General features: G+C 39.0%; 75 protein-coding genes and 1 other annotated feature (2 of these 76 cut by a window edge). Of the genes, 69 read left to right on the forward strand and 6 right to left on the reverse strand.

Annotated features, from left to right (window positions below):
- Positions 1 to 209, forward strand: partial view of a M20 family metallopeptidase gene (locus AC6R0T_RS05265; RefSeq protein ID WP_303753523.1) — the 3' end only. It extends 1132 nt beyond the left edge of the window; the window shows 209 of its 1341 coding nt (coding positions 1133-1341); its start codon lies off the left edge, out of view; it ends in the stop codon at positions 207 to 209.
- Positions 210 to 402: 193 nt separating this feature from the next.
- Here AC6R0T_RS05265 and AC6R0T_RS05270 read toward each other — a convergent pair whose 3' ends face one another.
- Complete coding sequence (locus tag AC6R0T_RS05270) at positions 403 to 630, reverse strand: ferredoxin (RefSeq protein WP_206905609.1); 228 nt, start codon at positions 628 to 630, stop codon at positions 403 to 405.
- Positions 631 to 660: 30 nt separating this feature from the next.
- Between AC6R0T_RS05270 and AC6R0T_RS05275 the strand changes: the two genes are divergently transcribed.
- From AC6R0T_RS05275 to hbs, 7 genes are all read left to right on the forward strand, one after another.
- The gene (locus AC6R0T_RS05275) at positions 661 to 1689 is read left to right on the forward strand and encodes a helix-turn-helix domain-containing protein (RefSeq protein ID WP_303753525.1); all 1029 of its coding nucleotides are present in this window, start codon (positions 661 to 663) and stop codon (positions 1687 to 1689) included.
- Positions 1673 to 3058, forward strand: a complete 1386-nt coding sequence (locus AC6R0T_RS05280) for a RecQ family ATP-dependent DNA helicase (protein WP_303753527.1) — start codon at positions 1673 to 1675, stop codon at positions 3056 to 3058. The genes AC6R0T_RS05275 and AC6R0T_RS05280 overlap by 17 nt, the downstream gene beginning before the upstream one ends.
- Before the next feature lie 74 nt (positions 3059 to 3132).
- Positions 3133 to 3750: an SAG1386/EF1546 family surface-associated protein gene (locus tag AC6R0T_RS05285; protein ID WP_206905612.1), complete on the forward strand. Its 618-nt coding sequence runs from the start codon at positions 3133 to 3135 to the stop codon at positions 3748 to 3750.
- Positions 3751 to 3923: 173 nt separating this feature from the next.
- A complete protein-coding gene (gene cmk / locus AC6R0T_RS05290; protein WP_230708707.1) occupies positions 3924 to 4598 on the forward strand; it encodes a (d)CMP kinase in 675 nt (224 codons plus the stop codon).
- Positions 4599 to 4878: 280 nt separating this feature from the next.
- Positions 4879 to 6141, forward strand: coding sequence for a 30S ribosomal protein S1 (gene rpsA, locus AC6R0T_RS05295; RefSeq protein ID WP_303753528.1), 1263 nt, complete (start codon positions 4879 to 4881; stop codon positions 6139 to 6141).
- Between the two features lie 213 nt (positions 6142 to 6354).
- A complete protein-coding gene (gene der, locus AC6R0T_RS05300) occupies positions 6355 to 7665 on the forward strand; it encodes a ribosome biogenesis GTPase Der (RefSeq protein ID WP_206905617.1) in 1311 nt (436 codons plus the stop codon).
- A gap of 238 nt (positions 7666 to 7903) precedes the next feature.
- Positions 7904 to 8179 (forward strand): non-specific DNA-binding protein Hbs, encoded by a 276-nt coding sequence (hbs, locus tag AC6R0T_RS05305; RefSeq protein WP_016172327.1) that lies wholly within the window; start codon positions 7904 to 7906, stop codon positions 8177 to 8179.
- 88 nt (positions 8180 to 8267) lie between these two features.
- On the opposite strand, the gene AC6R0T_RS05310 is transcribed toward hbs, so the two are convergent.
- The 3 genes from AC6R0T_RS05310 to AC6R0T_RS05320 form a co-directional block, all read right to left on the reverse strand.
- The gene (locus AC6R0T_RS05310; protein WP_303753297.1) at positions 8268 to 9419 is read right to left on the reverse strand and encodes a tyrosine-type recombinase/integrase; all 1152 of its coding nucleotides are present in this window, start codon (positions 9417 to 9419) and stop codon (positions 8268 to 8270) included.
- Between the two features lie 107 nt (positions 9420 to 9526).
- Positions 9527 to 10105 (reverse strand): DUF4352 domain-containing protein, encoded by a 579-nt coding sequence (locus tag AC6R0T_RS05315; RefSeq protein WP_303753298.1) that lies wholly within the window; start codon positions 10103 to 10105, stop codon positions 9527 to 9529.
- A gap of 83 nt (positions 10106 to 10188) precedes the next feature.
- Positions 10189 to 10848, reverse strand: coding sequence for a LexA family transcriptional regulator (locus tag AC6R0T_RS05320; RefSeq protein ID WP_303753299.1), 660 nt, complete (start codon positions 10846 to 10848; stop codon positions 10189 to 10191).
- 115 nt (positions 10849 to 10963) lie between these two features.
- On the opposite strand from AC6R0T_RS05320, the gene AC6R0T_RS05325 reads away from it, so the two are divergent.
- The 6 genes from AC6R0T_RS05325 (at position 10964) to AC6R0T_RS05350 (ending at position 13556) form a co-directional block, all read left to right on the forward strand.
- Complete coding sequence (locus AC6R0T_RS05325) at positions 10964 to 11266, forward strand: helix-turn-helix transcriptional regulator (RefSeq protein ID WP_526159797.1); 303 nt, start codon at positions 10964 to 10966, stop codon at positions 11264 to 11266.
- Complete coding sequence (locus AC6R0T_RS05330) at positions 11263 to 12159, forward strand: DUF3102 domain-containing protein (protein ID WP_303753301.1); 897 nt, start codon at positions 11263 to 11265, stop codon at positions 12157 to 12159. Before AC6R0T_RS05325 ends, AC6R0T_RS05330 begins: the two co-directional genes overlap by 4 nt.
- Positions 12152 to 12679 (forward strand): ORF6C domain-containing protein, encoded by a 528-nt coding sequence (locus AC6R0T_RS05335; protein WP_303753302.1) that lies wholly within the window; start codon positions 12152 to 12154, stop codon positions 12677 to 12679. Before AC6R0T_RS05330 ends, AC6R0T_RS05335 begins: the two co-directional genes overlap by 8 nt.
- Complete coding sequence (locus tag AC6R0T_RS05340; protein ID WP_303753355.1) at positions 12676 to 12852, forward strand: hypothetical protein; 177 nt, start codon at positions 12676 to 12678, stop codon at positions 12850 to 12852. The genes AC6R0T_RS05335 and AC6R0T_RS05340 overlap by 4 nt, the downstream gene beginning before the upstream one ends.
- Positions 12853 to 12988: 136 nt before the next feature.
- Positions 12989 to 13279, forward strand: coding sequence for a hypothetical protein (locus tag AC6R0T_RS05345; protein WP_303753303.1), 291 nt, complete (start codon positions 12989 to 12991; stop codon positions 13277 to 13279).
- 64 nt (positions 13280 to 13343) lie between these two features.
- Positions 13344 to 13556, forward strand: a complete 213-nt coding sequence (locus AC6R0T_RS05350) for a hypothetical protein (RefSeq protein WP_016172320.1) — start codon at positions 13344 to 13346, stop codon at positions 13554 to 13556.
- Positions 13557 to 13577: 21 nt separating this feature from the next.
- On the opposite strand, the gene AC6R0T_RS05355 is transcribed toward AC6R0T_RS05350, so the two are convergent.
- Positions 13578 to 13760 (reverse strand): acylaminoacyl-peptidase, encoded by a 183-nt coding sequence (locus tag AC6R0T_RS05355; protein ID WP_206903451.1) that lies wholly within the window; start codon positions 13758 to 13760, stop codon positions 13578 to 13580.
- Between the two features lie 94 nt (positions 13761 to 13854).
- On the opposite strand from AC6R0T_RS05355, the gene AC6R0T_RS05360 reads away from it, so the two are divergent.
- The 31 genes from AC6R0T_RS05360 (at position 13855) to AC6R0T_RS05510 (ending at position 29861) form a co-directional block, all read left to right on the forward strand.
- Positions 13855 to 14028 (forward strand): hypothetical protein, encoded by a 174-nt coding sequence (locus AC6R0T_RS05360; protein WP_242595811.1) that lies wholly within the window; start codon positions 13855 to 13857, stop codon positions 14026 to 14028.
- 40 nt (positions 14029 to 14068) lie between these two features.
- Positions 14069 to 14209, forward strand: coding sequence for a hypothetical protein (locus AC6R0T_RS05365; RefSeq protein ID WP_303753305.1), 141 nt, complete (start codon positions 14069 to 14071; stop codon positions 14207 to 14209).
- A gap of 16 nt (positions 14210 to 14225) precedes the next feature.
- Complete coding sequence (locus AC6R0T_RS05370) at positions 14226 to 14432, forward strand: helix-turn-helix domain-containing protein (protein ID WP_303753306.1); 207 nt, start codon at positions 14226 to 14228, stop codon at positions 14430 to 14432.
- Positions 14433 to 14490: 58 nt separating this feature from the next.
- Positions 14491 to 14784, forward strand: coding sequence for a hypothetical protein (locus AC6R0T_RS05375; protein ID WP_303753307.1), 294 nt, complete (start codon positions 14491 to 14493; stop codon positions 14782 to 14784).
- Complete coding sequence (locus AC6R0T_RS05380; RefSeq protein ID WP_303753308.1) at positions 14781 to 15278, forward strand: hypothetical protein; 498 nt, start codon at positions 14781 to 14783, stop codon at positions 15276 to 15278. The genes AC6R0T_RS05375 and AC6R0T_RS05380 overlap by 4 nt, the downstream gene beginning before the upstream one ends.
- Positions 15279 to 16022, forward strand: a complete 744-nt coding sequence (locus tag AC6R0T_RS05385; protein ID WP_303753309.1) for an AAA family ATPase — start codon at positions 15279 to 15281, stop codon at positions 16020 to 16022.
- On the forward strand, positions 15997 to 17481 hold the full coding sequence (locus AC6R0T_RS05390) for a DEAD/DEAH box helicase (RefSeq protein WP_526159876.1): 1485 nt from the start codon (positions 15997 to 15999) through the stop codon (positions 17479 to 17481). Before AC6R0T_RS05385 ends, AC6R0T_RS05390 begins: the two co-directional genes overlap by 26 nt.
- A 20-nt stretch (positions 17482 to 17501) precedes the next feature.
- Positions 17502 to 17993 (forward strand): DUF669 domain-containing protein, encoded by a 492-nt coding sequence (locus AC6R0T_RS05395; RefSeq protein WP_303753310.1) that lies wholly within the window; start codon positions 17502 to 17504, stop codon positions 17991 to 17993.
- A complete protein-coding gene (locus AC6R0T_RS05400; protein ID WP_303753311.1) occupies positions 17993 to 20320 on the forward strand; it encodes a phage/plasmid primase, P4 family in 2328 nt (775 codons plus the stop codon). Before AC6R0T_RS05395 ends, AC6R0T_RS05400 begins: the two co-directional genes overlap by 1 nt.
- A 339-nt stretch (positions 20321 to 20659) precedes the next feature.
- Positions 20660 to 20983, forward strand: a complete 324-nt coding sequence (locus AC6R0T_RS05405) for a VRR-NUC domain-containing protein (protein WP_303753312.1) — start codon at positions 20660 to 20662, stop codon at positions 20981 to 20983.
- Entirely contained in the window at positions 20976 to 21356 is a 381-nt protein-coding gene (locus AC6R0T_RS05410; protein ID WP_303753313.1) for a hypothetical protein, read from the forward strand. Before AC6R0T_RS05405 ends, AC6R0T_RS05410 begins: the two co-directional genes overlap by 8 nt.
- Entirely contained in the window at positions 21346 to 21834 is a 489-nt protein-coding gene (locus AC6R0T_RS05415) for a hypothetical protein (RefSeq protein ID WP_303753314.1), read from the forward strand. Before AC6R0T_RS05410 ends, AC6R0T_RS05415 begins: the two co-directional genes overlap by 11 nt.
- Positions 21835 to 21845: 11 nt before the next feature.
- Positions 21846 to 22052: a hypothetical protein gene (locus AC6R0T_RS05420; protein WP_303753315.1), complete on the forward strand. Its 207-nt coding sequence runs from the start codon at positions 21846 to 21848 to the stop codon at positions 22050 to 22052.
- A gap of 19 nt (positions 22053 to 22071) precedes the next feature.
- Positions 22072 to 22938, forward strand: a complete 867-nt coding sequence (locus AC6R0T_RS05425) for a DNA cytosine methyltransferase (RefSeq protein ID WP_303753316.1) — start codon at positions 22072 to 22074, stop codon at positions 22936 to 22938.
- A 311-nt stretch (positions 22939 to 23249) separates the two neighbouring features.
- The gene (locus AC6R0T_RS05430; RefSeq protein WP_303753317.1) at positions 23250 to 23420 is read left to right on the forward strand and encodes a DUF7167 family protein; all 171 of its coding nucleotides are present in this window, start codon (positions 23250 to 23252) and stop codon (positions 23418 to 23420) included.
- Positions 23417 to 23773 carry a hypothetical protein gene (locus tag AC6R0T_RS05435; protein ID WP_303753318.1) on the forward strand — a complete coding sequence of 119 codons (357 nt, stop codon included), beginning with the start codon at positions 23417 to 23419 and terminating at the stop codon, positions 23771 to 23773. The genes AC6R0T_RS05430 and AC6R0T_RS05435 overlap by 4 nt, the downstream gene beginning before the upstream one ends.
- Positions 23766 to 23978 carry a hypothetical protein gene (locus AC6R0T_RS05440; RefSeq protein WP_303753319.1) on the forward strand — a complete coding sequence of 71 codons (213 nt, stop codon included), beginning with the start codon at positions 23766 to 23768 and terminating at the stop codon, positions 23976 to 23978. The genes AC6R0T_RS05435 and AC6R0T_RS05440 overlap by 8 nt, the downstream gene beginning before the upstream one ends.
- A gap of 10 nt (positions 23979 to 23988) precedes the next feature.
- Positions 23989 to 24555 (forward strand): DUF1642 domain-containing protein, encoded by a 567-nt coding sequence (locus tag AC6R0T_RS05445; protein WP_303753320.1) that lies wholly within the window; start codon positions 23989 to 23991, stop codon positions 24553 to 24555.
- Positions 24552 to 24767 (forward strand): hypothetical protein, encoded by a 216-nt coding sequence (locus AC6R0T_RS05450; RefSeq protein WP_303753321.1) that lies wholly within the window; start codon positions 24552 to 24554, stop codon positions 24765 to 24767. The genes AC6R0T_RS05445 and AC6R0T_RS05450 overlap by 4 nt, the downstream gene beginning before the upstream one ends.
- The gene (locus AC6R0T_RS05455) at positions 24764 to 24991 is read left to right on the forward strand and encodes a hypothetical protein (protein ID WP_303753322.1); all 228 of its coding nucleotides are present in this window, start codon (positions 24764 to 24766) and stop codon (positions 24989 to 24991) included. The genes AC6R0T_RS05450 and AC6R0T_RS05455 overlap by 4 nt, the downstream gene beginning before the upstream one ends.
- Before the next feature lie 288 nt (positions 24992 to 25279).
- Positions 25280 to 25480, forward strand: coding sequence for a hypothetical protein (locus tag AC6R0T_RS05460; RefSeq protein ID WP_195515860.1), 201 nt, complete (start codon positions 25280 to 25282; stop codon positions 25478 to 25480).
- The gene (locus AC6R0T_RS05465; protein ID WP_303753324.1) at positions 25477 to 25842 is read left to right on the forward strand and encodes a hypothetical protein; all 366 of its coding nucleotides are present in this window, start codon (positions 25477 to 25479) and stop codon (positions 25840 to 25842) included. The genes AC6R0T_RS05460 and AC6R0T_RS05465 overlap by 4 nt, the downstream gene beginning before the upstream one ends.
- Positions 25839 to 26246 (forward strand): hypothetical protein, encoded by a 408-nt coding sequence (locus tag AC6R0T_RS05470; RefSeq protein WP_303753325.1) that lies wholly within the window; start codon positions 25839 to 25841, stop codon positions 26244 to 26246. The genes AC6R0T_RS05465 and AC6R0T_RS05470 overlap by 4 nt, the downstream gene beginning before the upstream one ends.
- Complete coding sequence (locus AC6R0T_RS05475) at positions 26243 to 26629, forward strand: YopX family phage-derived protein (RefSeq protein WP_303753326.1); 387 nt, start codon at positions 26243 to 26245, stop codon at positions 26627 to 26629. Before AC6R0T_RS05470 ends, AC6R0T_RS05475 begins: the two co-directional genes overlap by 4 nt.
- On the forward strand, positions 26622 to 26837 hold the full coding sequence (locus AC6R0T_RS05480) for a hypothetical protein (protein WP_303753327.1): 216 nt from the start codon (positions 26622 to 26624) through the stop codon (positions 26835 to 26837). Before AC6R0T_RS05475 ends, AC6R0T_RS05480 begins: the two co-directional genes overlap by 8 nt.
- Before the next feature lie 30 nt (positions 26838 to 26867).
- On the forward strand, positions 26868 to 27251 hold the full coding sequence (locus AC6R0T_RS05485; protein WP_303753328.1) for a beta-sandwich lipoprotein: 384 nt from the start codon (positions 26868 to 26870) through the stop codon (positions 27249 to 27251).
- A gap of 27 nt (positions 27252 to 27278) precedes the next feature.
- The gene (locus AC6R0T_RS05490) at positions 27279 to 27599 is read left to right on the forward strand and encodes a hypothetical protein (RefSeq protein ID WP_303753329.1); all 321 of its coding nucleotides are present in this window, start codon (positions 27279 to 27281) and stop codon (positions 27597 to 27599) included.
- The gene (locus AC6R0T_RS05495) at positions 27600 to 28019 is read left to right on the forward strand and encodes a transcriptional regulator (protein ID WP_303753330.1); all 420 of its coding nucleotides are present in this window, start codon (positions 27600 to 27602) and stop codon (positions 28017 to 28019) included.
- Between the two features lie 419 nt (positions 28020 to 28438).
- The gene (locus AC6R0T_RS05500) at positions 28439 to 29074 is read left to right on the forward strand and encodes a DNA-methyltransferase (protein WP_303753353.1); all 636 of its coding nucleotides are present in this window, start codon (positions 28439 to 28441) and stop codon (positions 29072 to 29074) included.
- Between the two features lie 281 nt (positions 29075 to 29355).
- Positions 29356 to 29550 carry a hypothetical protein gene (locus AC6R0T_RS05505; RefSeq protein WP_303753331.1) on the forward strand — a complete coding sequence of 65 codons (195 nt, stop codon included), beginning with the start codon at positions 29356 to 29358 and terminating at the stop codon, positions 29548 to 29550.
- An 89-nt stretch (positions 29551 to 29639) separates the two neighbouring features.
- Positions 29640 to 29861 carry an HNH endonuclease gene (locus AC6R0T_RS05510; protein WP_303753354.1) on the forward strand — a complete coding sequence of 74 codons (222 nt, stop codon included), beginning with the start codon at positions 29640 to 29642 and terminating at the stop codon, positions 29859 to 29861.
- 139 nt (positions 29862 to 30000) lie between these two features.
- On the opposite strand, the gene AC6R0T_RS05515 is transcribed toward AC6R0T_RS05510, so the two are convergent.
- On the reverse strand, positions 30001 to 30165 hold the full coding sequence (locus tag AC6R0T_RS05515) for a YjzC family protein (RefSeq protein WP_161999992.1): 165 nt from the start codon (positions 30163 to 30165) through the stop codon (positions 30001 to 30003).
- Between the two features lie 102 nt (positions 30166 to 30267).
- On the opposite strand from AC6R0T_RS05515, the gene AC6R0T_RS05520 reads away from it, so the two are divergent.
- From AC6R0T_RS05520 to AC6R0T_RS05635, 24 genes are all read left to right on the forward strand, one after another.
- Entirely contained in the window at positions 30268 to 30786 is a 519-nt protein-coding gene (locus AC6R0T_RS05520) for a phage terminase small subunit P27 family (protein ID WP_303753332.1), read from the forward strand.
- On the forward strand, positions 30777 to 32555 hold the full coding sequence (locus tag AC6R0T_RS05525) for a terminase large subunit (RefSeq protein ID WP_303753333.1): 1779 nt from the start codon (positions 30777 to 30779) through the stop codon (positions 32553 to 32555). The genes AC6R0T_RS05520 and AC6R0T_RS05525 overlap by 10 nt, the downstream gene beginning before the upstream one ends.
- Before the next feature lie 15 nt (positions 32556 to 32570).
- The gene (locus AC6R0T_RS05530; RefSeq protein ID WP_303753334.1) at positions 32571 to 33791 is read left to right on the forward strand and encodes a phage portal protein; all 1221 of its coding nucleotides are present in this window, start codon (positions 32571 to 32573) and stop codon (positions 33789 to 33791) included.
- A gap of 34 nt (positions 33792 to 33825) precedes the next feature.
- Entirely contained in the window at positions 33826 to 34503 is a 678-nt protein-coding gene (locus tag AC6R0T_RS05535) for a head maturation protease, ClpP-related (protein WP_303753335.1), read from the forward strand.
- Positions 34500 to 35705: a phage major capsid protein gene (locus tag AC6R0T_RS05540; protein WP_303753336.1), complete on the forward strand. Its 1206-nt coding sequence runs from the start codon at positions 34500 to 34502 to the stop codon at positions 35703 to 35705. The genes AC6R0T_RS05535 and AC6R0T_RS05540 overlap by 4 nt, the downstream gene beginning before the upstream one ends.
- 13 nt (positions 35706 to 35718) lie before the next feature.
- Complete coding sequence (locus AC6R0T_RS05545; protein WP_303753337.1) at positions 35719 to 36072, forward strand: head-tail connector protein; 354 nt, start codon at positions 35719 to 35721, stop codon at positions 36070 to 36072.
- Positions 36062 to 36397, forward strand: coding sequence for a phage head completion protein (locus AC6R0T_RS05550; protein WP_303753338.1), 336 nt, complete (start codon positions 36062 to 36064; stop codon positions 36395 to 36397). Before AC6R0T_RS05545 ends, AC6R0T_RS05550 begins: the two co-directional genes overlap by 11 nt.
- Positions 36397 to 36759, forward strand: coding sequence for an HK97-gp10 family putative phage morphogenesis protein (locus AC6R0T_RS05555; protein ID WP_303753339.1), 363 nt, complete (start codon positions 36397 to 36399; stop codon positions 36757 to 36759). Before AC6R0T_RS05550 ends, AC6R0T_RS05555 begins: the two co-directional genes overlap by 1 nt.
- Entirely contained in the window at positions 36756 to 37130 is a 375-nt protein-coding gene (locus tag AC6R0T_RS05560) for a hypothetical protein (RefSeq protein WP_303753340.1), read from the forward strand. The genes AC6R0T_RS05555 and AC6R0T_RS05560 overlap by 4 nt, the downstream gene beginning before the upstream one ends.
- 4 nt (positions 37131 to 37134) lie before the next feature.
- Positions 37135 to 37719 (forward strand): major tail protein, encoded by a 585-nt coding sequence (locus AC6R0T_RS05565; RefSeq protein ID WP_303753341.1) that lies wholly within the window; start codon positions 37135 to 37137, stop codon positions 37717 to 37719.
- A 74-nt stretch (positions 37720 to 37793) separates the two neighbouring features.
- Entirely contained in the window at positions 37794 to 38009 is a 216-nt protein-coding gene (locus tag AC6R0T_RS05570; RefSeq protein WP_303753342.1) for a hypothetical protein, read from the forward strand.
- 47 nt (positions 38010 to 38056) lie between these two features.
- Positions 38057 to 38401: a phage tail assembly chaperone G gene (gpG, locus tag AC6R0T_RS05575; RefSeq protein WP_303753343.1), complete on the forward strand. Its 345-nt coding sequence runs from the start codon at positions 38057 to 38059 to the stop codon at positions 38399 to 38401.
- Between the two features lie 32 nt (positions 38402 to 38433).
- Positions 38434 to 38592 (forward strand): hypothetical protein, encoded by a 159-nt coding sequence (locus tag AC6R0T_RS05580; protein ID WP_526159810.1) that lies wholly within the window; start codon positions 38434 to 38436, stop codon positions 38590 to 38592.
- Between the two features lie 16 nt (positions 38593 to 38608).
- Entirely contained in the window at positions 38609 to 42736 is a 4128-nt protein-coding gene (locus AC6R0T_RS05585) for a phage tail tape measure protein (RefSeq protein WP_303753344.1), read from the forward strand.
- Positions 42733 to 44223, forward strand: a complete 1491-nt coding sequence (locus AC6R0T_RS05590; RefSeq protein WP_303753345.1) for a distal tail protein Dit — start codon at positions 42733 to 42735, stop codon at positions 44221 to 44223. The genes AC6R0T_RS05585 and AC6R0T_RS05590 overlap by 4 nt, the downstream gene beginning before the upstream one ends.
- Positions 44224 to 44226: 3 nt before the next feature.
- Complete coding sequence (locus AC6R0T_RS05595; protein WP_303753346.1) at positions 44227 to 48033, forward strand: phage tail spike protein; 3807 nt, start codon at positions 44227 to 44229, stop codon at positions 48031 to 48033.
- A 10-nt stretch (positions 48034 to 48043) separates the two neighbouring features.
- Positions 48044 to 48313, forward strand: coding sequence for a hypothetical protein (locus tag AC6R0T_RS05600; RefSeq protein WP_303753347.1), 270 nt, complete (start codon positions 48044 to 48046; stop codon positions 48311 to 48313).
- Between the two features lie 15 nt (positions 48314 to 48328).
- Positions 48329 to 48490, forward strand: a complete 162-nt coding sequence (locus tag AC6R0T_RS05605) for a hypothetical protein (protein WP_303753348.1) — start codon at positions 48329 to 48331, stop codon at positions 48488 to 48490.
- 65 nt (positions 48491 to 48555) lie between these two features.
- Positions 48556 to 48963, forward strand: a complete 408-nt coding sequence (locus AC6R0T_RS05610) for a hypothetical protein (RefSeq protein WP_303753349.1) — start codon at positions 48556 to 48558, stop codon at positions 48961 to 48963.
- 3 nt (positions 48964 to 48966) lie between these two features.
- Complete coding sequence (locus AC6R0T_RS05615) at positions 48967 to 49182, forward strand: phage holin (RefSeq protein ID WP_303753350.1); 216 nt, start codon at positions 48967 to 48969, stop codon at positions 49180 to 49182.
- 1 nt (position 49183) lies between these two features.
- Complete coding sequence (locus tag AC6R0T_RS05620; RefSeq protein WP_303753351.1) at positions 49184 to 50212, forward strand: N-acetylmuramoyl-L-alanine amidase; 1029 nt, start codon at positions 49184 to 49186, stop codon at positions 50210 to 50212.
- 511 nt (positions 50213 to 50723) lie between these two features.
- Positions 50724 to 51473, forward strand: coding sequence for a C39 family peptidase (locus AC6R0T_RS05625; protein ID WP_500559737.1), 750 nt, complete (start codon positions 50724 to 50726; stop codon positions 51471 to 51473).
- A gap of 87 nt (positions 51474 to 51560) precedes the next feature.
- Positions 51561 to 51813: a binding site (T-box leader), on the forward strand.
- Between the two features lie 51 nt (positions 51814 to 51864).
- Entirely contained in the window at positions 51865 to 53229 is a 1365-nt protein-coding gene (trpE, locus tag AC6R0T_RS05630; protein WP_303753463.1) for an anthranilate synthase component I, read from the forward strand.
- A protein-coding gene (locus tag AC6R0T_RS05635; protein ID WP_303753462.1) for an anthranilate synthase component II crosses the window boundary here: on the forward strand, positions 53226 to 53556 show its 5' portion. 230 nt of this gene lie beyond the right edge of the window; the window shows 331 of its 561 coding nt (coding positions 1-331); its start codon is at positions 53226 to 53228; its stop codon lies off the right edge, out of view. The genes trpE and AC6R0T_RS05635 overlap by 4 nt, the downstream gene beginning before the upstream one ends.

A 53556-nucleotide genomic window follows, 5' to 3' on the forward strand; every position in this document is an offset into this window, starting at 1 on the left:
ACCGGGAAATGACAGGGGATATGACAGAACCTGAAATTTCTGGTGGTGCAACTTTTGCCCGCACAATGAAAAATTGTGTAGCTTATGGTGCAATGTTTGAAGACACACCAGACTTTATGCACCAAGCCAATGAACAATGGGAATTAGACCAAATGTACAAAGCAATGGACATTTACGCTGAATCTATTTATCGTTTATGTGCAAAATAGTTTCACACAGCTCTAAACGAAAAAATTAACACAAATACCCAAACGCAATGATCTTCTTACTGACAGTTTTATAACTGTGAGATAAGGACAATCTTGAGCGTTTGGGTATTTTATTTCGTTTTTTCTATTATTTTGTTTTTTTTTCTGTTATTTCGTATGCTATTTAAAAGTAGTATTTTTAAAGTAATTTCAACTAGCGCGCTTTTTCTTTTTCAAGTAAAATTGCTCTGACAGGACATTTAGCAGCGGCTTTTTTTACTGCAGTGAGTTCTTTGGTACGTACAAACTGTTGGCTAGCTTCTGGTTCTTCTTTAAACAAAACGATACCTTCTTCATCGTAATCAAAAATATCGGGTGCATAAATTGCACAAAGACCACAGGCGATACAGCGTTCTGGGACAAGACGGCAAGTCGTCGTCATTTTTTCCACCAACTTTCAGGAGGATTTTTTATGAATCAATTTATTTTAGCCTTATTTTCAATGACTGACAAGTTAAAGACCAGTACGCTTTTTCATTTGCTAAAAGGCAAGCGAACATCAGCAATTATGAGTTATGCTTTTTTTACGAATTTATTACCTTTTTTAGGTTGCCAAGTAGATCTTTCTTTAAAAGTATTTGAAAATGCTATTGCCACGTTAGAAAATGAAGGATTGTTGGTTAAAAGTGAGGCTGCAACTTTTCGGATTACAGCCAAAGGACAAAGCCAATTGAACCTTCAGTTAAGAGAAAGTTTACTTGAAGTGGATTATTTTAATTTTGGTCGCAGTGATGAAAATTGTTTTCGACTACTGGCTTACTTTATTCAACAGGTTTCAAAAGGGCAAGAAAATTTGCGCCCTTTAGAGACAAGTCCGTTATTTACACGTCCAGTTGCCCAACTCATCACACAGCAAAAAGCAAGTCCGGATATTTTATATGAAGAATTAGCGCAACTTTTTAATAAACTAACACAAGTTGCAGGCGATTTTTTAGCGCAACAATTTAGCGGGGCTACTGTTTTGGCTAAAACTGCTTATCAAATACTGCCAGACGAATATCAAAAGGAGCCTTGGAGTCAACTTTATCAGGCTAGTTGTCTGCACCCGTTATTAAAGGAAATAAAAAAAGCTCAGAAAAAGACGTTGTGTTATCAACTTTTAAAAGGTCTTTTACAACAGAATTATAACAAGAGTATGCTTTATACAAGACAACTCTTATTAGAAGAAAAATCAATTGGTGAAGTTGCACAGATTCGTGATTTAAAAGTCGGGACAATTTCTGACCATATTGTTGAATGGTCATTATACGAAGAAAGTTTTCCCTTTGAGCGCTTTATTTCAAAAGCCAGCCGGGAAAACTTAGATTTACTCGCTGCAAAAGAAGATGTATATGCCATGCGCTATAGTGCTGTAAATGAAAAATTTCCGTTGGATTTTATCGAGTTTCGCTTGTATCAAATTAAACAAAAGAGGGACGAAAATTATGATATTAGAGGATAGTCTAAAATACTATTTTGGCTTTACAACTTTTCGGCCTGGTCAAAAAGAAGTAATTACAGCACTATTAGCAAAAAAAGATGTTCTTGGCATTTTACCAACAGCAACTGGTAAAAGTTTGTGTTATCAATTAGCCAGTTATTTAATCTCAGGGATGACAATTGTCGTGTCGCCGCTAATTGCACTAATGGAAGATCAAGTAAATCAAATACAGCCTAAATTAGGACCAGCGGTGGCTTTAAATAGTCAGTTGACAGCCGCAGAAAAAGAATTTGTCTTGCTTCATATAGCAGATTACAAGTTTTTATTTATTAGCCCTGAAATGCTATGGCAAAAAAAGGTTTTACAAGTATTAAAACGTCAAAAAATTGGCTTGTTTGTCATAGATGAGGCTCATTGTGTATCGCAATGGGGCATTGATTTTAGACCGGAGTATCGGCAATTAAATAAGGTCAAAGAATTTTTAGATAATCCCGTTACACTAGCGTTAACGGCAACGGCGACACCTTTTGTTCAAACCGATATTGCCCAACTTTTACTGGATAACGATTATCAGTTGGTAAAAAAATCAGTAGATCGAAAAAACATTCGTCTTTTTGTACAGCACACGCAAGAAAAATTGTACGACTTAGAAAACTTATTAGAAAATATGCTCGGTCCGGGAATTATTTATTGCGCTACCAAAAAAACAGTAGAATTTCTTTATCAAAACTTAAAAGACAAATTTAATGTCGGCTTTTACCACGGTGGTTTAAATGGGAGTGAAAGAAGTCGCTTACAGTTGCAATTTCAAAGTAACCAACTTGATATCTTAATTGCGACTAATGCATTTGGAATGGGGATTGACAAAGGGGATATTCGTTTTGTTATCCATTTTGATCTACCTGACAGTATTGAAAACTATGTACAAGAAATCGGCCGCGCAGGACGGGATGGCAAGATAAGCCAGGCAATATTACTTTATCAAAAAAATGATGAAAAAATTCATCATTACTTCAAACAAATGCGCCAAGATGAACGTAGTGGTTTCCAACAATTGTTAAATGAACGCTCGGAAATAAATAGCGAACTACAAAGAAAGTGGCTTGATTTGAGTCAGAGTATAGGTTCTAACGAAGTGTTACAAGCGCTAAAAGTAAATGAGCAGGTGAAAAGTGATAAATTAGCTCAAATGCTAGCTTATATTCAAACGACTACTTGTCGCCGCGCTTTTATCTTAGATAATTTTGCTGAAAGTTTGCAACAAAAGCCACCTGAGTGTTGTGATAATGACAATGCGGTCATAAAATATAGCCAAAGTGTACAAAAGAGAAGCACTGAAACAAAACATTGGCAGGAGATTTTCCTAAAATTATTTAAAGAAAACGATTGAAGTTATATTTTAGCGACAACAATAAAATGCCTATGGTATAATACACTGCGAAAGCTTTTCAGGAGGTAGGAACATTGAGTAAAAAGAAAAATGATTTTGACAACGAAACACAAGAACCATGGGAACAACCAATTTATGATACCGATGATGAAACTTCATCACGAGCACAACAGCGCCGTCAAAAGCGTGGAACATCAAAGTTCTTAGTTATTTTGGTTATCTTATTATCACTTTGTATCTTAGTACCAGCAGGCTTTGTTATGTGGTTAACACATGATAAGAAGAATGCCGATTCTACACCATCAACGGCTTCTTCGTCATTAGTTTCTTCAACCAAAGAATCATCGACTGAAGAATCTTCAACAGCCGAAAGTTCAACGACTGAATCTTCTGAAAGTGAATCAAGTTCAAGTTCAAGTGAAGAATCAGTACCAAGCTCAACGGAAAATAATCAACAAGAAAATCAAAACCAAGAGCAACAAAATCAAGCAAACCAAAATCAACAACAAAATCAAAATCAACAAGATCAAAATGCACAAGCTGGTGAACAATACATCACTGTTCAAAATGGTGAAGGTCCAAATCAAGTTGCAGCGCGAGCTGGGATTTCAGTTGATCAACTATATCAACTAAATGGCATTGATCCAAATAACTTCTTGTTATATCCAGGCCAACAATTACGAATTAAGTAAAAAATAGCCGCTCCAAAAATCACGGTATTTTTGGTTCGGCTTTCTTAATGTCTAGTTTTTTAATTTACTTTGTACATGCTAAGTTCTTACTTAGAAGCGAAGGTTACTTTAAGCGTTTGTTAAAAAAAGTATTTAAAAAACTTTTCTAATGTCTAAAGATAGGTGGCAAACAAATGGAAAAAATTAATATTGCAATTGATGGACCAGCTTCTTCTGGTAAAAGTACAGTAGCGAAAATTTTAGCAAAAGATTACGGCTTCATCTATACGGATACAGGCGCTATGTACCGTAGTGTGACTTTCATGGCGATTAAACATCACGTCTTATTTTCAGATGAAGCAGGGCTAGTTGCGCTAATCCATCGTTATCCGATTACGTTTAAGCAAAGTGAAGCTGGACAATTGGTTTTTATTAATGGTGAGGATGTCACCTTAGCTATCAGAAAATCAGATGTCACCAATAACGTCTCTGAAGTTTCTGCCCATGAGTTAGTTCGCAAAGAGCTCGTTAAGCAACAACAAATCATCGCAAAAGACGGTGGTGTGGTGATGGATGGACGGGATATTGGCACAGCTGTGTTACCAGCTGCTGAAGTGAAAATTTTTCTAGTTGCAAGTGTCAAAGAAAGAGCAGAACGCCGCTACAAAGAAAATCAGGCAAAAGGAATCCCAACAGATTTTGAAACGTTAAAAGCAGAAATTGAAAAACGGGATTACATTGACTCTCATCGTGAAGTCTCTCCTTTAAAACAAGCGCAAGATGCAATTTTAATTGATACGACCGGAAAAACAATCGTAGAAGTAGTGGCAATGATTAAAGCAGTTGTTAACGAAAAAGGTTATTTGTAATTTTTGAGACTTACACAGTTTAGGTGTAAGTCTTTTTGTTTGGTGAAATGTTTTTTGTGTCGTTATAATAGACTGAGAGGCTAAATTTTATCTAAAGTAACCCTATCTTCGGATGAAATTTACTGGTAACATCAATTTTAAAGGGAAAAAACGCTAAAATGGAGCAATTTTCAAGAAATAATGGAAATCGCTTTATTTTTGGGGTAGAATAATTTAAACTTAAAATTGTAGTGTGTAGTGCACAGCGATCGATTAATTGTTGGTTAGGAGGACATATGTCATGACAGAATTTGAAAACAATCAAGTAGAAAACGGCGAATCTATGGCGGATGCTTTGGAAAGCTTCCAAGAAGTCAAGGTGGGGGATATTGTCAAAGGCGAAGTTTTAGCCGTTGAAGACAAACAAGCCATCGTCGGTATTGAAGGCGCTGGTGTTGAAGGGGTAGTTCCAGTTAAAGAATTATCAACTCTTCCAGTTGAAGATATCAACGAAGCTGTAAAAGTAGGGGATGTCTTAGAGTTAGTTGTCATCTCTTCGATTGGTAAAGATAAAGAAAACGGTAGTTACTTATTATCAAAACGCCGTTTAGATGCAAAAAAAGTCTGGGAAGATATTGAACAAGACTTTAAAGATGGCAAAATTATCGAAGCTCCTGTTACCAATGTGGTTAAAGGTGGCTTAGTTGTTGATGTTGGCGTGCGCGGTTTTGTGCCAGCTTCAATGGTTGAAGATCATTTTGTAGCTGATTTTGAAGAATATAAAGGTCAAACTTTGACTTTCAAAATTATCGAAATTGAACCATCAGAAAATCGTTTGATTTTATCACATAAAGCAGTTGTGGAAGCACAAAAAGCTGTTCGTAAAGAAGAATTGTTAAGTTCTATTCACGATGGTGATGTGATTGAAGGGACAGTTGCACGTTTAACTGATTTTGGTGCCTTTGTTGACCTGGGGGGAATTGATGGTTTAGTTCACGTATCTGAAATTTCTCATAGTCATGTCGACAAACCAAGCGATGCTCTAAAAGTTGGCGATAAAGTACAAGTAAAAGTATTATCGATTGATCCTGAAAAAGAACGTATTTCATTATCTATTAAAGATACTTTGCCTGGACCTTGGTCTGACATTGAAGAAAAGGCAGCAGTGGGAACAGTTTTAGATGGTACTGTAAAACGTCTAACAAGTTTTGGTGCTTTTGTAGAAGTATTCCCAGGGGTAGAAGGATTGGTTCACATTTCCCAAATTTCTCACAAACACATTGCCACACCTCATGAAGTATTGCATGAAGGTGACGAAGTGAAAGTGAAAGTTTTGGAAGTAAATCCTGATGAACATCGCATTGCGCTTTCAATGAAAGCATTAGAAGAAAAACCAGCTGAAGAAAAAGTTGTGGAAGAAGACAGCTATGAATTACCAGAAGAAAGTACTGGTTTTACAATGGGTGATATTTTAGGTCAAGCTTTAGCTGATAATGATGATGCAAATGAAGAAGCAACTGTTTCTGAAGATGCAAATGACGTCGTTAAAGAAGACGAAGAATAATTTCTTATAAGTTGTAAAAAATGAAGAGATACTGCATAATTTCTCTATGAGATGCAGTGTCTCTTTTCTTTTTTTTACTTGCATGTTGTCTGTGCTTTAGGTAAACTAAGAAAGATTGTGCAAGTGGACTGTATTATCAGATAAATTTTGTTACGATAAAGATAAAATTTTTTATTAAAAGAAATTGTTGTGAAGAAACGAGGAGGTAGAGTTATGGCAAATCCAACTCTTGCGATTGTCGGCCGTCCCAATGTGGGAAAATCGACAATTTTTAACCGTATTGCCGGTGAGCGTATTTCAATTGTGGAAGACACTCCAGGTGTTACGCGAGACCGTATTTATGCAAGTGGTGAATGGCTAGGTCGCGATTTCAGTATTATTGATACTGGTGGGATTGACTTAGGTGATGAACCTTTTATGGAACAAATTAAACATCAAGCAGAAATTGCAATTGATGAAGCTGATGTGATTATTTTTGTCACGAGCGCTAAAGAAGGCGTGACTGATGCTGACGAAATGGTCGCACGGATTTTATATCGTAGTAATAAACCAGTAATTTTAGCTGTCAATAAAGTCGACAATCCCGAAATGCGTTCTGAAATTTATGAGTTTTATTCTTTAGGACTAGGGGATCCGTATCCAATTTCTGGTAGCCATGGTTTAGGTCTAGGGGATGTATTAGACGAAGCTGTTAAACATTTTAGTGATGAAATGGAAGAAGAAGACGAGGGTGTTATTAAATTTAGTTTGATCGGTCGTCCTAATGTTGGAAAATCTTCTTTAATCAATGCAATTTTAGGTGAAGATCGCGTAATCGTTTCAGATATTGAAGGAACAACTAGAGACGCAATTGATACGCATTTTACTTCTGAAAACGGGCAAGAATTTTTAATGATCGATACAGCTGGTATGCGTAAGCGTGGCAAAGTGTATGAAAGTACCGAAAAATATTCGGTCATGCGAGCAATGCGGGCAATTGAACGTTCCGACGTTGTTTTAATGGTCTTAAATGGTGAAGAAGGTATCCGGGAACAAGACAAACGGGTAGCAGGCTATGCTCATGAGGCCGGTAAAGGAATGATTATAGTTGTCAACAAGTGGGATTTAGTTGAAAAAGAAACCAATACCATGCGCGATTTTGAAGCTGAAATTAGAGATGAGTTTCAATATCTGGATTACGCACCGATTATTTTCGTTTCTGCTGTAACCAAACAACGCCTAGGAAAATTACCAGAATTAATTGAAGAAGTCAGCATGAATCAAAATCTTCGGGTTCCATCAGCAGTCTTAAATGATATTATAATGGATGCGGTGGCAATTAATCCAACACCTACAGATAAAGGCAAACGTTTGAAGATTTTTTACGCAACGCAAGTGGCAGTAAAACCACCAACCTTTATTATTTTTGTGAATGAAGAAGAATTGATGCACTTTTCATATGCACGCTTTTTAGAAAACCAAATTCGGAAAGCCTTCACCTTTGAAGGAACGCCAATTCGAGTTATTCCAAGACGGCGAAAATAGCGATTTTATCATATTTTTATCGCTTTATCAAAAGATAACGCTCCCTTTTGATAAAAAGAATCATGCAGGTGAAAAAAGCTGCTTAAAATGCCCAAAATCCTTGATATTACAAGGTTCTTATGATAACGTAGTATCAGAATATTGATACTGATCAATATTTTTCACAGAAAGTTGGACCACTCAAATTTTTGTGAATTGATGTTTACATCAAGACTCTTTTTAGGAGGTGAAATCATCCATGGCAAATAAAGCTGAATTGATCGAAAAAGTTGCACAAGCTACTGACTTAACTAAGAAAGATGCTACTGCAGCTGTAGATGCTGTTTTCTCAACAATCCAAGATGCTTTAGCTAAAGGTGAAAAAGTTCAATTAATCGGTTTTGGTAACTTTGAAGTTCGCTCTCGCGCGGCTCGTAAAGGACGTAACCCACAAACTGGTGATGAAATTGAAATCCCTGCAAGCAAAGTACCTGCTTTCAAACCAGGTAAAGCATTGAAAGATGCTGTGAAATAAAACAGCTTTAGGAAGCCTGTAATACCGGGCTTCCTTCTTTATTTATCATCAATACATAATTTAAAAGGGGCAATAAAGGGGCAATTTTTCAAAGACCTATCTCTGTCAGTTTGGATGTAATGTCTGCTTTCATCTTTTTAGTAACGTGGGTATATATTTTAGTTGTGATGTCAGAATCCTCATGACCAACTCGTTCCATGATAGCCGTCAGTTGTATGCCGTTTTCCGCTAGCAGCGAGACGTGCGTGTGGCGAAAAATATGTGACGTGAGTGTTTTATGTTCTAGACCAATACGCTTGCCAGCTCCACGTAAAGCCACGTTAAAGGAGTTGTACGGCATTGGTGTGCCGTTTTTAGACACAAAGAGATAACCACCCTCTAGATAGCCGCTGATTGTTAAAGCATCTAGCTTGGTCTCGTCAATTGTGTGCTCTATCAGCTTAGTACACCGCTCCGTTAAATCTATTGTCCGATTACTCGTTGGCGTCTTAGGAGGGCCTTTCTTAGCTGTCCGAAATCCGTTGCCATAATCGATTGTACCAGTGATTGCTACCGTGGTATAATCCTCATCAAAATCCTGTGGTTTCAATATGACCGCTTCGCCAATCCGACACCCAGTCAAATACATAAATTCGGCTAATCTGCCCACACGGTAAGTGGAGGGTCTACGGTAGAGTTCTTTTATTAGTTTCTCAGCTTCATCTTTTTCGAGATATTTATTTTCAATTTTTTCCCGAGCTGCATCATCTTTTTTTGAGTAGGAAATTTGTACTTTATCAAGAGGGTTTTCTTTGATATATCCCATGCGGTAAGCGTACTTAAAGATATTGTTTAGTTGAGATTTAATGCTTGCGGTATAGTCATTTGAGTAGTCTAAGCCATCAAAAAATGTTTGGAAGAGCTTCGTGTCTGCATTTTTAGCCAGTGTATTCTTATCGATTTTATCAAAGATAACCTTCTGCTGTGCCTTATACGCACGGATTGTGGAAGGCCGTATCCGATGCACTTTTTGATGGTGACTAAACCACTCTTCCACAAGATTGTGGAGGTTGATATCGGACAAGGTGGCCGTCATTTCCGCTTTGCCGATTTTATCATCAAGCAATTTCTGCGCTTTTTTCTGCGCTTGTTTACTGTCACTGGTCAATATCACTGACTTGCGTTTGTACTTTTCGGTGTACGGGTCTTTATAGCGCTCAATATATTTAAATCTGCCGTCTGGTAATGTTTCCATCCACATTGTAATCAACTCCTATCATTGATATAATAGGCATAGCAAATAGACCTATGCCAGGTTTATTTATGTTAGACACGCCTGTCTGTGGAGGAGGGGCGTGTTTTTTTTATTTAATTAGTGGACCAAGTAGCTTCTCCATAGCTTACAGAGTATGGCGCACCTTGTTTTGAGCCAAAGTGCATCACTACTGTAGCTTTTTTACCGCCAGCAATCTCGTGGGGGATGTTGTTCGAGTAAGTGCTGGAATCAAATCGAGCCAGTTCGTCATTTCCATCATATAAATCAAAGACTTGTGTATTGTAAGAAATAGGAGCGGACGTTGTATTTTCGACTGTAGCAGTGACTACAACTGGATGCTCGCCTTCTTCTTTATCTTGCAACTCTACCGCATCATCTGCTTTGATTTCTGTGACTGTAATTTTCTCCCCGCTGTTAAACTCGGCAGATTCACCAATTTTAAATACAGTAGGAGTAGCTGATTGTTCTTCTTCTGCTGATTCCGTAGTAAACCCTTCTACAAGTTGTTCAAATGCTGTTACTCGTTCTTGTAACTCTGTGTTTTGTTGTTCCAACTTAGAAACTTCCTTGCGCAAGCTTGATTCCGTAGTAGAGTCCGAAGCGTTTCCGGCTGTTCCACACCCCGAAATCATAAACGCTGCGACAAACAATCCTAAATACACTTTTTTCATTCTGTTTCCCTCTTTTCTGATATAATTATTTTGACATTAATTATTAACCCTAGCCGGAGCGCCAACTCCGACTGGGGTATTTTTTATTTAACTACTTTCCCAATGATGCGAACTTCGTCCGGATGGAGTACCCGGTCTTCATATTTATCATTTAGAGACCTCAATATCACAGTTTCGTCATCATAGTTAAAATAAACCTTTTTAAGCGTCACGCCATTGCCATCGATTTCTACCACAGCTATCTCACCGTTTTCAACGTCATCTTGTTGTTTATAAAACACTATTGAGCCATCCGCAAAGATTGGTTCCATTGAATCACCTTTTACAACAAGGGCGAAATCCGCTGACTTAGGCACGTTGGTTTCCACCGTTTCGTCGTAAGTTTCATCACCATAAGTTAATTCGGTTGGATTGGCGGCTGTTTGACCGACTAGCGGAACAACCTTTTTATTTTGCTCTCTTAGTTGACGGTCAGCAAAGTTGTAAACTTTCGCTTGGCGTTTTTGATCTAACTGATTATAGATGGTGGAGATGTCTGACACCGGCATCTCACCAACGAAAATACGTGCATCAACATTAAATACATCGGCAATTTCGGATAGCTTCGCCATTTTAGGGCTTCTTTCTCCGGAACGCCACCTAGAAACGGTTGTTCGATTGACGCCAACCAGTTCACCTAAAGCTTCGTTAGACATATCTGATTGCTTCATAAGTCTATCTAATTCTTTAGAAAAAATACTCATTTGACACACCTCCTTTTGTTTATGACTTAATTTTAAGGCTTCTGTTCCAAAAATGCAACAAAAACATCGTTTATATTGTAATAAACTTTTTTTAGTTATTTTGTAAAAAAAATAAGTGAAAACTATTGCGTTCCAAAAATGCACGTGGTATATTATTGGCAGAGGAGGTGTTCCAAAAATGCACATGAACCTATACAGCCTTAGAAAAAAGGCAAAACTAAACCAAAGCGAGATGGGCGAAGTTATCGGTGTTACTGCCCAGCAGTATGGCAAACGAGAACTTGGAAAAATTTCTATTACACTCGACGAGGCAAGTAAGTTGGCTGAAAAATTAGGAGTTCCAATTTCAGAGGTATTCCCCGAATATTTTTTTACTGTGGTTGTTCCAAAAATGCACAAAGAGGAGGTTAACCAATGAACGAACTATCGCTATCAAGCGATATCAACGTCATTACCGCTGAAATCAATTCCTACAAGCAGATTGCGGGTCAATCAATTTGGGAAATCGGTAGACGCTTGAATTATGTGAAAGAGAATGATTTGGCACATGGTGAGTTTGGAGAGTGGCTTGAAACAGTTGGGATAAATCATCCAGAAGCAAACAGAATGATGAAAGTAGCCAAAGAAATCCCATATTCTTCAACGTTGACGAATTTAGGAACAACTGCACTCTATCTTATCACCACACTGCCAGAAGAAGAACGGACAAAAGAACACGTTACAGAAAAGGGAGAAACTAAAACGCCTGATGAAATGACCGTCAGAGAATTACAGGAACTCAAGAAACAACTCAAAGCTAAAGATGAGCAAATCGCCACACAAGCAAGAATGATTGACGATTTATCGGAACAAGAACCGCAAGTTATCGAGAAAAAAGTTGTCGTGGAAAAGATTCCTGCTGATTATGAAAATCTGAAAACGACTAACGAGCAACTAGAAAAACAGCTCTCATCAGTCCGCAACGATTTGAAAATGAAGAAAATGCAGTATGACTTGCTAGAGCAGAACACCGAAAGCGCCAAAGCGCTTGAAGCTAATATCAAAGCTTTGCAACAAAAGGAAAAATCGATTGACCAGCGTGTAAAAGCGACGATCGAATTTAACGATTTAATGCGAGAAATTGAAACGTTCTTTGACACGAAAATGGCAAGTCTCAGATTTAAACCACTTATCAATGATTTGTACGATACGGAAGCCTCAAACAAGCTTTCCGAAGTCGTAAACAGCGTTGATTTTTGGGTAAGCGAAATGCGGAAAATCATTCCGAATGAAAAAACAAAAATTATAGAAGGAGAGATTATCGATGGATAACACGCCAGTTTTAAGCAAAGAAAACAAAGGCTTGGAAGTCTTGCAATTTACACTCCAACGGCAAGATGACCAAAGCAAAGTAATGCAAGAAGTCATCACAGCAGTTATTGAAGTAAGAGATGAAATGGTTGAGATGAGAGACGAGACGAAAAAGCAATTTGAAATGATGAAAGATGAAAACAAAATCACACGTCGCCAAGCAGGAAAATTAAAAAGTGCAGTCGGTAAAAAGTCTGCAAAGTTGGTTAATGACCTTTTCGGTAAAAGAGTATCTAACGAATTGTTTTCCAAAAAAACAGGGCATCTAACTCGTGGGATTTACACAAAACTAGGCATTGAGTACGACGTTTCAAGTTATTTAGATATCCGCAGCATTGACTTTGAAAAGGCTAAATCTTTTGTTCAAGGCTTAGAATTATCGGATTTTGAAAGCTATCAATTGAGAATAACTGACAAACAAGCCGAAACGGCAGAAAAACACGGAGATGATATTTCGTTCTTGTTGGAGGAATCAAAATGATTGAACATGACAACATAATTGATGTTCTAAAAGATTTGTTTGAATTGAGTGATGCTAAAAACATTACAATCGACGGAAAAGTCGCAACTGTTGAAGACTTACAAGAATCGTACAAAGAAGCCCTTGTTAATCTTGCTGATTTATTAGGTGTGAGCGAGTTGTATTTAAAATAAAGGAGGCCTAACCATGGAACTAATCATCAAAGGAACACCAGAAGAAATAAAAAAAGTGCTCCAGGCTATTGCGAGTAGCAAGGAGCAACCAAGAAGAAAACATCCTGAAGCAAGAGTTTAGAAAGGAGACCTAACCATGCAACCAACACTAAAAGAACTCATCCATAGCGTTGAGTCAAAGCAAGTCGCTGCGGAGTGGGACCGTCCAGAAGAACTGATGATACGGTTCAATGGGCTGAAAAAGTCCACACTCTACGACTATCTAAAAGAGATGGACAGCATTCCGGAATTTAAACAAGGAATCATGCGACCAGGCGTGACATTCATCCACATCGGCACGTTTATCTGGTATCTGCGGTGGAAGGAAGCAAGCCGGTATCGGTCGAAAAAACCGACACCAAGTGAGGTGCTGAAATGTACTGGCTAATCGGCGGCCTGGTAGTCGCGTTGATAGCAGCAGCGGCCATGATCGTGGAGAGGAGGGGGAACGAATGAAACGAAAGATTTTAGCGCAATTTGAAGAGCTTAACGAATTGGTTGATTCCGAAATCAAGAGTATCGCAAGCCAATTATTAGCAGAATGTCAAACTTACGACGAAGCCGTCGAGACTTTGAATGATTATTATCACAGCAATTTTAAGCTAGATGACTATGTGTATTCCGAAATTCACAAAAAAATGATTGCACAAGCCATAAAAAAATAGCTTGCACAATCAACTTACTGTCTAACGGATGCCTTGTCTACGCAAGTCTTGGCGGTCTTGGCGTTGGATTTCTTGTCGAACATTATCGACATGTTGGCGATCTTTAGAATAGGCTTTCAAAATTTCTTCCAGTGCAAGTGAAAGTTCTTTTGATTGTTCTATCCCATTTTTAGACAGAATTTCTTCAATGCGTTCGGAATTCATATTTTCACCTCGCTTTCTAAAGTGAGTATATCAAAGAAAGGTTAGATAAAAAAACCAGAAATAAGGTGAAAACATGACAAAACATAAATGCTCAATGTTAATACTATTTACAGTTGTCGTAGCCATGGTTACAGCTATGTTTAGCTGGTTAGGAAGTATCAACTTAAATATAACGCTAATTGTGATTGTGATTATTGCGGCTTTAATTGTATCTGCATTGATTGGCTATCGCATGCATATTGTTGATGTTGAGAAGGGGATTTATTAAGCGTGAAGACAATAAAAAGCCAGCGACGAGGCTGACTAGGATGTGGGAAACAAGGTTCGGAATTGTCGGAATCGCAATTACATTTATGGATTATTCTGCCACATTAGATTTTGCAGATTTTCATTCAATCGATCGTAGTCAAATTATTTATATATTGAGAAAAGGTTCTATGCCAAATTGAAAGGCGGTGAGAAGGGTTGATAAATAATTTTTCGAGAATATTAGGTGAACGATTACTTAAAATTTCTCAGGTATCTACTGAAACAGAAATTAGCAGAACCACTTTAACTAATTTTTATTACAAAAGAAACAAAAACATATCTTACCAAACGCTTGAAAAAATCTGCGATTATCTAGAAATATCATTAAGCGAGTTACTAGAATATGAGCCAAAAAAAGACTAGCCCCGTCTACCAAACTAAGCTAGTCAAAAAAATATCTCTATAGGAGGAATTATACCACATGACATTAGAACCGCCAAAAAATGAACCAGTTTTATTCGATATGTACGGGGAAGAAATTTTTAAAGAAGAGACTTATTATGTAGCGGCTGATGGAATTTTATCAGATAAAAGCTTATCACGCTTTGTTCAAGAGTATGTGGATGAGTTAACCGCAGGCGAAGCGAATGAAGAATTACGAGAAGTCATGTCAAAAGGTGAATATGAAGAACTAATCAAAGAAGCCTTGTTCGATTGGTTCCGTGATAACGGCTTTGTTAAGCCATTTAACATGGAAATGAGGGTGGAGCGATGAACTTAGAAGAGATTACAAAAAGCATTGAGGAAATGAAAATGGAACAAAAACAATCCCTCGCTTGGTATGACGAACAAATTGTGAGCTTACAAAACGATAAGACGCAAGAATTTCTGGAGACACAAAAACAAATCGACGCTGCTATTGAACTCCAAAAAATGTTACTCGGCGATATGGAAGCTATTGAGACAGAAAGTTTCATCATCTCAAAGAAATATCCCAATCTGAAAAATAAAGCGACTTATAAACTTCATTTGCCGAAATCAAAAGAAGAAAAGGCGCGCTTTGAACGTTACATGCTTGAAGAACATCCAGGATTGATTAAAGAAGAAACCATCCTTAGACCTATCCAAAACGACATCAAACAATTAATCGCTGATGGGATTTACCATGTCACCGAAGAAGGTCTCTTGATTGACGACAATGGCGTGGCGATTCCGAATACTACCGTTGAGGTGAAGGGTATTGAAGTGAAAGTGAAGGTGAAAAGTTAGATGGAAATCAAAAAAGCAACCGACTTAAAACGCGACAAAGACTGGCGCATTATGATTTATGCAAAACCAGGCACGGGCAAAACTTCTTTAGCGAGATATTTAAAAGGAAATACGGTTGTTCTTGATATGGATGATTCGACAAAGGTTTTAGCCGGTTTACCAAACGTCGATATTATTCAATTTGACCGCGTTCACCCTCACGAATTCATCACAAAGTTTATCAATGAAGCGTCAGATTTAATTAAAAACTATGACAATTTGGTAATTGATAATATTTCAAGTTTTGAAAAGGATTGGTTTGTCGAACGTGGCCGAACTTCAAAAAACGGCATTTCAAATGAGATCCAAGATTACAGCCAATGGACGAATTATTTTGCTCGAATCATGACCACAATTTATCTGCTAAAAGATATCAATATTTTAGTGACGGCTTGGGAAAATCAACGTGAAATCACGACTGAACGTGGTCAAACATTTAACCAATATGCACCACAAATTAGAGATAGCGTTCGTGATAATTTAATGGGTTTAACAGATATTGTCGGGCGTATGATTATCAATCCGGATACAGGTAACCGCGGCATTATCTTAGAGGGAAACGATGCTGTATACGCTAAAAATCGTTTAGATAATCGGACAGCTACCCCGGCAGAAGAATTGTTTTTGATTGGTGGTGGGATTGATGTATCAGCTAAGGCCGTATCAAAACAGACTGGTGATGGAAAGCAGAAAACATCTAGCTAATGGGAAAGTCGGCGTGTTGATTCAATCGCCACCAGGGAGTGGGAAATCAGTAGTTATAGCGGAAATTATTCGCATGGCTGCAGAAAAAGGCGGGTACGTGCTGTTTTTAGCCCACAGGAGGGAGTTGCTAGATAACATCCGAGAAACCCTGGAAGAAAATGAGGTAAAACTTTCGCAAGTGTTAATCCTTTCTGCTGTCATGGCGAAGAATCGCCTCCACACAATGCGGAAACCAACGCTAATTGTGACGGACGAAGGGCATCATGGGAAAGCAAAAACCTACAAAGAAATTTATGACCATTTCCCTGATATACCTCGATTAGGTTTTACCGCCACGCCTTGGCGCATGAACGGGGAAGGGTTCACTGATATCTATGAAGAAATGGTGGAAGGTCCAAGCATCCAGTGGCTGATAGACAACCATAATTTAGCACCTTATCGATGGTTTTCTATCCCATTAATTGATCGTTCAAAAGTAGATTTTAAAAATGCAACCCGCGAAGCAGAATCGTCAGCAGAACTTTTCGAATCGGACGCCACTATTCAAGGTGATATCGTTAAAAATTATCTGAAATACGCTGACGGCAAGCAAGCTATTGTCTATGCGCCTACGATTGCTGTCAGTAAATTAATTGTTGATTGGTTTAACGATGCAGGGATATATGCTGTACACGCTGATGGTAAAACACCATCAAAACAGCGAGATAAAATCATGGCTGATTTCAAAAATAAAAAAATCACTGTATTAAGTAACGTAGATTTAATCAGCGAAGGGTTCAACGTACCAGATGTGGGTGTGATTATCCTTTGTCGGCCAACGCAATCAATCGTATTACATTTACAACAATCCATGCGCGGTATGCGATACCGACCAAATAAGACATCTATCATTTTAGATCATGTCGGAAATGGTGCCAACTTAGGTTTACCTACTGACGAGTTCGAATGGTCAATCAAGGGACGCAAGAAGAAAAATAGCATAAGTAGTGAACCGCCCAAAATCACTTGCACGACATGCGGACAACAATTTCTGCTAAAAAGTCTATTGAAAATAGATGATAAACCACATTGCCCATTCTGCATGCAAGAAATAAAGACAAAGGAAAAAGAAGAAACTGTCACATTTGATAAAACAGTGGAAATGATAGAACTAAACGCTGAAAAAGCAAAATTGGCTAGATTATCACGAAAAAAATATTCTACGAAACAATCTCTTGAATACAATTATGAAATTGCAAAAGCAAAAGTGAAAGTTGAAGGAAAGGGAAATTCGCTTTTTAAAATGTTCGGTTCATTAACCGCTTATCACAAGAAAGAATATTCATTACATGAATTAGAGGAATTTTCGCTAACGTGCAAAATATCGGTGGATAGAATTTTAAAGGCATACGATTGGGCATTTAAAAAATCACAAGAAATACCCCAATTACCAACTTGGGCAACAAATACATTTTATTAAAAAAGAAAGAGGTATAGAAAATGGGATTTAAAGTTGATTATAGTGAAGCGCAAGAATTCGGAACGGTAGCAGACGGAGATTATGAAGTAGTTGTCTTTAATGCGCATGAAGATGCGACAAAAGGAGGAGCAGAATTCATAAATTTTGATTTAATTATTCGCAATGATGTGAATCAACAATATAAAAATAGTCATCTTTTTCACCGTGTATGGAAATCAAAAGATAACGGCAAATACAACAAGGGGATGGTAATGGCATTAGCAAAAGCGTTTGGTTTACCGGACGGAAAAGATTATCGCTCCTTCGAAGACTTTTTAAATGATTTTTCTACACGTGTTGCGAAAGTACGTGTGAAAAATGAAAAATCGGAATATAACGGCAAAGAATACGAAAACACAAATATCAAAAAATTTGGTGCGAGTGAATATCCAAGTCTGCAACATCGTTTTAAAGATGCAGCCGAATCCCCAACAAGCACAATCGACATTCAAGATGATGATCTTCCGTTCTAATGACTTACGAACGCATTCCCTCAGAACTTCGTGAATTAAATCAATGGGGGATTTACAAACGCGAATGGGACGAGGACAGAGAAAAGTGGAAGAAGAAACCACACAATCCATACACTGGATTTTTAGCAAGTAGCACAGATGAGAGTACGTGGTCTGATTTTCAGACCGCTCTCTCTGCTATTGAAAAATTTAACGCAGATGGCTTAGCGTTTTATTTTAAACCACCTTATGTAGGTATTGATTTAGACGATATAGGTGATGACTTAGAGCGTTACCTGAACGGGGATGTAGAAAATAATATTGTTTATGTTTTTATGAATTCAACAAAAACATATTCTGAAATTTCTATGTCTGGTAAAGGTGTTCACATTATCGGAAAAGCTGAAATTCCTGGTGAGCGTAGAAGGAAAAAAAACGTTGAAATGTACACGGATGGCCGTTTTTTTGCCATAACAGGTAATTTTTTCGGCAATAACAACGAAGTAAGTGAAATACCAGAGCCACAAATGGAATTTCTTTATAAAAGATATCTTGAAAATGAAAAAATTACACAAGGAAATTTTTCAAGCAATTGGCAAGATGGTAATGATTTATCTGTGCAAGAAATTATTCAAACGGCTCTAAGTTCTTCCACAGGCAATCGTATCAAATTATTTCTCGATGGCGGTTGGGAGAAAATGTATAACAGTCAATCAGAAGCTGATATGGCTTTTGCTAATGATTTAGCTTTTTGGACTGCTGGAGATTTTCATAAAATGGATGAAATATTTAGAATGTCAGCGCTCATGCGTGATAAATACGACAAAAAACGCGGAAAGACGACATACGGAATTGGCCTATTAAACAAAGCCATTTCTGAAAGCACGAATCACTATGCTGGTAAGAAAAAAGCTGACGATTATTTTCTTTCAATACCCGGGATTACTAAAGATGACAAGAAAACAAAATTCTATTCTTATGATGATACTGGGAATGCAGAACGCTATTTAGATATTTTTGGCACATTGACAAAATACAGTTATGTTAACAAAATTTGGTATTTTTACAACGGTAAAAATTGGGAACAAGATAACATCGGTGCGGTTCGAAAATGGGTAGATCAAACGATAGAAATTTTCAAAAACGAACCAGTTGAATTTCCTAAGGATGCCACGGAAAAAGAACAAGAAGATTATTTAGTAGCAAAAGAAAAGCATTTAAAACGTTCGCGTAACAATGCAGGGAAAGAAGCAATGATGAGAGAGCTAAAGCATAATGTAGCAGCCTTGCCAGAAGAATTCGATAGTGACGATATGTTGTTCAATGCGCAAAATGGATATTTGGATTTATCAAATGGAACATTACAAGAACATGATATTAATAAGCTTTTTACAAGAATATCCAATGCCGAATTCACAGATAAGTCAGATTGTCCACGATGGGAATTGTTTTTAAATCAGATTTTTGATAATAACCAAGATTTAATTCATTACATTCAGAAAGCTGTCGGATATTCATTGACTGCATCCGTTCGAGAACAAGTTATGTTCATTCTTTTTGGAAATGGTCGAAATGGTAAATCGGTGTTTCTCGATATTATTTCTGAAATCTTAGGAACTTATGCAATGGGTATGCAGGCAAGCAGTTTGATGGTGAAGCAAGGCGGAAGTAGTGGTCATAACGAAGATATCGCTCGATTAGATGGCGCTCGTTTAGTCACAAGTAGTGAGCCAAACGAAGGCGTGCGCCTTGATGAAGGATTAATCAAACAGCTAACAGGCGGAGACAGTGTATCCGCTAGTTTTAAAGGCGGACACGTATTTGACTACAAGCCAAAATACAAGATTTGGCTAGCAACGAATCACAAGCCGATTATTCGCGGGAATGACGACGGTATTTGGCGAAGATTACCTTTAATTCCATTCACAGTGCAAATACCTTTAGAAAAAGTCGATAAAAATTTAAAAGAAAAACTCATGCGTGAACTACCAGGAATTTTTAACTGGGCAGTCGAAGGATGCTTAATGTGGCAGAGAGAGGGACTGAAACCTCCTGCAGAAATTCAAAAGGCCACCATGGAATATCGGCAAGAAATGGATGTTATCGGAAGCTTTATTGAACAATGTTGCGAAACAGGACCTGGAAAAATAATAGGTGCGACTGATTTGTTCAAAGCCTATGACAAGTGGGCTAAAGAAATGAACGAACACTCTTTTACGCAAACGCAGTTTGGAAAGAAGATTGCGGATAAATTTCAACGAAAAAAAAGCAAGTTTGGAATGAGTTATTTAGGCGTCGATTTAAAGAAACAGTATAGAGAGTTTTCGATTAATGTACCTGGTTTATAAAATCGAACGTATGTTAGCGTGTGAAACATTTTTTGTTTCACAAACGATAAAGGTGAATGGTTGGTGCATAGTTGGTGCATGGTTTTTTGATAAACTATTCATCGCTTTATCCTTAGAGCGCCAATGGATAGACGATATTGGTGAATAGTATGCATAGTTTTTCTTAGTAGTAAATAAAAAAATAATAAATAAGGAAATATATAAAAATAGAGAAGCAACCCGAAAAAACTATGCAACCATTCACCAATTTTGCTTAATCCCTTTTATATCAAGTGTTTCAGCGATTTTAAACTATGCACCTTTTTAGATAAACCATACACCCCTTTTTAGGAGGTATTCATGACAGCAGAAATCGAAATTCAAAATGCTATTCGCAGAGAATTACCCAAATATGGTCATTTCGTTTACCGCGGCAATGTGGGCAAAGTAAAAATGATGGACGGTCGTTGGTTTGATACCGGCTTGCCAAAAGGGTGGCCAGATTTGTTTGGTTGGACTAAAGAAGGTAAATTCTTTGCTATTGAAGTGAAAAATGAAACAGGAAAATTAAGACCAGACCAAACACAGTTTGGAGAATTCTTAAAGCGCCAACCAATTATTTATGGTGTAGCTAGAAGTGTGGAAGATGCACTACGCATATTGGAAGGAGGCACTCATGATTAAAATCTACTACAACGATTATTCCGCACTTGTATCAGACGAGGATAATCGCACGTTTAAGCATATCAGTTTAGACGAAGCGCGGAATATAGAAGGAATAACAAAGTATCAATCGGAATTGCACTATATCGAAGAGTATTTTTTAAATATTGGTTATCGAAACTTAGCAAGTCCAGTTACTAAGAATATAATCGAGGTTTTTTTGGACAACGTGGATTGGCACGTTAAAAATAAAAATATTGAATTACGGCAATCCTACGAAACAGCACGCAAAAAACGTGCTGGGGTGAATCTACGCACCGTGGGAGATATTGCACGTAATTTAGATATTGATGATTACGCCATATTGTTTGAGGTGAACAAATATGACGATTAAAGAACAGAAGCGCCAAATAGTTTTGATGCAGTGTGAAATCTTAGATAGTGATCTATCGGAAGAGGACAAGAAAAATAAGTTAGCAGAATTGTTTAAAGAATTTGGACATTTGAAACAATTAGAAATGAAACAGAAGAAGCCTAAAACTAAAAAAACAATAGATATGTCTGTGCGATTAACAGATATTGATACAAGCGAAGAACGATTCTTTGAATCAACTAGTGCAGCAGCTATATTTTTGGATAAAAGTATCAGCGTTTTTAATAAAGAGGTGCGAAAGAACAACGGTATTATACAAGGCTACAAATACGAACGCAGAAACAAGAAATATCGGTACCAAAAAGGCAACCGAAGAGTTGAAGGGTCTATACCAGAAATTTCCAAGCGTTTAGAAGTTGGAGAAGTATACATTCGAACTTTAAATTCGCAACCTACTAAAAATATATCTGTGGTTGAAATTGATCGTTGGAAGGATTAGGGAGGTTGAAAATGATTAAGTTTAAAGAGTTTAATACACAACCATACGATGTCCACGTAACAGCTTTTCTTAAAGGCGAAAGCGAGAAATATCCGGAAGATGTTTTTGAATACGTTGATCTAAAAGCAATTGACAGAAAACTAGTGATTTTAGTTTACCGTCAAACAAATAAGTCGGCATATCAATTACGATCACTGTTTAAAGAAGTTGCGAAGTAACCGCAAAGGAGTGAGAAAGTTGAACATAACAGCAAAAAGCTATTTTAGCGGTGCCGGTGGTATGGATTTAGGCATGTTAGATGCAGGAATTAACATCCTGGAATCATTTGAGATTGATCAAAAAGCGGTTGCTACTCTGCAGAAGAATTTTGATCATCATGTCAATGAGTGTGATATTACTCAAATTACTGTTTTGGATCAACAGGACGCTGACGTATATATTGGTACGTTCCCATGCACTAGGTACTCCAACATTGCTGACATTAGCGGAACAAGAACTGGTGATGATCTATTTTTACACTTTTTTCGCCACATTGTTTTAGCAAAACCAGAGGCTTACGTAATTGAGAACGTTCCAGGGATGCGCAAATTTCAAGTAGTAATGGAGTGTATGACTAAGCTGCCAGATTACTATGTCAGAGTAGAATGTCCAGTAAACGCTAACTGGTGGCTACCGCAAGAGCGAAAAAGACTGATTGTGATTGGCACTAGAAAACCATTCAATAATTTAGAATATCCGCTTGCTATTGATCAAATGCCTGTGACGGTTGGGGATATTTTAGAAGATGATCCAGAAATTCATATACCTGAATATGTTTATAAACGGTTGAATGGCGGATATCGAGATAAACCTATTATCACAACTAGAGAAGGTAAAGCTCCCACCTGTGTGGCGCATTATGCCAAAGATCGTAGCACTCGATTAGTTGATGATGGAAATCGAATACGACCATACACAGTTTTGGAATACCAACGGCTTCAGGGATTTCCAGACTGGTTTAAATTTGAAGGAACAGATAATGATGCGTATCGACAGATAGGCAATGCTGTGCCAGTTGATATGGGACGTTGGGTCGGACAACAATTACAAAAATATTTTAAATAATTAGAGGCAGCAGACCACTCGCTGCCTCACAGTGAACAATGTGCTTGTTTTCCGCCAAGCACAGCTAAATTGTAGCAGGATTTTGCGGGATTGACTATTTAATGAGCTGAAAACAGATATAGCAATATAGAAAGGAATGAATTAAATGGATGAGATGAAACGAGAAGAGCTAGAATTATTGGTTCTAAATTGGTTCACAAAACATGACTATTTGCCTACTTGGTACAACATTTACAACGTTGATGAAATTAGCACAATCTAGTCCGCTGACGGCAAAGGAGTGAGAAAGTTGACTTAGAGGAGGTAGCGGAATGACCAGAAAAATCAGTGCTTGGATAAATGCTGATGGTGGCAATGACATTTATTCGGAAATTGAAGTCGATGACGACGCCACCGATGAAGAAATTGATAAAAAAGCAAAAGAAGCCGTGTTCAATTATCTTGATTGGGGCTGGTATGAAATAGAGGAGGAATCAGAATGAAAATTACAGCAAATTCTTTTGTGCCAACAGAAGCAAAGATCATCATTGAAGGCAAATCATATACTGGTAACGAGTTTAATAGACTGGTTCAAGCGTTAAGACCACATTCTCTCAATGATAATCAGCAGGTCGTGTTGGAGTGGTTGAAGAACCAGCATTTTGATTCATACATCAAGTCAGTTCTTAGCAACTTGTACTTTTACGTAAATTTGACTGCCGTTGGTGACTTAGAAAGCAAAGAAATCACAGCAATGGTTGCTGCGTATAAAAAGCTATCCCAGCAGGAATTTGCACAAGTCCTACAAGCTTATGCCAATTGGGCTTTGGAACAGGAGGAAAAGCAGCATGGATAAACTAGAAGAATTGATTGAAAAAGTCAGTATAGATATTAGATATAAAATGAAAAATAATCAAATGCAACCGATTGATGAATCTGTACTTTCCTATATTTCAGTGTATCGAAGAGGGTCGAAACTTGCATCTAAGATAGCTAAGCAATGGCTAAAACTATTTTTCGTAAATGCTGGTTATGTTGAAAGGTTAAGAGATTTGAAATAGGAGCAAAACAATGAATAAACAAGAATTGATTGAAAAAATTGAAGCGAGGAATGTATGTGATTTAGCTGTTAGTGATAGTTTCAAAAATGGTTTTAATACCATGAAAGGAATTGCAGTAGATTTAGCTAGTGAACTTGATGAACCTGTAAAACCAGAAGTTACCCAGTTCGTAGCAGACTGGTATGAACAGCATAAAGATATTTTAGATTATTCCATTTGGGAAGCGTGTGTAAACTCCATAGCTGATTATGATGATTTAGAAGGAACGACGGGTAATGAGTTTTATGACTGGTTGATTAACGCAGGTGGGAAAGATGGCGAGCACGAAAGAATTACTTTGTTAGTCCACATGAAAGACGGTTACACAGTTAAGGAACCAAAGTGGGTAGTTAAGTTTGAGGATGCTGGATGTGAATTTTATTTCACATGGTGGTCTAATATTTACAAAACGAACGATAATCCACTTTCACCAGACGGTCATACGGATAAAACTGACACCACAGTATTCAAATTTGCCGACAAAGCCAAAGCCGAAGCAGTAGCAGTCTTGGTTGAGGGGAGTGTGGAGGAAGTATGACACATTACTGGCAAGTTGTAGCAGAGTTTCAAAATGCTGAAACAATAGTTCTTTCAAATTTCCAATTTCACTCTGGTGCTATGGAACTGGTGCAAGCTATTACAAAAAATAATGTTGGTTGGTACAGAAAAACAGATAACGAATCGGTTAACTTGAGCCAAGCGATTAGAGTGAGAATTATCAGGACAGCGGTTAAGGAGGTAGCGGAATGAATGGACGACAACAAGTGATTAAAATTGGTAAATATTACTATGTAGAAGACTACAACTCCGGAACAAGTTTAGCTTTGAGTACGAACATTCAAAATGCAAGATGGTTTAATCCATCTATCCCGCAGTACAAAGAACGAATGGGCGATATTTGTTCAAATTACGGCGGCGTAATCCGAGATTTACTTGACGAATTACAACCCGATTTAACGGAGGTAGAGGAATGATATTACACGCTGTGTTCTATCTTTTGGAAAATCATACAGAATGGCAATTTTACGGGGCTTTCACTACTAGCGAAATGGCGAAAGATTTAGAAGCTCATATTTTAAGGAGTTACGCTAAACCATACCGGGATATAGTAGGCACAAAAATTGTTAAGTTTGAGGAGGCAATGGGATGAGCGATTACTGGTGTGGCGAATGCCCGAAATGTGGAAACGATATGTATTGTGATGAAGACGGTAGCAATGCTACGTGTTATGTATGTTTGGGTAATCTGGAGGAGGTAGCAGAATGAATATAAAAGCGACAGTTTGGTTAAAAGACGGGAACAATGCAGAAATCATGCTTCACAATACAACATTACAGGCAGAATCCAGACGATATTCGGAAGCTATGAAGTATCAAGTGATTTCTCACGATGGGCCTACTAGTACGCAATTGATACCAGTTGAGCATATAGCGATGATTAATTTGGAGGAGGTAGCGGAATGAACGATAAAATAAAAAATTCTATTCGTTATATCGATAGAGCGTTATCTCAACTTGAACCTTTGCGAATTGAAAGTCATAAAGGGATGAACGTATATCCGAATCAGTATGACAAAATGAATGCTGATTTATACAATGCAAAGCTTGAACTGATTAACGTCAAAAATAACAAAGGGTGTCAATACTGCAAGCACGGTGAACCACTCAATGATACCAGCAACTCTAACTTTTCCTTGGTAATTAGACAAGGCGAAAGCTCGTATTATCTTGAATCCGAATATGACCCGGGCGAATGGAACGATAACGATTGGGGAAACATTAACTATTGCCCGATGTGCGGACGGAAATTGGAGGTAGAGGAATGAGAGAAGAAAAATACACTGATGTGTCTTTGACCGATGAACAAGCTTCTCTTTTGGGATTCAAGAGCTTCACTGAGCCAGAACAATACATCCAAGTCAAGGACGTGCGCTACACGCTAGATGAGTTTAACCGTATCGGTGAGCTTCTGCTTGGTCGGAATCTCACCGACGATCAGCAGGTCGTGTTGGATTATCTAAAGAAAATGTGTCCTCCTAAATTAGGTGTATCAGCGATGGTAACAGTATATTGTCTTGTTGACGACAATATCAACGACAATTGGCAAGAGTACAGTGAGGAAATCCCAGAACATATTGAGGCATTACAGAAATTGAGCATTTCAGAGGAAAATCAAGTCCTCGCTGCGTTTGCGGAATGGGGAATTTCGACAGAGGAGGGCGAAGGATGATTAAGTTTAGAGCGTGGTTTGAGGAAAGCGTACTTAAAAAAGCGCACATGGTTGATTGGGAAGAGCTGAAAGAGTTTCGAGGTCTAAGCAGGCTATTTGATGATGCTCCGCATTCTGAGACATTTAGCCTCATGCAATCCACCGGCCTGAAAGACAAGAATGGCGTGGAGATTTACGAGAACGATATTGTGCTCGAAAACGGAATGCAGCGAGTGATAACGCTGGGGGAGCAGAGATACGAAGAAAACTATGGAGACCTTGTTTATTACATTGGATTTAACATTTTTACGAAATGGGGATATTCGTCTATCACCCCTGTGGAGTACGAAGTATTAGGCAACATATACGAAAATAGTGATTTATTGGAGGATAAAAATGATTAAGTTTAAAGAGTTTAACACCCAACCATATGATGTCCATATATCTGCATTTTTTCAAGACGAGAACAAGAAATATCCGGAAGATGCTTTTGAATACGTTGATCTAAAGGCAATTGACAGAAAACTGGTGATTTTAGTTTATCGTCAGACGAATATAAATCTTAGACAGCTAAAGGCGATGAGTGAGCCTGTACTCACATCAGGCTGCTAAACGACGATTAAACGGACAGGAGATAGAATGATGAAAAAAGTATTGGTTTTAGCAAGTATGGTTATCGGACTCTTTGCACTCGCTGGTTGCAATGATGCAGATGTTGCATCTAGTAATCTGAGCCAAGACGCTGATAATTTCAAAGTTATGCGAAAGGTTACGTTTATAAATACTGTATCAGACGAAGTGTTATACACCGTGGAAGGTAATTTTGCAATCAAAGCTGATACAGACGATAACCAGTTAGAAATTACTGCAAAAACAGGGGAAGACAAGTTTCAGAAGCACTTTCTAGGACTTTCTCCGACAACGGTTTATATTGTCGAGCAAACTGAATGGCAAGAAACAAACAAGTATAACTTTAAAATCACAATCAAACCAAGTGCCTTGGTACCTGAAATCGATGTTAGATAAGGGACATACATGAAGTGGAGTGAGAATATGAAAGCAATCGAAACAAACATTTATGGGATTAAATGTGACAACCCAAATTGCGATTATCAAGACATGACGGTTAAGTACGAGGACTATCCAAACTTACTCAATAAACCTTGTCCAAAATGTGGGGATAATCTTTTAACACAAGAAGATTTTGATAGGACGGAAACGCTTGTCCACAATATCGAAATGGTCAATAAACTTTATGAGAAATACGGTTTATTAGACAATGTTTCTCCCGATGAGCCAAGAGTGGTTGTGCCAGTAGAGATGGACGGAACGGGGAACATGAAACTTGGGGAGCTAAGAGTGGAGGGCAAGTGATTGGCAGAATTAAGCAAGACGAAGTTAGCAAGTTTGGAAGAAGACTTCCGTAGCTATCACAAAATACCAAAATTGATTGCGGAAATACTACTAGCAAACGAATGGAAGCCAGAAGACGCTAACGCATGGATACGTGGCACCACAGGCCACACAGAGAAGGCTCTGACAGACTTAATCAAGCGAGAGGACAATAAGAGCTACCTCTACTACTCGAAGCTTTACAGCGACATCACGAGGGCGTACGACAGCCTGAATGCCGACTTGCAAGCGATTGTGGATGAATACCTGTGGGGCAAGTCAAACTACCTAGGATGGGTTGATATTGGCAAATTGACTCATTGCTCGACAGGGAGTATCTACAGGAAGCGATACAAGATTATGGAAGCATTAGCGATCGAACGGGGAATTTTAGCAAGTTGAGAATAAAACGCGTAGTATTCCGCTTAATATAAGTTCAAAATGGTATTGTAGGATTTTGAATGAGGCGACCACAAACGACACGGTTTCCTCCTTTGGATATATTTTAACGATGCGCCTCAATTCAAATCCATTAACCGCTGGCTAAATAAAAATCAGAAGGATGTGAAAATGTCACTCCTTTGGTCATTTGTCAAACGGCCGGCGGTTTATGTCACTGTGGCGGAAGTAGAAGACGTGTTGCATGCGTGCTAGGTTAATGCTTAGGCAACCATGAGTGGGGCAGTACCACTCCAGTGACATTGAGATTGATACAGCACTATAGACCATTCGGCAATGCAGTGGAAACTGTGTTGCCTTTTTTGTAGCGGAAAGGAACAATAAATTGATTACGTTAAAAAAAAGGCGATTGCCTAGAGTTGATGAAAGATATTCCAGATGGAAGTATTGATATGATCCTAACTGATCCTCCGTATTTAATGGACTACAGAAGCAATAGGCGGCCGGCATCAACACGCTTTATGCCTATTCAAAATGATACTGTCGCTAATGGCAAGTACTGCATAGAACAGTCCTTTGCTGAGTACGAGCGTGTTCTAAAAAGCAACACAGCGCTATATGTTTTCTGTAGCTGGCACCATATTGATTTCTTTAAGACGGAATTTCAGAAACACTTCACTCTTAAAAACATAATTGTATGGAATAAAAATAACCATGGCAGCGGTGATTTGAGGGGAGCTTATGCCCCAAAGCATGAGTTCATCCTATACGGGCATAAAGGAAGAAGTATTTTCCGTGAAAAGCGTTTGCCTGACGTGCTGGAGTTCCCCAAAGTGCCATCAGCTAAGTTGTTGCACCCAACAGAAAAACCTATCAGCTTACTGAATGTTTTTTTGCGTAATAATTCTGATGAAGGAGCAACAGTTTTGGACCCATTTATGGGCAGTGGTACAACCGGAGTGGCGTGTAAAAACCTAAGCCGAAACTTCATCGGTTACGAGTTAGACGATGAGTATTTTGAGATTGCGAAAGAAAGAATCGAAGGAGCGTTAAAATAGTCTTTAATAGCAGGCGAAGCGAAATACCGAGAGGGAAAAGAAGTAGTCTGCGTACATAGCAACCGAGCATTCCCAACCGCCAGGCATGGAAGAACGGTGGGTCCCAGAATGGGGTAGGTTGCTTAACATTAAGTTGGACTTGCTAGGGATACGGCAAGTTGCCTGCGTGAGGCTTTGATACACGAGTTTGCCACGACTGGAGGCGGTAGTCCAGTACGGTGTCTATACATACCACAGACAGTCTTCGGGCTGTCTATTAATTTACCTAAGGAGGCGACACCATGACCTACACCGACTACCTAAACTATCTCAAGGCCAAGCATCAAGAGTTTGCTAATGATTTCCCCGGATACTCAAAGCAAAGGATAGGATTGATTGTGCAGCGATACGAATATAACCACGGCTATCAGATGGACTATGCGACGGAGTGTAGGGTGTGGCGGGATTACTTTGATTGGGTGTGTGAGAAATGGTAGAACCACGACCACGCGACGAGATAGATAAACTATACAAGACCAAGCGATGGCGAGAGCTTAGACAAGTAGTGATAGCTAGAGACTACGGTATGTGCCAAGAGTGCAAGCGCAGAGGGTTGACTACTAAGGGCACGATCATCCATCACAAGGTAGAGGCAAGGGAGGACCTGACATTGTTCTGGTCTGCTGATAACCTTGAGTGCATCTGTCCTGCTTGCCATAACGCAGAGCATCCGGAGCGTAGTGGTGGAGCTAAGAAGGTTAAACCTAAGTCTTGTGTAGTTAAATTTTATGGCAATCCAGAACACTGAAGGTACCCCCCCTACCCCTAAAAGGTGTGAAGTGGGGGCTGGGAAGAACGGTGCTGTCCTTCCTTCACACTAAGACCGCTTTTTAAGTTTTTTTTGAAATGAAAAAGAGCTGATTAATCAAAATCAGCTCCGAAAGAAATTATTTTTTCTTCCATTTGTTTCCTTTTTTGGTAGTTGGAGGTAGTCTATCCCCTTGATCAATTTTTACCTCTCTACCGCCAGACACATTGCCACCTTGAGGACCTACTTCTTTATATGTCCCTTTTGGTTTGTTGTCTTCGCCAGGCTTAAATAAATCGCCCATTTTTTCACCACCTCTATAATCATTTCGGTAAACGTACCGATAATATAATTATAAACCTTGTGATAGCGATTTCAAAATATAAATTGAAAGAAGGTGATAACTATGCCACAACCGGCAAAAAGTGCAAAGCTACAGCTTTTACAAAACAATCCGAATAAAAAGAATGTGGATGGATTAAAGCGGCGAGCGCAAGCTGAAGAAAAAATGAAAATGGCAACGGATAAAATTAAACCACCGCCATGGCTTGACCAGCTTGGAAAAGAAACATTTGAATTTATCGCCAAAGAACTACTAACTGTGGAGCTAATTAGTAACCCAGATGTGCATGCAATGGCCTTGTATGCAGATTGGTACTCTCAATATGTAGCACTCGAAAAACAACTTCGGAAACTGCAGCGAGAATACAAGCTGAATTATGCGATTGCTAAACAAGAAGCCGAGGCAGAAGGAAAGCCGTTCAATGACCCAAACGAACTAATTGGCAACCCTCTCTCTCGTCAAATGGATACGGCGTCGCGCAATTTGCGATCGTTTGGAAGTGACTTAGGCTTATCGCCTTCTGCTAGAGCTAAATTAGCTATTAAAATGGCTGATGACGGCGGTGATGACGAATGGACTTAATAGATCTGTCCTATTCCGAATTACAGAAATGGTGGGAGGATTACAAGCAAGAACAAGCCTCTTGGGGTGGAATCCTGCTACAACCCTATCCAGAGTTGCTGACAACGTGGTATGCAGAGCGTTTGATTGACGGAAGTATACCAGCTAGCAAAGAGAATATACAAGCTGCGAAACGTCATTTGATGGATTTAAAACGGCAAGGAACAGAGGAGTTTCCGTGGGTCTTTGACGAGGAAAAAGGTCACCGTCCAATACGATTTATTGAAGACAATTGCAAGCCTACCGAGGGTGATTTTGACCGTTTTATCTTGCAACCTTGGCAACACTTTGTAATCGGCTCGATGTTCGGCTGGGTCCATAAAGATTCTGGTATTCGTCGGTTTCGTGAAGCTTTGACGTTTGTAGGCCGAAAAAATGGGAAAACGAGCTTAATCGGTGGGCTATCTGCCTATATGCTAGGCTACGATGGAGAACAAGGAGCCAACGTCTATGTGCTGGCGAACGCTAAAGACCAAGCGTCTATCTTGTTTGATAAGACTAAAGAAATGGTCAAACAGTCCCCAAGACTGGATAAGAAATATAAACCACAGCGATCTGTTATCAAAGACGAAGCGACCTTTTCAAAAATGGAAGCCCGAGCATCTGATAGTAAGAAACTCGACGGTTTAAATACACACTTCGCCATTTTTGATGAAATCCACGAGTTTGTAGACTTTAAATTGATTAATGTTATAAAGAAATCACGTGGTACTCGAAAACAACCGCTGATTAATTACATTACTACCGCCGGTTACGTCCTAGACGGGCCATTGATGCAATATTATGAGAGCGCACTCGATTGTTTAGACCATTTAGACGATGGTTTAGATGAGCGAGTTTTTTATTATATCGCGAAAATTGATGACGTTAGTGAGGCAGATAATCCGAGAATGTGGATTAAGGCTAATCCAAATATCGGGTTGATGTCATTTGTTGATTTAGTTTCCGACTGGAAAACCGAACGCAAAAGTCCACAGGAAAAAGCTGACTGGATTACGAAACAATTTAACTTGTTTTCTGATATTGATGAATTATCTTTCGTCGATATGCCGACAATTAAGAAAAACAACAAAGTCATTGACACGGAAACGTTAGTAGGCAAGAAATGCGTTGGCGGTTTTGACTTATCGGAAACTGAAGACTTTACCGCAGCTGTTTTAGAATTTCCTCTTGATAATGGCGAAGTGTTTATCCTTCACCACACATGGATCCCACAGGCTAGATACGACCGAGATAACAATCAAGAACGGATAGACGTGTGGGAGAAAGCAGGAGATTTAACGATTATCCCTGGCGACTATGTAAATTACGAGTATGTGCTTGATTGGTTTGTAGAAAACTCGAAAATTTATGACATTGTAAAAATCAATTACGACAAAGCCAAAGCCTTGCGATTGAACAAAGAATTGGAAAGCGCTGGTTTTGAAACTAACGAAATTCGACAAGGCTTCTTATCGCTTGGCGGACCAATGCAGAACTTTAAAGAAATGCTACTAGATGGGAAAGTGATTTTTAACAACTCTAAGCTTTATCGGTGGTATTTATCCAACGTCAAATTGGTTATGGACCGCAATTCTAACTGGATGCCGTCTAAACAATCGAAGAATCGGAAAATTGATGGTTTTGCAGCGACGTTAAATAGTCATGCAGAGGTGTTGGATATGTTGGTGAATCCTGTCGGAACCGGGAAAGTAACCTATTACTCGATTTCCGATTTAATGAATATGTAAGAAAGGTGTGGAGGAATGAGTATTTTAGATCGTTTGCGTTCTTTTGGCCGAGCAAAGCCAAAAGCGAGCAAACAAGAGTATTTTTTGAATGACCCGGGATTGATACCGTATTTAGTCGGAAAAGATGAAATATCAGAAGGGATTTTTTCCGTAATTAGCCGTGTATCGAACGTTTTTGCGTCTCTACCTCTCAAAATGATAGATGCGGATTTTGAACAACCCGATGATTGCTCGGCTTACAACTTGCTAAGCGAAGGCCCACGATATTTTACAAAGTTTGACTTTTTCCGAGATGTAGAAGTTTTGCGGAACTATCAAGGGAATTCGTACGTGCAGATTTTCCGAAATATAAACGGAAAAGTCGCCGACATGGCGCTAGTAAAGCCCGGCGCTTGCCATCCTGTAATTGATGTGGATAGTGGAGAGCTTTACTATCAAGTGACCGCCACAGACAAAGGGAGTTACAAGCAAGTTATCTATGTCCATTACATGGAAATGCTCCACTTTAAACAGCCAAGATTTGGCGGTTTAGAAGGCACAGACCCCACGAAAGTATTAACCAACACCCTTGGGTATGACCGAGAAGTCCGAAAAATCTCTTTAAGTCAGCTTAAAGGAAGTAATGAAGGGCTAAAAGTTAAGTTTGCTAGCAATATGGATGAAGAAGCTAAAAAAGCGACAGTTAAAAACATTGCTGATTTTTATCGACAAAACGGTGGACTACTTGTGGAAGAAAACGGTGTAGAAATCGAACGTTTACAACGAGAGCTGGTAGACAGCAAGCTTTTAGATACTGATAAAGTATCTCGCTCCAGAATTGCGATGGTTTACAACGTTCCGGAGCATTTTATTGGCGGTGGGCAAGCAAGCTATTCCTCGCAAGAGCAGTTGAATATGGAATTTTTAACGTACAATCTCGTACCTACGGTCAGCCAATACGAGTCAGAACTCAATAAAAAGACGCTCTCGGCCACGGAAAAGAAGAAGGGTTATCGTTACAAGTTTAATGTTGCGGGTCTTCTCAGGGCCGATACGCAAGCCAGAGGACAGTTTTATCAGATTATGCGTAGAGGCGGAGCGTATTCTGCTAATGACGTTCTTAGGTTGGAAGATATGCCGCCGTCTAAAGAATCAGGTATGGACGACCATCACATTTCCGGAGACCTATATCCAATTGATATGGATCCCGCATTAAGAAAAACAACCTCGTCTAAAAGCGTAGCCGAAAACGGTTAGGCTTTTTTATTTTGCATTGAAAGGAGGTGGGGGAATGAAAAAAGTGACGTTAAGTGGCGATGTCGTGGATAACGATAGTGCTTGGCTATATGACTGGTTCGGGATTAATTGTATCTCGCCGGGAAAAATTTCGGCCGCTCTTGCGGAAGCAGGAGGGGATGAAGTGGAGTTAGACATCTCGTCTAATGGTGGGGATGTATTGGCGGCAAGCGAAATCTATACTGCTATCCGCGCTTATCCGGGAAAAGTTTCTGGGAACGTAGTGAGTATCGCTGCGAGTGCAGCAAGTGTGATTGCTTGTGCTTGCGAACCGCTTAGAATATCGCCTACAGCGCACATTATGATCCATAATGCTTGGGTCTCAACGAGCGGGAACGCAGAAGATTTAAAAGCTGACGCGGAGATGCTTAGCAGTGTGGATGAGTCAATCGTTAATGCATATGAGATTAAAACAGGACTCGAACGAGAAAAACTTGCTGAATTGATGGCGAAAGATACTTGGCTAAATGCACAAACGGCTGTAGCAGAAGGATTTGCAGACGAAATCATGTTTGCGGAAGAATCCGTAACAGTATTAAATGCTGCACAACCACTAATTCCGAAAAACGCAGTCAATAAGTTAAAAAACTTAATTCTAAAAGCGGAAACACCGCGAGAAGAAACACTCTTGCAAAAAAAACTAAAAGCTCTAAACGGAGGGAAAAACGAATGAATTTAGAACAACTAAAAAATGCATGGGTTGAGGCCGGAAGTAAAGTCTCTGACCTGAATGCACAACTTAATGCAGCGTTAGTAGACGATGCAAAAACCGAAGAAGATGTAGTCACTTTGCAAGCGCAAGTAAAAGCTGCACGAGCAAAACGCGATGGCCTGAAAGAACAAGTAGCGAATATGGAAGCTGAACAAGTCTTGAATGTCAAAAAAGAACCGTTGGACAAAAAAGACGAAGATTTGAAAAACAAATTTATCAAGGACTTTAAAGCAATGGTCAACGGTGACCCTGCAATCATGGCGACTTTGACGTCCGATACCGATGAATCTGGAAATGCTATTGGATTGACTATTCCTGTAGATGTTCAAACGACTATCCACACCTTGGTTCGCCAATTTGACTCCTTGCAAGAATATGTAAATGTCGAAAAAGTTACTACAACTAGTGGTTCTCGGGTTTATGAAAAATGGTCTGATATCACACCATTAACTGCCTTAGATACAGAAGACGGCGAAATTCCAGCAAATGATGATCCGGCGCTTTATTTGATTAAATACTTAATCAAACGCTATGCAGGTATTTCCACAGTAACGAATAGCTTGCTAAAAGATACTGCCGAAAATATTTTGGCTTGGTTATCCAAATGGATTGCGAAAAAAGTTGTTGTTACTCGCAACACTAAAATTTTGGCAGCCATCGATGGTATTAAAGCTGCACAAAAGAAAGACATTACAGATGTTGATGGGATTAAAGACATTGTAAACGTACAGCTTGACCCAGCAATTGAAGCTACCTCTATGTTTATTACCAACCAAGATGGTTACAACGTATTGGATAAAGTAAAACGTTCAGATGGTCAATACCTGTTGCAAAAAGACGTGACGTCCGCAACTGGATATACTTTCTTGGGTAAACCTATCAAGAAAATTGCTACACGTTTCTTGCCTAATAAAGGTACGCAAGCTACACCTAAATTCCCACTCTATATCGGCGACATGAAAGAAGCTGTTACGTTGTACGACCGGGAAAATATGAGCTTGTTAACTACAAACATTGGTGGCGGAGCGTTCGAAACGGATACTACCAAGGTTCGGGTAATTGACCGTTTTGATGTGCAATTAGTAGATGATGAAGCGTTAGTATTGGCTACATTTACAGCTATTGCCGACGAAACACCAGTAGAGCCACCAGTCGAAGGATAGGAGCTGATGCTCTATGATTCTTAATCCAAAAACGGATTTAGAAGAAATCAAAAACGCGCTAAAAATTGACACAGACGATGACGACCAGGAAGTTAAACGGTCTGTTATTGCCGCAATCGCATACGTTAAGGGGGCTATCGGAACAGATAAGCCCTCTTTTTATATGCAAGACAATGACACCGTAGAGTTAATCAATCTGGCAATCCTACAATTGGCTGATCATTACTACAAAGCCCGTTCGGCCACTGTGGAATCCTCCACAGCTAACGGAACTTTGAGGGAGTACGACTTGGGCTTTACTAGCTTAATCTTGCAACTAAAGGCCAGTTATCTTCTTTTCGAGGAGGTGCCGGCAGATGGCGATTAGCAGAACAGGGAAGCTAAATAAACGTCTTGAATTTCTGGTGAAGAAAAAAGTTGGTGTAGGGCCCAATGGAACAGATAAGTTTGACTATGCTCCTGAATTTAAAAGCTGGTTTGCCTACAAGCAAAAACTAATTAGTCAGATTGTGGAAGAAAACGGTGGCACGTTGGAGAACACGCAAACAATCATTGTGCGTCAGGCCCAAAAGAAACCACCACAACTTGATTGGCGGGTGCGAATTAACGGTGTTGATTATGACATCGTGAAACTGAATCCCGATATTGAATCTGACGGTTTTTTAATCATTTTTATTAAGGCGGTGAAATGATGGAAGTCACTGTAGACTGGGGTGACCTAGAAAAAAACATTGCAAAATGTATCGCCGATGTGGAAGGCCCGGTTAGACGTAAAGCTGGTAAGACCGCCGGGCAGAATCTTGCCGAAAAATTAGAAGCGAATACGCCGGTTGATAGTCACGGTTTGGAAATCTCTACCACAGTTGGCGCTGTTGATGAAAACGGCGAGGTTCTGGTGGGCTATGGTTCTGGTGCTTATTATCGGGCGCATTTCCCGAATATGGGCACTGAATACCAATCTGGCCAACACTTTGTTGAAAAGACAGCCGAAACCGAGTTAGAAAGCGTCATGCAAGACTATATGTCCGAGTTGAAATCGGGGTTAGGCCTATGACTCCTGCTGTTGATTTAAAAGTAACGATACTGCCGGAACTATTTCCCGATGCGCAAATTTTTGCATATCGAATTCCAGAAAACTATCAAAAACTAGAAACGCTGCCGATTTTAAAAGTCGAAGGCGTGAATGAAATGAATGAAAGCTATGGCTCTGACCAATACGGTGCTAGATCGTATCGGGTCCAAGTCATGGCTTTTTTAGATATCGAAGAAACCGATATCGAAGAATTTAACGATGTATTGGACAGAGGACTGGAGGCAGAAGGCTATACGTTAGCTTATGCAGACGACCGTCCACATGACCAATACGAAAACGTGCAGGTAATTACACGGCAATACAACGTCGTGAAAATAAAAGAAAGAGGGTAAACAAATGACTTTAGTAGGTTTTAAACGTCTAACAATCGCTGTCTTAGATGCGGACGGCAAAGTAACGGCAGATAAAAAATGGGTAGTAGAAGGGAAAGCGAACAAAGGGGCTACCTCTACCGCTGAAATTACTGGTTTAAATAAGGAAGCAACCAAAGTATACGGATCTGATATCGCCTATTACATCTCTCAAAAAGGTACCGGCGATGTAACAGTTAATCTCGGTCTATTGGACTTAGAAGAAGAATGCAATGACGCAATTTTGGGCTATGAAGTGAAAAATAGCATTAGCTATGTGGGTGAAAATACCGAACCGCCAACTGCCGCTATTATGCTTGAATCGAAAGACTTGGATGGAACTACAGCGATGCTTGGTTTCTTTAAAGGCAAGTTTTCTCGTGAGTCCATCAACTTAAATACATTAAACGGTGATGCGTTTGAACCAGAAGCGGAATCTTACGTATTTGCGGCAATGTCCGATGATAAAGACGGCGACTCAAACGGACAAACGATGGGTAAATATATCGGTAGTGAAGCTGAAATCATTAAAGCTCTTACAGACCAAGTTTTCCCAACGGCGGGGGAGTAACAATCCCCGTAACTGGTGTCACATTAACGCCAGAAACATATAGCGCAGTTGCGGGGACTGCGGGAAACACAACGGTGGTAGCGGAAGTTGCTCCGACTAATGCGACTGATAAAAAAGTAGCTTATACTATCGCTCCAATCACAAGTGGGCTGGCAATCAATCAAATCGGTAAAGTCACTTGGGAAGCTACTGTATCGGCTGGAGAATATACCATCACTGTTAAAACCGTGGACGGGGATTTTACTGCTACAACCAAATTAACATTGACAGAACCGGAGGCTGGGGAATAACCCTGGTCTCTTTTTATTTTGATTTTTTATTTTAAGGAGGAGCAAGAATGACTGAAATTAGATTGGATTTAATGGTAGGCGGGAAAAAACGCACCTATACACAGGATTTTGTACCGTACCGAAAAGCTTTGGATTATTCCGAAGGCGAAGCAAAGATGTGGAAGAAGCAAGAGGACAAAACCATTGAACCGTCAGCTATCGATTTAGCTAAATATCGTGCGGATTTTGTTGCCAGCCTTTTTGAAGGTCAAGACTTAACAGGAGACATGATTATCGATGGCATCGATTCTGAAAACAAAGATGTAATCATGGATATCGTGCTGTATCGCGTTTTGGGCTATGAAAGACCTGCAGAAGATGAGGTAGAGGCTGGCCCAAAAGCGGAAATTTAGACTGGTCAGAATTGTATGAACTCCAGCTTGGATTGATAAAAAAAGCGATTGCGGCTTTTCCGGGCTGGACGATTAACGACGTGCTAAACACCGATACGCTATATCTCCAAAAAATACTGTTTAACACGGAAAAAGAACAACCAAAACAAGAAAAAGCAGTCCCACTAGCGGACTTTATCAGACAAATTTAGGAAAGGAGGAAAATATATGGTACAAAATGGCAGACCACTAGGAAATATGGTCATTAAATTGGGCCTTGATTCTTCTGCCTTTTCTGATTCCTTGACTGGTGCGGCTCGTGCGACAAAGACAGCTGTTAAAGAAATGCAGGCGGGCTTTAAAATCGCAGATGCAGGCGGAACCAAACTGAATAGCTTGGCTACTAAACAAGAAGGCTTAACGAAAGTAATCCAAGCGCAAAAAAACGAGTTAAAGTATCTTGGTGATGCCTACAAAAAGACATTAGATGAACAAGGAAACGCAACTTCTAAAACTGCAAAAGCTGCTCAAAAATATAATGAAGCACAAGCAAAATTAGCTAGTTATGAAGCGCAATTGAAAACGACTACCGCTCAAATGGCCAGAATGAGAGTTGAAACAGAAGGTTTAACTGGTTGGTTAAATAAAAAAGGCGATCAGTGGATTGAATCCGGCAAGAAAATATCCAAGTTTGGCGAAGGTGTGCAAAAAGTTGGCTCAACAATGACCAAAGCTTTAACTGTACCACTGGCTACTGGATTTACACTAGCTACCAAAAAAGCCGCTGATTTTCAAACGCAGATTGGTGAAATTGGCCCTCTATTGACAAATGGTGGAGTGATAACAGAAAAATATCGGCAACAATTAGATCAAATGTCTGATAGCTCGAAAAAGTGGGCGAAACAGTATGGAGTGTCCACAAACGAAATAAACAATGGATTAGCGGAAATTGTGCGTAAAGGTTATGATGCAAATCAAACTATGGGCGTTATGCCATCGATTTTAGATGCTACTAAAGCTTCTGGCGAAGGGTTCAACGATGTAATGAATGTTACGACAGAAGTTATTAGCCAATTTGGATTGAAGGGCAAAACATATAACGAAACGTTAACAAATGCAGCCCGAGTTACAGATTCATTAACTTATGTTGCTAATGCAACATCTGCCGGTTTTACAGACTTGGGATTGGCTATGGGATATGTTGGCCCGGTTGCAAACAGTCTGGGAATGGATGTTGAATTAACGGCTTCGGCAATCGGCTTATTAAGTGACGCTGGTTTAGGCGGAGAAAAAGCCGGTACTGCCTTGCGTGGTGCATTAACTCGTTTGCTAAAACCATCGAAACAAAATCTTGAAGGATTTAATAAGTTGGGTGTCTCTGTTAAGGATTTTAAAAATGGAACACTAACATTGCCAGACATTCTAGACAAAATTAAAACCAATACCTCTGGTTGGACTGATGCTCAACGTACAGCGGCAATTGCTTTAGCTTTTGGTACGGAATCGCAATCTGCAATGAATGTGCTTGTAAATCAAGGCGGAGATGCATTACGTGGATTAACGAAAGATACAAAAAATGCTAGCGGAGCTACAAAAGATATTGCAAAATCCATGAACAATTTACCGGCGAATAAAGTAGCACGATTTAAGGAATCTTTGAATGTCTTAGCGATTACTGTAGGCGAAAAACTACTTCCGGTTGTAACTCCATGGATAGAAAAAGCCACAGACATGGTCAATAAATTTTCGGAGTTAGACGATGCAACGCAGCAGAATATCGTCAAGTGGGGCGCTTTAGCGATGGCTGCCGGACCTGCAATTAAAATCATTGGTTCGGGCATCTCAATTTTCGGGAAAGCTAAAACAGGTGTTGGCTTGCTGTCCAAAGGTTTAGTTGAGTTAGCCGCTAAAGCTGCCGAAAAAAAAGCTTTATCTGGATTGGCTACCACAGTTTCTGGTGTTGGAACTGCTGCTACTACCGCGGCTGGTGTTGGCGGTGGTGCTACGGGAATTGCCGGATTAGCCAGTGGATTAGCTGCTGTAGCTGGACCCGCAGCGATTGCTGTTGGCGGTGTAGCTGCTGTAGGTGTTGCCCTTTATGCAGCGAATAAAGCGTACGAATCAAATCAATTAGCTGGTGCACGTTGGGGTACGAAAGTTACTAAGGAACAGGATAAAGTAATTAAAAAAGCTTACGAATTAAACGAAAAAGCTTCTACGTATGTTAATGAATATGCAGACGGAATCGCTTCCTCTGCCGAAAAGGCGAAGAAAGCGAACCAAGAAATAGTTAATTCAATTCAAAAAGTTTTAGATAAAGAAATCGAACGTAAGAAAAAAGCCGCTGAAAATATAACAGATGATGCCGAAAAGAAAAAAGCTGAAAACTATATTAAGTGGCAAGAAACAGTTAATAAAGCAGAAGTCGAACAAGCTAAAAAGAAAGTTGATGCAATCAATCAGATACTGACAAATGCATCAAAAAATAATCGAAATCTATCAAATGAAGAACGACAATTTATTGCGAACAACTATAAACTCTTAAGTCAAGATCAGCTAAAAGCAGCAGGTTTTAGTAAAAAACAGCGGTTAGCGATTGAAACTGCCTATCAAGCGGATATGACTAAGCTGAACTACAAGGATTTGTCAAAACGGCAAGAAACTTTGCAAAATGCGTTGAAAGACGAAAAATCAGCGTATGAGAAACAAGTAGAAAGTTTAAAAACAATCTATGCTAAAAATCCACAGGCGCTTAAAGCTTCGATGGATAAATTAAATAAAGAATACAAGCAATCTACTGATACTTTAGTGACAGGATTAGCCAAAGTATTCCAAGCACAAGGCAAAGATATTTCTCAATTGTCACAAGTGTGGAAAGCGTATGGCTATACTACAGATGAAGTGTTATCTCTAGTCAATACGTCTGTTAAGGCATCATCCGATAACTTAGATTTACTTGCTAAAGGCACAAGCGAAGCAGACATGGCATGGAATGCATTAGCACTAGATCCCAAAACAGGCGAAGTCAAAACGAACATGGCTGAAACCTTAGTGGATATGGCAAAAACTGACGAAGGTTGGCAGCAACTGAAATTCATGTTGAAAAATGCCGATATTGAATCTAACGCCAAAGAAGAAGTTGCGGTTGCAATGGGGCTTGCTGGTAAGTGGAATCTCATGTATATGTCAGACAAACTTTTAACAGTTGATGGCAATGAAGCAAAAGTTGAGCTGTACGATACGATTGATCAATTAAAAGCTTGGAACGAGTATGAAGCTGATCGTAAAGTTCTTGGCGCGGATAACGCAGACGTTATATGGAAACTAATAGATTCAGAAGATAAACTCAATGTTTGGAATACTATCCCGGTATCTGATAAGAAATTACTTGCAGACAATACGGACTTTCTTTCTAAATTACTTAATTCTGAAGAAGCATTAAACCAATGGAATTCATTACCGGATTCTCAAAAGAAAATGCTTGCTGATAATTCAGATTTGTTAAGTAAGATATTTACGTCCACCGAAACTTTTAACGCGTGGGGGAAATTACCTGAACCAGTAAAACAAATGTTGGGGAATAACAAAGATATTTTGGCGAAAGTTAAAGACGGAACTATATCAGTTGAAACTTACAATAAAAATATTATTCCTGCTTTAAAAGTTTTATTTGGTGACGGAAAAAATCTTCAGAATGCAATATCAGGAGCAACTGCTTCAATCAGTCGATATAACAATAATATTTTTCCAAACGACAAAACAGCTGTTGGCCATGATCAAGCATCAGGAGCGGCGAATAATGCTTATAGTGCGTTTCGTAACTTTATGAATAATATACCTGATACTGTTACAAAAACTGCGAAAGTAAATTTCATTGGGCCCTCGCAATATGCAACTGGTACTAATTACCATTTGGGCGGCCCAGCAATCGTAAATGACCAAAAAGGATTAACTTACAAAGAGTTAGTTTTGCCGAAAGGTGGCGTTCCATTCATTCCAGATGGACGGGATGTATTCCTTCCTAATCTACCGAAAGGCTCTAAAATCATTCCAGCTCGTCAAACTAAAAAATTAGTACCACATTATAAAGACGGAGTGGGTGTTCCTAAAAATTCTACACTGGTTCGTAATTTGGAAAAGATTAACACTCAAAATAACTTATCGAAGACAGAAATAATAATTGAACCGGAGAATTACTCTGAACAGCTTAATCAGATTATTAAATTGATGGGAAGATTTAGTTCGGATTTACAAAAACTTAAAATAGTAATGAATGAACGCGAAGTTGGCAGAATTATCACGAACGAACAAACAAAGAATAATAGAATGCAGTCAAGATTGGAGGGCTTAAGATGATTAGTGACTTAGTTATAACTTATGGAGGAGAAAATCTGACAAATTTCTTTGACTTGACTGCGGAACCTATTGGAAGAAACCTTCCAAATCGAGAAAATAGCACACAACAGATGGGGTTAACAAATGGTTCGCAATTTGTAGGAACGCGATACGCAGAACGGATTATCACTCTTAATATATATTCTGATAAGTATTCTGTTGATTACGTTAAAAATAAAATTAATGGTTTATTGAACGTTAAAGAACCTCAACCCTTGATATTTTCCGACAGGCCAAACGAAGTTTGGTATGCAATTCTGGATGGAGAATCAGTTATGACGAGGTCAATTGATTCTTTAACGGAGATTAACGGCGAACTTTCTTTCTTAGTTCCTTCGGGTTATTGTGAGGCTCTTAATCCATCAACATTTACCGCCACACCTAACGAAGATGGAATTTTAGCGATGCAAATTGCGAATAACGGAACCGAAACCGCAGAATTATCATTTGAAGCAACGATGACAAGTGACAATGGATTTCTTGGGGCAGTTGGCCCGCTGGGTGCTATGGAGTTTGGAAATATCGCAGAAGTTGATGGCTATGTGGACATGGCTGAAACTGTGTATAACGATCAGATGGTTCCGTCTGACGCATCAAAATGGACTGCTAATGGAGGTTATATTGATTGGCTTAATTCAAATGCGGGACTTCCAAATAAAGTTCAAGGTTCGTTTAGTTGGACTGGCGAGACAGCTAAAGCAACAAATTTTGGCACAGCGTACACAGATAATAGGTGGTATGGCCCGACTCTTTCAAAAGCTATTAAAGCTAAGACGTCCGATGATAAAAACGATGGGTACTTTGTACACCGCTTTTGGTTAAATCATAAATCCCACGGCAATGCACGATGTGTCGGCAGACAAGAGGTTAATTTATCAGATGGAACTAATTCTATTGCAACTTTTGTCATTTACGATGACAGTTCAAATTCAGTCCGAACGTGTCTTGAATTTACGTTATTTGGTATCAAACAAGTGCGAATTGTTGCGGATAAAGATTTCCAGGAATTTTACGGAACTGTCGAAATCATGAAAATTGGTAATGAAATTACATTTAAAGTTTACAATATTGATACTAAAAAGACGATTACGAAAACGTATTATGATGATCGTTTAGGTACTGCAAAAATCACGCATAAAACCTATTGGTGTTCACGATTTATGAACTTGCCTATTTGTGATATGAGTTTGAATTATTCGTTCTTCCAGTGGCTTGGTTCCCAAGAATTTGTTGACGTACCCAATCGATATAGTAGTAGCGATGTGCTTTCGTACGACGGTTCTACTGGCAAATTCTATGTTAATGATACTTTGGCAATGAATGATATCATCGTTGGTTCAACAGATTTAAAAATTCCGCCGGGAAATTGGACGGTTGAATTTTATTACTCTGATTTCGGGAAAACTCCACCTAATATCGTAGGGACATTGAGAGAAAGGTGGCTGTAATTCTTGAAAATATATGTAATGACAAAAGCTGATGAGACGGTCGCTATTTTAGATAATTCACTTTCTGGTGCGATGCATTATTTTGACGATGAATTCCACAGATACCTAGAAACAGGTGCAAGTACCTTTGACTTATCGATTGCTAAAAAGCATATGATGTATTCTAATGCTTCAAAAGGCACAGAAGATGATCTGCAATATTTGAAAGAGAATCATTTTTTAGTATTTAGATATAAAGATAGAGATTTTAAATTCACTATTAGACGCGTTGAAGAAACTGAATCTTCATTGCGTCTTTTTTGTGAGGATCTCTCATTTGATCTATTAAATGAATACCGGGGACCCTACAAAGCTGACAAAGCATATCCGATTTCAAAATACGTTAATGATTGTTTGATTGATTCGGGTTATGAAATTGGAATTAATGAGTTCGCTAAAAACGAGCGTACTCTTGAATGGGAAGGCGACCAAACTGTTTTAAAACGATTGTTGTCAATTTGTAATAGCTTTGGTGCTGAAATTGAATTTGAAACGGTGCTGAATAATGATCGTACAGTAAAACAACAGTTAGTGCATCTTAAAAAACGTGTGGGGGTTAATCGACCTGATGTTGAATTGAAATACGGTCGGAATGTTTCAAGCATTCGTCGGAGTGTGGATATCACCGATGTAATCACAGCGATTAAGCCGAGAGGTCACGAAGAAGACGGCAAAGTTACCACCATCAAGAATGTTGAAAAAGAAGTTAAGGATGAGTTCGGCAACGTCAAATTCTATACGAAAAAGGGTTCGGAATATTTGTATGCGCCACAGGCAAATCAAATCTATGGGAATCCCAAGAAGAAAAGCGGCGGGTATATTGTCGGGCAGTTTAGCTATGACACTAAATCAGATATAGAGCTTTTTAATCGTGCGCTAACCGAATTAGAAAAGAAATGTGTACCTGCATACGAATTTGAGATTGAAGGATTTTATGACATCGATATCGGCGACACTATCCGAGCGATTGACGAAGGATATAATCCAATTCTTTTGCTAGAAGCTCGAATTAGTGAACAGACAATCAGTTTTAGTGACCCAACGAAGAACAAGACAGTCTACTCGAATTATCGAATTTTACAAAACAAAGTTAGTCAATCGCTGTTAGATAGAATTGATGAAGTCAAAAAATACGCAGAACAAGTAGCTAAAACGTATATTTTTTCTATTAGCAATGTCGGTTCACCAATGTTTAAAAACGGTGAAGGCGAAGTAATCTTCACAGCCAAGATTGAAAAAAATAATCAAGATATGACTGGTGAATTCACCAATTTTAACTGGATCAAACAGAAAAAAGATGGATCGCTGGATACTGAATGGAATGAAGCGCACAAGAATATTGGCAAAGCGTTAACTGTAAAACCGGAAGACTTTGAAGACACTGCTACATTTAGTTACGAAGCTTTGCAGGATGATTTGATATATGGCGGTGCTTCTGGTGTTGTGACAAAGGTTTATGATGGTGAGAATGGTAAAACACCTATCAAAGGTGTGGATTACTTTGATGGGAAGCCAGGGACTAATGGTCTTTCTGCTTACCTTCATGTTAGATATTCACAAAATGCTAACGGAAATCCTATGACTAGTGACCCTACCAATGCGGTATATCTGGGATTGCTCGTTTCCCAGAACCCAACTGCGTCTACGGTGCCAGCTGACTATGATTGGTCTATGGTGAAAGGACCTCAGGGTATTCCCGGCGAAACAGTAAACGGTAAGACCAGTTATCTGCACATCAAGTATTCTAATGATGGTGGTAAAACATTTACAGGAAATTCAGGAGAAGATGCGGGCTCATATTTAGGGCAGTATGTGGACTTTGAATCAGCAGATAGTACAGATGTTAAAAAGTATGCTTGGTCAAGAATTGAGGGTGAAACTCCTGTTGTTCATAATGCCTATGCTTGGTCTGCAGATGGCACAGATAGATTTACGGATACGTATCCTAATGAGAATCTGTGGGTTATTAAGAATGCTAAGTCAGGTTCCATTCATGGGATAACAGGTGAGCCTGTAGCAGCCAACAATGAAAACAAAGAGATATATAACGACTATATAGAAATCAATGGTATTCCTAAATTGCAGATATACTATGACGCAATAGTTATCGCAGGCAAATATGGTTGGGTGAGCGTTGCGTTTTATGATAGCGAAAAAATATTCATCCGTAGACCGGCATGGCAAGGCGAACCAGTCGATACCGAGCAACGAGTAGCTCATAGCTATACTATTAATGTACCCGCAAAATCAAAATATATGAGGGTATCATTTAGAAGTTATGGCAATGCTACGTTTAAAATTGAAGCTGGTAATCAGCAAACCATATACACAACTGCACCAGCAGATGACTTTGAGAACGCTTATCCAACATACAGTGGAACCTACACAGACTACACTGCGCAAGATAGCCAAAACCCTGCTGATTATGTATGGAGCCGTATTTTAGGTAATGGCGGACAAGATGGTAACGGCATTGCTTCCACGGCAATAACTTACCAAGCGTCAACAAGCGGAACTACAGCGCCAACTGGCACCTGGTCAACTACTATTCCGAGCGTACCAGCAGGCCAATTTTTATGGACTAAAACAGTTACAACTTACACTAATAATACTAATTCAACTGCTTATACAGTCGCAAAAATGGGCTCTGATGGTAAACCTGGTAGTAATGGCGTAAGCGTATCATCTGTTGTTGAGGAGTATTACGTTTCTACATCTCCGACGTCACAAGCGGGTGGTAGCTGGTCAACGACTGTGCCTAACAACGCTGACCCTAACAAGTACATTTGGCGCAGACTTAAAACCACAATGTCTAACGGAACAGTGACCTACACTAACCCAGCGCTAATCCAGGGCATGACAGGTATTTATCCTTATATTGGGCCATCACAGCCAGCCAATCCAAAAGAAGGGCAGCAATGGTGGAAATCTGACGCAAGTGGCAATATCACTGACTTTCTGGTTTACAAGTCAGGTAGCTGGGAAGGGCAGACAATCCAGCAGTCAGTGTTGAATATCATCGAGTTAAATGCTGTTAAAATACTTGGCTCAACTATCACAGGAACAACAATCAATACGTCTATTTTGAATAATAGTGGTACTTATCAAGATAGCGGTGCAACAATTATATATAACAGCACCTATAATGGGAATATAACGTCAGATTGGGCTGTTGAGAATAGCACTCAGAATGGAACATTTATCTTATCGCCACGGAATTTAGCAGCTATCTCTTATACTGATGCAGCGCGCAAAAATCCGGACTGGCATTGGGTCGTTGACAATAATGGTATTGATGTTGGCAATCCCTCTTATTCTGCAATTTATGGCGGAGAAGGTATTACTATTTATAACGCGCAGCTATCTCCCACATATGGCAGAGTTAAACTTGAGTTTCAAGATCTGATGACTTTACCTGAAATTCAACTGACACCAAAAACAGGATTTGCAATTTATGGCACTGATGATTTGAATAGGCCAATAGCCAAACGGCAAGGTCGGGTAGTACAACTTAAAGGGGCGTTTAAAAATACAGCACAACTTGACAGACTAGCCAGTGCAACGATGGGTACGTTGCCAATCGGTTATAGGCCTGCTTCACCGGTTAATACCATCGTTCAAGGTTCTGGAGATGCTATTTATCTTGTGACGGTTCAACCAAATGGAAATATTGATTTTGGGCGATATCGTAGTATGACTGCTGGCTTTATTGCCTGTGGTGCGAATAGCTGGCTAAACGTTGCGTGCGTATATAGTGCTGCTGACATTTAGGAGGGATAATTTGATTTCAATTTATCGGAAAGTCGAAGATGAAGCTATGAATCAGTCTGGAATATATTTTGAACAGGCTTTTATTAAATTTGGGGAACAAATACCCGAAGGATGGACAACTGATTTAGAATCAGTTCAACCTCCTGATAAACCAAGCGAATTAGAACAACTTAAATTAGAGAATGAAAAATTAAAAAATCGTGTTGAAGAAATGGCTGCACAACAATCATTAACAGATGGCGCCATTATGGATTTAGCTTCAATGGTTTTAACAAAATGATAGGAGGATATATTTATGTATTCAGATTTAGAGATGTTATTTGCCACTTATGTTTTAAAAGGTGTTGAAAATGGAGGTCGTTCAATTGAAACAGTTCCAGCAACAATTCGACCAAACGTAGAAAAAATTGTCAAAGAACAACAGTCAAAGCCAAGCGCCGAACAATCGGCAAAATAATTATTAGTGGGACAATCGGTTTTATCGCCGGTTGTCTTTTATTTTGAAGCAAAGAGGGAATGTAGATGGAAGTGTTGGATCAGATTAACGAATTTTTCAGGCAGTATTTTGGCGTTGGCTTGATTGGAGGAATTCTCTTTGCAGGACGGCAGTTTTGGAAACTCTACAAGGAGATTAAAAAGCGTAACGATCAGCTAGACGAATTGCTAAAAGGCCAAACAGAATTAGACACTCGACTGGACACTTTGGAGGTACAAGGCAATCTCCGCCAAGAAGCAAGCCTAGCCAGTCTCCACGACCGAATTTATGCATCGTACGAAGTCATATTAAAACGTGGAGCGGTAACGATGAAAGAACTAAACAACATGAGCCATCTGTGGAAAGCCTACAGTGGGCTCGGAGGAAACGGTACAGGACATGCGATGTATGAACGCATCTGTGCCATGCCTGTAATCGAGAAGGAGGAAGAATAACAAATGCCAAAATTCAAATTAACTGATGAACAATATGCAATGTTGAAATGGGCGGTATCTATTGTGATGCCTGCATTAGGAGTATTTATTGGTGTGGTGGGTAAAACAATCGGTTGGGAGTTAACAGATTCAGTGTTGACAATCTGGACAGCATTTACCGCTTTACTAGGAACTTGTCTAGGAGTGTCTAGTTACCAATATAATAAGGAGGGAAAATAAAATGGCTTTAAAAATTGAAAAACAAATTCGTCAAGGTCTTCCGCAAGTCGGAGTAAAACCTTACGGACAAATCCATGCTCATTCCACTGGTAATCCAAGCTCAACAGCTCAAAATGAAGCAGATTACCACATGAGACGACCTGTCGAAAGTGGCTTTTTTAGTCACGTAGTCGGGAATGGTCGTATTATTCAAACCGCGCCAGTCAACCGCGGTGCTTATGATGTCGGTGGTGGTTGGAATGCTTGGGGATATGCGCAAGTGGAGTTGATTGAGAGTCACAAAACAAAAGCAGAATTCACAAAAGACTACAATCTATATGTAGAACTACTTCGACAATTAGCAAAAGAAGCAAATATTCCGTTAAAAGTTGATGCGGGGAACGTGGGCATTTTGAGTCATGATTATTGCACAAAACATCAACCTAATAATGGTAGCGATCACATTGACCCATATCCGTATTTAGCTAATTGGGGAATTAGTCGTGCGCAATTTAAGAAAGATGTTGAGAACGGATTAGGCAGTTCAAGTGGAAGTTCCTCAACAGGTTCTGGCTTGGCTAAGAATCCTAAACCACTTAATGATGGTAAGGTTGGAGATACTGTCAAAGTTTATGATGCACTATATCGCGATTCTACTGGCGCTGGACGGTCAACGGCTAAACGTGGCCAACAAGGTAAAATTAAGCGAATTGTCTCAAACGGTAAGAAATATTTGATTGAGAATTGGGGATGGGCGCACCCTAATGATATTCAATTGATTAAACGTGCTTCATCTAGCAGTACATCGATTAAATTACCTGCTGGATTTACTGCAGAAAAAGCCACATTTATAAACGGCGACACATCGATTACGACCCGTACTGATAAGCCAAGCTTAAAAGGTAAAGTTGGCAAGCAACTAAAAGCAAAAGAAAAAGTTAGTTACCTTGGGTGGAAAGTAGCGGAAGGATACACATGGATTTACACAACTGATAAACGCTATATTCCTGTACGACCAGTTGGCAAGGCTGCATGGGGAACATTTAAATAGAATTAAAACCCCGATCTCTTAATTGAGGTCGGGCTATTTTTTTTGCAATTTTTTTACTTATATGAACATACGTTTGTTTTTGTAAAGCGAACAGATTGTTAAAAATGAATTTTCAAGGGGCAATAAAGGGGCAAAAAAGGGGCAAAAAGTCCGATATAGTCTAAAAATTATCGGACTGCCTACTGTTGTGTACCCCTAAAAATAGCCTGATTTTATCGGTTTTCGTGTTCAGCTGGATATGGTCAAATGGTGTCAATGTGAAAGATGCTGTGAAATAATTGCAGTGAAAAGACCGCCAGAGCCCTAGGGCTCTGACGGTTTTTTGTTTTGTCAGAAATTGACAGCTAGTAAAAAATTTCAAGATAAGGTGACTTACTAATAAATTTATTGCAACGACTAGTCTTTCTAATTGCTAAATTTAACTCATTTTCTACATTTAAAGCTTTTCTTTAGCTTCCTTTAAGCTTTTGTATTTATACTGTAAGTAGAAAAGAAAGGGGCAAAAATGGCGATGTTAAAAAAGACTTTTATAATATTACTAGTCCTCACGGGAACTATTTTGCTCCAAACAAAGACATTTAAGATAAATGAAAAGGAAAACCAATCCTTTGAAAAAACAGTTAATACACTAAATGAAGAGCAGGGGAAAGTTTCTAACACTTTACTCGATGTGCCGCTTGAAAATCAGTTTGCAGGAGATGTTCCCCTTGAAAATGGTTGTGAAATAACGGCACTTTCGATGTTGCTCCAATTTTATGGTTATAAGACAAATAAAAATGAATTGGCAGAAAAGTTAGCTTATGTGCCAGTTTATGAAGATGAAGAAAATGACATTCACGGTGATCCCCGTAGTGGTTTTGTCGGTAACATTTATGAAGGTTATCTAGCAATGGGGGCTTTTGTAGAGCCAATTGCCAAAGTAGCAAAATCAGTTGTGCAAAGTGACTATCGTGTTGTCAGTTCAAGCAACACTGATTTTTACTCTTTGTTGCAACAAGTAATGAATGGTGTACCTGTTTGGATTGTAACTACTGTCGATTTTGTTATCCCAACAGAAAGTGATTTTATGCTGTGGCAAACAAATAATGGCAGTGTTTCAGTAACAGCACTATGTCATGCAGTGGTAATTACTGGTGTTAAAGATAGCGATATTTACGTTAACGATCCTTACGGCCAAAAAGAAGTAGTTAATTTGGATGTTTTAAAAAGTATTTATGAAAAAATGGGTTCGCAATCACTTTATTTAGCTAAAAAAGGATAAATAAAGTGCTATTTTAAATAAAAACTCAAAAGAATATTCTGAAAATTCTTGACTTATTTTACTTGTTTCTGTATGATTGGCTTTAAATATTAAGCGAACAAAAGAGGAGTAACAAATTTTCAGGCTTTTCAGAGAACTGGCGGCAGGTGCGAGTCAGTAAGTCAAAATTTGTGAATGGACTTTTGCGCTGATAACTTGAACATCAGTAGGGTTATCCGGAAAACTCCCGTTATCTAAAGGAAGGTTGTTGTTTGACGACTGAATAAGAGGTTTATTTAGGTTACTTAAATTGCTTGGAATAAACAAAATGAGGTGGCACCGTGAGCTATTCGCCCTCAAGTCTGCATTAGCAGGCTTGGGGGCTTTTTTGTTTTTTAAATGGAGGGATGGTATGAAAATTATACAAAGGATGAATGGTGACTTTTTAACACCAGTTTCATTATATTTACGCTTAAAATCCAAAGAAAAATTTTTATTGGAAAGTTTGCTTCAAAATCATCAACAGGAGTGCTATTCGATGATTGCACTTGATCCAATTGATAAGTTGTCCTATCAAAATGGAATCCTCCAAACGCAAAATAACTGTTACCCAGTGACAGATCCTTTAAAAGAATTAGAAAAATATGTCGTGAAAAATTGTGATATTTTACCCCAATTGCCCTTTCAAGGAGGGGCAATTGGTTATGTTGGCTATGATATCGCGGCTTGCTATGAAAATATCGGTAGCATACCTCCTGATGAAATGGAATTGCCAGATTTACATCTTTATCTTTTTGAAACATATGTGATCTATGAGCACGTTAAAAAGCAGGTCACTATCATCTGTAGCAACGCCTACAGCAATTGTGATAAAACAACATTGCAAAGGCGTTGTCAGCAGTTAGTAGAAGAAATAAAAGTAATGGCAGAAGATGAAATGACACCTATGAGGGCATTAAAGCTAAAAGCTGAGCCCTCTGTTTGTCAAAAAGAGTTTGAAACAATTGTTAAAAATGCCAAGAAATTAATTGCCGCCGGAGATATGTTTCAAGTTGTTTTATCCCAAAGATTAACAGCTGAATTAACAGTCACGCCATTTGCCTATTATCGTCAGTTAAGAAAATCAAATCCATCGCCATATATGTATTATTTGGATTTTAAAGATTACCAAATTATCGGTGCATCACCAGAAATTTTAGTCAGTGTAAAAGATCAAAAAATAGTAACGAATCCAATTGCAGGTACGAGACCGCGGGGGAAAAGTGAATTAGAAGATAAGCTTTTTGCTAAAGAGTTACTGGCTGATGAAAAAGAACGAGCAGAACACATGATGTTAATTGATTTAGCCCGAAATGATTTGAATAAGGTATCAAAATTAGGATCAGTTGCTGTAACGCAGCTGATGACAATTGAAAAATATCGCTTTGTGATGCACATCTGTTCTGTTGTGGAAGGAAAAATAAAAAAAGAGCTAACGCCTATGGACGCCTTAAAAGCCATATTACCAGTGGGAACAGTTTCTGGTGCGCCAAAGATTCGCACAATGCAGCGAATCTATCAATTTGAAAAAGTGAAAAGAGGTGTCTATGCTGGCGCGGTTGGCTATTACTCCTTGAATAATGAAGCGGATTTTGCAATTGCAATTCGAACAGCAGTTGTCAAAAATCAAATCATTTATTTACAAGCCGGTGCCGGTGTTGTCTACGACTCGAACCCTACAAAAGAATATTTCGAGACACTACATAAAGCTCAAGGGCTTTTGGAGGTGGGATTATGATTTTGTTGGTAGATAATTATGACTCTTTTACTTATAATTTAGCGCAGCTTTTTCCTGGTAGAAAATTAACAATTTTAAGAAATGATGATCCAGATTTGTACGAGGTTGCAAATGTTGCAGAGGCGATTGTATTCTCACCAGGACCAGGTGTCCCCAGTGAAGCTGGTGAGATGGAAAACTTGATTCGAAATTTTTATCAGACAAAGCCAATGCTGGGAATTTGTTTGGGACATCAGGCAATCGGAGAAGTTTTTGGTGGGCAGATCATTCAATCCCCTGCGGTTTTACACGGGAAAGTGTCCAAGCTTTATCACAAGGGATGTGGTC

The sequence above is a fragment of the Enterococcus sp. S86.2 genome (genome assembly GCF_059834485.2).

What these genes read in the sequence shown, in the direction of transcription:
- AC6R0T_RS05270 (WP_206905609.1), bottom strand. Translation starts at nt 630, where the DNA reads ATGACGACGACTTGCCGTCTTGTCCCAGAACGCTGTATCGCCTGTGGT.
- AC6R0T_RS05275 (WP_303753525.1), top strand. Translation starts at nt 661, where the DNA reads ATGAATCAATTTATTTTAGCCTTATTTTCAATGACTGACAAGTTAAAG.
- AC6R0T_RS05280 (WP_303753527.1), top strand. Translation starts at nt 1,673, where the DNA reads ATGATATTAGAGGATAGTCTAAAATACTATTTTGGCTTTACAACTTTT.
- cmk (WP_230708707.1), top strand. Translation starts at nt 3,924, where the DNA reads ATGGAAAAAATTAATATTGCAATTGATGGACCAGCTTCTTCTGGTAAA.
- rpsA (WP_303753528.1), top strand. Translation starts at nt 4,879, where the DNA reads ATGACAGAATTTGAAAACAATCAAGTAGAAAACGGCGAATCTATGGCG.
- der (WP_206905617.1), top strand. Translation starts at nt 6,355, where the DNA reads ATGGCAAATCCAACTCTTGCGATTGTCGGCCGTCCCAATGTGGGAAAA.
- hbs (WP_016172327.1), top strand. Translation starts at nt 7,904, where the DNA reads ATGGCAAATAAAGCTGAATTGATCGAAAAAGTTGCACAAGCTACTGAC.
- AC6R0T_RS05310 (WP_303753297.1), bottom strand. Translation starts at nt 9,419, where the DNA reads ATGTGGATGGAAACATTACCAGACGGCAGATTTAAATATATTGAGCGC.
- AC6R0T_RS05315 (WP_303753298.1), bottom strand. Translation starts at nt 10,105, where the DNA reads ATGAAAAAAGTGTATTTAGGATTGTTTGTCGCAGCGTTTATGATTTCG.
- AC6R0T_RS05320 (WP_303753299.1), bottom strand. Translation starts at nt 10,848, where the DNA reads ATGAGTATTTTTTCTAAAGAATTAGATAGACTTATGAAGCAATCAGAT.
- AC6R0T_RS05330 (WP_303753301.1), top strand. Translation starts at nt 11,263, where the DNA reads ATGAACGAACTATCGCTATCAAGCGATATCAACGTCATTACCGCTGAA.
- AC6R0T_RS05335 (WP_303753302.1), top strand. Translation starts at nt 12,152, where the DNA reads ATGGATAACACGCCAGTTTTAAGCAAAGAAAACAAAGGCTTGGAAGTC.
- AC6R0T_RS05340 (WP_303753355.1), top strand. Translation starts at nt 12,676, where the DNA reads ATGATTGAACATGACAACATAATTGATGTTCTAAAAGATTTGTTTGAA.
- AC6R0T_RS05345 (WP_303753303.1), top strand. Translation starts at nt 12,989, where the DNA reads ATGCAACCAACACTAAAAGAACTCATCCATAGCGTTGAGTCAAAGCAA.
- AC6R0T_RS05350 (WP_016172320.1), top strand. Translation starts at nt 13,344, where the DNA reads ATGAAACGAAAGATTTTAGCGCAATTTGAAGAGCTTAACGAATTGGTT.
- AC6R0T_RS05355 (WP_206903451.1), bottom strand. Translation starts at nt 13,760, where the DNA reads ATGAATTCCGAACGCATTGAAGAAATTCTGTCTAAAAATGGGATAGAA.
- AC6R0T_RS05360 (WP_242595811.1), top strand. Translation starts at nt 13,855, where the DNA reads ATGTTAATACTATTTACAGTTGTCGTAGCCATGGTTACAGCTATGTTT.
- AC6R0T_RS05365 (WP_303753305.1), top strand. Translation starts at nt 14,069, where the DNA reads ATGTGGGAAACAAGGTTCGGAATTGTCGGAATCGCAATTACATTTATG.
- AC6R0T_RS05375 (WP_303753307.1), top strand. Translation starts at nt 14,491, where the DNA reads ATGACATTAGAACCGCCAAAAAATGAACCAGTTTTATTCGATATGTAC.
- AC6R0T_RS05380 (WP_303753308.1), top strand. Translation starts at nt 14,781, where the DNA reads ATGAACTTAGAAGAGATTACAAAAAGCATTGAGGAAATGAAAATGGAA.
- AC6R0T_RS05385 (WP_303753309.1), top strand. Translation starts at nt 15,279, where the DNA reads ATGGAAATCAAAAAAGCAACCGACTTAAAACGCGACAAAGACTGGCGC.
- AC6R0T_RS05390 (WP_526159876.1), top strand. Translation starts at nt 15,997, where the DNA reads ATGGAAAGCAGAAAACATCTAGCTAATGGGAAAGTCGGCGTGTTGATT.
- AC6R0T_RS05395 (WP_303753310.1), top strand. Translation starts at nt 17,502, where the DNA reads ATGGGATTTAAAGTTGATTATAGTGAAGCGCAAGAATTCGGAACGGTA.
- AC6R0T_RS05400 (WP_303753311.1), top strand. Translation starts at nt 17,993, where the DNA reads ATGACTTACGAACGCATTCCCTCAGAACTTCGTGAATTAAATCAATGG.
- AC6R0T_RS05405 (WP_303753312.1), top strand. Translation starts at nt 20,660, where the DNA reads ATGACAGCAGAAATCGAAATTCAAAATGCTATTCGCAGAGAATTACCC.
- AC6R0T_RS05410 (WP_303753313.1), top strand. Translation starts at nt 20,976, where the DNA reads ATGATTAAAATCTACTACAACGATTATTCCGCACTTGTATCAGACGAG.
- AC6R0T_RS05415 (WP_303753314.1), top strand. Translation starts at nt 21,346, where the DNA reads ATGACGATTAAAGAACAGAAGCGCCAAATAGTTTTGATGCAGTGTGAA.
- AC6R0T_RS05420 (WP_303753315.1), top strand. Translation starts at nt 21,846, where the DNA reads ATGATTAAGTTTAAAGAGTTTAATACACAACCATACGATGTCCACGTA.
- AC6R0T_RS05430 (WP_303753317.1), top strand. Translation starts at nt 23,250, where the DNA reads ATGACCAGAAAAATCAGTGCTTGGATAAATGCTGATGGTGGCAATGAC.
- AC6R0T_RS05435 (WP_303753318.1), top strand. Translation starts at nt 23,417, where the DNA reads ATGAAAATTACAGCAAATTCTTTTGTGCCAACAGAAGCAAAGATCATC.
- AC6R0T_RS05440 (WP_303753319.1), top strand. Translation starts at nt 23,766, where the DNA reads ATGGATAAACTAGAAGAATTGATTGAAAAAGTCAGTATAGATATTAGA.
- AC6R0T_RS05445 (WP_303753320.1), top strand. Translation starts at nt 23,989, where the DNA reads ATGAATAAACAAGAATTGATTGAAAAAATTGAAGCGAGGAATGTATGT.
- AC6R0T_RS05450 (WP_303753321.1), top strand. Translation starts at nt 24,552, where the DNA reads ATGACACATTACTGGCAAGTTGTAGCAGAGTTTCAAAATGCTGAAACA.
- AC6R0T_RS05455 (WP_303753322.1), top strand. Translation starts at nt 24,764, where the DNA reads ATGAATGGACGACAACAAGTGATTAAAATTGGTAAATATTACTATGTA.
- AC6R0T_RS05460 (WP_195515860.1), top strand. Translation starts at nt 25,280, where the DNA reads ATGAATATAAAAGCGACAGTTTGGTTAAAAGACGGGAACAATGCAGAA.
- AC6R0T_RS05465 (WP_303753324.1), top strand. Translation starts at nt 25,477, where the DNA reads ATGAACGATAAAATAAAAAATTCTATTCGTTATATCGATAGAGCGTTA.
- AC6R0T_RS05470 (WP_303753325.1), top strand. Translation starts at nt 25,839, where the DNA reads ATGAGAGAAGAAAAATACACTGATGTGTCTTTGACCGATGAACAAGCT.
- AC6R0T_RS05475 (WP_303753326.1), top strand. Translation starts at nt 26,243, where the DNA reads ATGATTAAGTTTAGAGCGTGGTTTGAGGAAAGCGTACTTAAAAAAGCG.
- AC6R0T_RS05480 (WP_303753327.1), top strand. Translation starts at nt 26,622, where the DNA reads ATGATTAAGTTTAAAGAGTTTAACACCCAACCATATGATGTCCATATA.
- AC6R0T_RS05485 (WP_303753328.1), top strand. Translation starts at nt 26,868, where the DNA reads ATGAAAAAAGTATTGGTTTTAGCAAGTATGGTTATCGGACTCTTTGCA.
- AC6R0T_RS05490 (WP_303753329.1), top strand. Translation starts at nt 27,279, where the DNA reads ATGAAAGCAATCGAAACAAACATTTATGGGATTAAATGTGACAACCCA.
- AC6R0T_RS05500 (WP_303753353.1), top strand. Translation starts at nt 28,439, where the DNA reads ATGAAAGATATTCCAGATGGAAGTATTGATATGATCCTAACTGATCCT.
- AC6R0T_RS05505 (WP_303753331.1), top strand. Translation starts at nt 29,356, where the DNA reads ATGACCTACACCGACTACCTAAACTATCTCAAGGCCAAGCATCAAGAG.
- AC6R0T_RS05510 (WP_303753354.1), top strand. Translation starts at nt 29,640, where the DNA reads ATGTGCCAAGAGTGCAAGCGCAGAGGGTTGACTACTAAGGGCACGATC.
- AC6R0T_RS05515 (WP_161999992.1), bottom strand. Translation starts at nt 30,165, where the DNA reads ATGGGCGATTTATTTAAGCCTGGCGAAGACAACAAACCAAAAGGGACA.
- AC6R0T_RS05520 (WP_303753332.1), top strand. Translation starts at nt 30,268, where the DNA reads ATGCCACAACCGGCAAAAAGTGCAAAGCTACAGCTTTTACAAAACAAT.
- AC6R0T_RS05525 (WP_303753333.1), top strand. Translation starts at nt 30,777, where the DNA reads ATGGACTTAATAGATCTGTCCTATTCCGAATTACAGAAATGGTGGGAG.
- AC6R0T_RS05530 (WP_303753334.1), top strand. Translation starts at nt 32,571, where the DNA reads ATGAGTATTTTAGATCGTTTGCGTTCTTTTGGCCGAGCAAAGCCAAAA.
- AC6R0T_RS05535 (WP_303753335.1), top strand. Translation starts at nt 33,826, where the DNA reads ATGAAAAAAGTGACGTTAAGTGGCGATGTCGTGGATAACGATAGTGCT.
- AC6R0T_RS05540 (WP_303753336.1), top strand. Translation starts at nt 34,500, where the DNA reads ATGAATTTAGAACAACTAAAAAATGCATGGGTTGAGGCCGGAAGTAAA.
- AC6R0T_RS05545 (WP_303753337.1), top strand. Translation starts at nt 35,719, where the DNA reads ATGATTCTTAATCCAAAAACGGATTTAGAAGAAATCAAAAACGCGCTA.
- AC6R0T_RS05550 (WP_303753338.1), top strand. Translation starts at nt 36,062, where the DNA reads ATGGCGATTAGCAGAACAGGGAAGCTAAATAAACGTCTTGAATTTCTG.
- AC6R0T_RS05555 (WP_303753339.1), top strand. Translation starts at nt 36,397, where the DNA reads ATGGAAGTCACTGTAGACTGGGGTGACCTAGAAAAAAACATTGCAAAA.
- AC6R0T_RS05560 (WP_303753340.1), top strand. Translation starts at nt 36,756, where the DNA reads ATGACTCCTGCTGTTGATTTAAAAGTAACGATACTGCCGGAACTATTT.
- AC6R0T_RS05565 (WP_303753341.1), top strand. Translation starts at nt 37,135, where the DNA reads ATGACTTTAGTAGGTTTTAAACGTCTAACAATCGCTGTCTTAGATGCG.
- gpG (WP_303753343.1), top strand. Translation starts at nt 38,057, where the DNA reads ATGACTGAAATTAGATTGGATTTAATGGTAGGCGGGAAAAAACGCACC.
- AC6R0T_RS05585 (WP_303753344.1), top strand. Translation starts at nt 38,609, where the DNA reads ATGGTACAAAATGGCAGACCACTAGGAAATATGGTCATTAAATTGGGC.
- AC6R0T_RS05590 (WP_303753345.1), top strand. Translation starts at nt 42,733, where the DNA reads ATGATTAGTGACTTAGTTATAACTTATGGAGGAGAAAATCTGACAAAT.
- AC6R0T_RS05605 (WP_303753348.1), top strand. Translation starts at nt 48,329, where the DNA reads ATGTATTCAGATTTAGAGATGTTATTTGCCACTTATGTTTTAAAAGGT.
- AC6R0T_RS05610 (WP_303753349.1), top strand. Translation starts at nt 48,556, where the DNA reads ATGGAAGTGTTGGATCAGATTAACGAATTTTTCAGGCAGTATTTTGGC.
- AC6R0T_RS05615 (WP_303753350.1), top strand. Translation starts at nt 48,967, where the DNA reads ATGCCAAAATTCAAATTAACTGATGAACAATATGCAATGTTGAAATGG.
- AC6R0T_RS05620 (WP_303753351.1), top strand. Translation starts at nt 49,184, where the DNA reads ATGGCTTTAAAAATTGAAAAACAAATTCGTCAAGGTCTTCCGCAAGTC.
- AC6R0T_RS05625 (WP_500559737.1), top strand. Translation starts at nt 50,724, where the DNA reads ATGTTAAAAAAGACTTTTATAATATTACTAGTCCTCACGGGAACTATT.
- trpE (WP_303753463.1), top strand. Translation starts at nt 51,865, where the DNA reads ATGAAAATTATACAAAGGATGAATGGTGACTTTTTAACACCAGTTTCA.